The organism is Chelatococcus sp. KU-N122 (assembly GCF_055391085.1).
In genome coordinates this window covers 602,844-657,412 of sequence record NZ_AP043981.1, presented here as the reverse complement: position 1 = coordinate 657,412, position 54,569 = coordinate 602,844, and the positions used below count along the sequence as shown (strand labels likewise).

The window sequence follows — 54,569 nt, the reverse complement described above, 5'->3', positions numbered from 1 at the left end:
GAGCCTCCGCGCTCGCGGCGGCCGCCTGTTTCTGAAGGGCGGCCTGTACGGCGGCTTGGCGGGCTGGTTCCAGGGCGACAATCGCGGCCCGGTTCACCTGGGCCACAATCGCTGGGACCTCGCCGAGCCCAGCGACAGGCGGATCGCCCGCACCCTGGCTGAGCAGGTCATCGAGGTCAGCGACGGCGACGCGGTCGGCTTCGGCACGATCCAGTGCGGCGTGGGGCAGGGCTATCCCAAGTATCTCCACGTCCAGAATCATCCGGCTCAGTAGGCCCCAGCCTGCCGCCGCAGCCGGGCGCGGGCCGCGTTCGCGCCCCGGCGACAGGCGGATGACCTGGTCTAATATTGACCGGCCAGCCGGTCTGTTATTAGATGTAAGCCAGTCACCGTCACCACCCTGAAAGGAAAGCCAAATGCTTACGGACCAAGAGATATTCAAGGCCACGCGCGACTGCATCGCGGCGTGGAACACCCTCGATCTCGAGGGCACGCTCGCGACCTATACGGACGACGTCGTCTATCGCGACCCCAAGACGGCGGGAAAGATCGTCGGCAAGGATGCGCTCAGGTCCTATCTCCGCAAGTTCTTCAAGGTGTGGGACATGCAGTTCCGCGTCACCGAGGAGTACCGGCTGGCCGGGCTGGATGGGCAGCTGGTGATGTGGGATTGCGATATCACCGCGCGCGCCGGCGGTGAGACCAGAACGGTGTCCGGTATGGACATCTGCATGGTCCGCAACGGTCAGCTGTCGCGGGACGAGGCCTTCATGGATACCTCGGTGCTGGCGCTCCTGCGCCCCAATACGTTCGCGCAGGCCTGACGGCACAGTCTTCGCCAAGCTGAACGGACACCTGCGGGCAGGCCGAACGAGAATCCGGCCTGCTCGTATCGGGAGGAGCTCGATGTTTCTACATAATCTGGCGCGCCGGATGGCAACGGTGCGCGCGCAGAAGACCGCATACATCGAGGGTGAGCATTCCAGGACATGGAGCGACATCGACCGCCGGGGGCGTCGCCTGGCGGCCGGGCTCGCCGGTCTGGGCCTCCGCACCGGCGATCGTGTCGGCATCATCGCCCATGACCGCATCGAGATGATCGACCATTGGCATGCCTGCCTGAAGTCGGGCCTGGTGCGAACGGGCATCAACTGGCGCTATGCGCCGGCCGAAATGGACCATATCGTCAGAGACGGGGACCTGCGCGCCATCCTGGTTCAGGATACATTCGTCGCCTCCCTTGCCGATAGGCTGGCCGAATGGAGGGCGGCCGGCCGCCTTCTCATCGGCTTCGGCGATCGGCACGGTCTCGGCCTCGATCTCGAGCACATCATCGACAGCCAGGCCGGATCGTTCCTGGAACCGGAGCTCGCCGCCGACAGCCCGATTGCGCTGTCGTACACGTCGGGCAGCACCGGTCTGCCCAAGGGCGCCATCCTCACCCAGCTCGGCGCCTGGACGCAGATCATGTCGGCCCCTTACGCGGGCGGCTTTCGGCCCGACGACGTCATTCTCAACAATCTGCCGGGCTCGGGCTTTCCGATCTTCATCCACAGCATGGGCCTATCGAGCGGTGCCGCCACAGTGCTGCCCGGTCTGTTCAGCGCGGAGCGGGCCGTCCATCTGATCAAGACGCATGGCGTGAGCGTCATGTTCTGCGTGCCGACCATGCTGCACGCCATCGAGCAGATCTGCCGCAACGGCGGGGATCGTCTGCCGTCGTTGCGGCTCGTGATCCTGCTGGGAAGCCCGATCGTTCCGGCCATTGTCGAGCGGGCCCGCCAGACGTTCGGCTGCGAGTTCCAGAACTGGTACGGCTCGACCGAGGCCAATGGCGCCATCTGCATGATGCGTGGCAGCGACTTCACCGGCGACCCCGACAGGGATCGTGAGCTGATGGCGTCCGTCGGCCGGCCACTGCCCCACGTCGACGTCGAGATCCGCGACGATGCCGATCGACGGATGCCGCCTGGGGAGGTCGGCGAGATCTGCGTGCGCGGGCCGGTGATCCATTCGTACCACAATCGTCCCGACGAAACGGCCGAGGCGCTGCGCGGCGGCTGGTTTCATATGGGCGACATCGGCTACCAGGACGCGGAGGGCCGGGTTTTCCTGAGCGACCGCAAGCACTTCATGATCGTATCGGGCGGCTACAACGTCTATCCGGCCGTCGTCGAGAACGTGCTCGCCACACATCCCTCCGTCGGCGAGGTGGCGGTCGTCGGCGCGCCGCATCCGCATTGGGGAGAGGCTGTCGTCGCCGTCGTCGTGGCGGCGAAGGGCCTCGGCGCACCGGTGGACCCGGCGGCCCTGGTCGCCTATTGCGCGGAGCGCGTCGGGAAGTGGGAAGTGCCGAAGCACGTGGAGATCGTCGACGCGCTCCCCATCGGCTCGACCGGCAAGATTCAGAAGCGCGAGATCCGGGACTGGTTCCGAGCCGATCCCGGTCGCCTTCCCTGGGCTGCGGAGTGACGCGCTGCCGAGGTGGAAGGCGGCGCCGGGCCTCGACGGCGGCGTCGGTCCGGCTTGCGCGGCGAAAGGAAATCTGCATCTCTTCGGCAATCGGCGGTGGCGTATGAAAGTGCGGGGATGGCCAGAGCAAAGGCAGACGATTATGAGACAAAGCAGCAGGTGATTCTGGATGCGGCGGCCAGGCTATTTGCCCAGAATGGCTACCCGCATTCGACGCTTCTCGATATTGCGAAAAAATCTCGCGCTTCCAAAGCCAAGGTATATTATTATTTCAAGAGCAAAGAAGATATTCTTTTTCAGCTTCTGCACGAGTACTGCGTTTTCACGGTAAAGTCGTTCGAGGGCATCGACGAGAGCATACCGCCGGAAGAACGGCTTAGAATGTTCGTCGAGATGTATATCGTGCGGCCGCCGAAGATGCGCTACAGGCACGTCGTGCTGCTGAACGATCTCAAATATCTGTCGGATAAGTCCAGGAAGCAGATCGTCTCGCTGGAGAGGCGCATGGTCGAATACGTCGTGTCCATCCTGCGGCAGGTGCACAGCGGCGGTGATGCCGACGATCGGGTTCTGCGGACCTATGTCCTGCTGCTGTTCGGCACCATCAATGGCATCGACACCTGGTTCAGCCCGTCGGGCCTGATGACGCCGGCCGAGCTGTCGGGCCGCGTCGCCAAGCTCTACCTCGGCGCCTTCGCCGACAGCCCGCAGCGGGCGCCGAAACTTCCGCCGAAACGTTCCCAGCGCTCCTGACGGGCGAGCCGGCGGCGCTAGCCGACCTTGCGCTTCAGGAAGTCGCGGATCAGCGGCACCATCTCGTCGGCCTTGTCCTCGAGCGCAAAATGGCCGGTGTCGAGCAGATGGAACTCGACTTCGGGAAGGTCGCGCTTGTAGGGGTAAGCCCCGTCGGCCGGAAAGATCTTGTCGTTCTTCCCCCAGACAATGAGCGTCGGCGGCTGATGCTGGCGAAAATAGGCCTGGACCTTCGGATAGAGTGGCAAGTTGGTCCGGTAGTCATAGAAGATGTCCATCTGGATGTCCGCATTGCCGGGCCGGTCGAGCAAGGCCTGGTCATGAATCCAGTTGTCCGGATCTATGCGGCTGAGGTCCGAAACGCCATCGGTGTACTGAAACTTCGTCGTCTCAAGCGCGACCAGCCCATAGAGCGCCTTTCGGCGGCTCTCCGAATGATCGGACCAATAGGCCTTGATCGGGTCCCAGAACTCCTTCAGGCCCTCGTCATAGGCGTTGCCGTTCTGGACGATCAGCGCGGTGATGCGATCGGGGTGTGCCAGGGCAAGCCGCCAGCCGACAGGCGCTCCATAATCCATCACGTACATGGCGTAGCGCCTCACGCCGAGCTGATCGAGCAGTCCATCGATGAGCTGGCCGAAGCGATCGAATGTGTAGGCGAACGAGGCGCGGTCAGGCATGTCGCTCTGCCCATAGCCGGGATAATCCGGAGCGATGACGCGGTAGCGATCGGCAAGCTGGGGGATCAGATTGCGGAACATGTGCGAAGACGTCGGGAAGCCGTGCAGCAGGAGGACGACGGGACCGTCTTCGGGGCCGGCCTCCCGGTAGAAGATGCCGATGCCGTCGACCTTCCTGGTTCGGTAGCGCGTGGTGGGCAAGGGAAGCGCGGGGCCGGCCTCGGCAGCTGCGGACGGCGCGACGGACGCAAGTTGCGTCGTTGCGGCTCCCACCGTCCAGGCCGAAAGGCTCACTATGAGCCGGCGGCGGTCGACTGCCGCGCGCTCGTCAAGGATGGGGTCTGCCTTCATCGCGTCCTCCATGTTCGGTTCGAGCGATTGAAGCCTGCTCGCGGCAGGCCGGCCGGGAGCCGGCCGCATGTTCATGTGAGCCGGCTTATCAACATCTTTCGGGCTCGCTGTTCGCGATTGATCGGGCCGCGGTTGCTCTGTCCGGCCGGCCGCCCTCACACGCCTTCGTAGACCAGGCGGGTGAAGAAGCCGGGGTCGATGACGAAGTTGCCCCATACGGCATCGAATGCGGCGGTCGGCTTTGCTGCGACGACCTCGTCGCGCGAACGGCCTTGCCGCTTGAGCTTTGCGACGTTCTCGCGGATCGCGACCAGCATGTCGCGAAACGCCTTGAGCTCGGCCCTGTTGCTGACGGGCCTGCCGTGGCCCGGAATGACGATCGTCTGCTCGGTCGTAGCCGCAAGGTTCGCTTCGGAAGCGGCGATCATGCCGTCGATGCTGCCTCCGGTCGAATAGTCGATGAACGGATAAATGCCGTTCCAGAAGGTGTCGCCGACATGGACGATGTCAGCCTCGGCTACGGTCACGGAGATGTCGCTGTCGGTGTGCGCCGGACCGTAGTATTTCAGGTTGATCGAAGCGCCGTTGAGCTTGAGCGACTTGTCGGTCGTGAACACCTCCGACGGCAGGCCGTCGGGGGAAGCGGCAGAAAATTATAGTCCCAGTCTTCGACGCGTTGAACCTGCGACAGGTATTTACGGGTGTTCTCCTGGGCGACGATCTTCGCACCGAGCGCATGGAGCCACGGGTTGCCATCGGCATGATCGAAATGCCAATGGGTATTGACGAGATGCGTCACCGGATCGGGGGAGAGCCCGGCCAGGGCCTCGGTGATTTGCTGGCGGGACACGCCGATCCCCGCGTCGACGAGCACCTTGCCATCTCGACCCGTCAGGACCGCGATGTTGCCGCCGGAACCCTCGAGCACGCTCACATTGCCGCGCAGCTTGTGCGTGATGATCGGCCCGGCGGCAGCGCTGTCCTTGATCAGGCTGACCAGGCCCCGCGCCTCGGCAAATGCCTCTCGGGGCGTGAGCCAGCCAAGACCGGCCGAGGCGCCGGCGGCCATGCAGCAGAGGCAGAAATGCCGACGAGACATCGAGTGCGGCTTGATTCTCACAACGACCTCACTTGGCGACCAGGGCGGAGCGTGGTGATGAACGCGCCTCAGACCGTTGCCAAGGCATGGGAGAAGAGGATCGGTCGTCGACGCCGGAGCAGTTTCTTTGTAGATCTCGGCGGCAACAGTCCACCTCCGCATCGATCCACCGCGTTTCCGTGCGGGCGGCTTGCTGAGCCGACAGCGACTTCACTTGACGCATAGGCGTAGATGATTGCTGCCCGTGCCAGCAGCCCATAAGCTCGTAAAGCAGCTTCTCAATTGCCGGAAAGGCCACGACCCGTGGACCGCCTGGAATCGATCGATCCCCGAGATGTGCGCAGTCGAGAGCCTCGCTCGGGGAGAGGCGCGCAGCCGCCCCGGGGCAGCCTGCGCCACGGCGATTCGTCCGCGGCGCCGGACATGCCACGGCGACGCCGGCGTTCAGTCGCTCAGATCCCGGCGTACCATTCGTAGCCGCGGTCTTCCCAGAAGCCGCCGTTGCCGCGGCCGATCGCTGCCAGGCTGTCGACGATCTCGATACGCATGACGTACTTGGCGTGCTTGTAGCCGAGCTGGCGCTCGACGCGCAGGCGCAGGGGAGCGCCATGGGCCACCGGCAGGTCCTGGCCGTTCATGCCGTAGGCGAGGATGGTCTGCGGATGGAAGGCGTCGACGAGGTCGATGCTCTCGTAGTACTGGCCGCTGCCGTCGAGCGTCTTCTCGTATTCATCCGCACAGTGGAACACGGCGAAGCGCGCGTCGGGCGCCAGGCCTGCCGCCTTGAGCACGAGGCCGAGCGGCACCCCGGTCCATTGGCCGATGGCGCTCCAGCCCTCGACGCAATCATGGCGCGTGATCTGCGTGCGCGCCGGCAGCGCCTTGAGGTCGGCGAGTGACAGCGCCAGCGGCTTGGCCACCTTGCCGTCGACCTTGAGCCGCCAGTCGGCGAAGCGGGTCTCGACCAGCTCGGCATAGGCGTCGCCCTCCGGCCGCTCGGTGCCGTTGGCCTTGAACACGGGCGACAGGTCGGCCTCGGTAAACTCGCGGGCGAGCTTGGCGTCCGACAGCAGCGCCCGCTGCGCGCCCTTGGTCAGGGTTTCGGCAGAGGCGATGACGCGGCTCACGTGGTCGTTGTCGACCAGGGCGTCGCAGCCGCCGAGCAGGGCGGTGGCGGCCGTGGCGGCGGAGCCCAGGAGCAGCCGGCGCCGGCTGGGGCGGATCAGCATCACTCGCTCCTCTCGGTCTCGATGGCGTAGCGGCCGGTGATCATCGAGCGCAGGTTGTTCCAGAGGCCGGAGACCACGACCATGACGAGGTGGACGACAACGAAGGCCACGATCAGCGAGGCCGAGATGAAATGGATGGTGCGGGCCGACTGGCGCCCGCCGAACAGGTCGACGAGCCACGGCCAGGCCGCGTCCATGCCGGGCGACATGGTGAGCCCGGTCGCCACCATCAGCGGCAGCAGCACGAAGATGACGGCGAGATAGGCGAGCTTCTGGAGCGCGTTGTAGCGGCGGGCCTCCTCCCCCTTGGGGAAATGCAGGCGCGCATGGTCGGCGATCTCGCGCACGAGGTGCGCGGGCTCAAGCTGGTCTCTGCCGGGCAGCAGGTCGCGTCGGACGTGGCCGCCCGAGAGGCTGTAGATCAAATAGGCGAGCCCGTTGATGACGAACAGCCAGGCGAAGAAGAAGTGCCAGCGCCGCCCGGTCGACAGGTCCGTGTAGCTCGGAAGGGTGAGCCAGGCGGGAAAGCCGCGCGGCCGGAGCTCGCCGTCGACGGACGACGCCCCGAGCACGCCCGTGGTGGGGATGGTCAGCGAACCGATGCGGGTGACGCCGCGGATCGAGTCGCCATCCCGCACCGCGCCGATGTCGACGACCGGGTGGTCGGCGTCGGCGCCGTACTGGCCCCAGTAGAGCGAGGGGTGGGCATTGAAGATCTGCAGGCCGCTGAGCAGCAGGAACGTCAGGCAGACCACGTTGAGCCAATGCGTCAGCCGCACCGACAAGGCGTGGCGGTGGACCAGCTGGCGCCGCGGCCGGGCCGCTGCGGAGCCGGCGATGGAGGTTGGCAGGGACGTTGTCATGGCAGGCCTCGGAAACGCGCTCGACCGCGGCTCTACGCGGCCGCCTTCACGCCGGATCACGACGTCCGATGCATGAACGCGATCGTGGTCGGCGGAGGTCCAAATCCTGAGGATACCCAAGTCTTTGAGACTCGGGTGCTCTCTCCGGCCGGGCGGCACCGCCCGGCCGGGAAGTGCAGCAGGCGGAACGACGCGCCTCAGTTCTTCTTCATGGCGTCCGATTTCATCGAATCGGTCTTCATCGCATCCGACTTCATGGTGTCGGCTTTCATTGCGTCGCCCTTCATGGCGTCTTTCTTCATACTGTCCGCCTTCATCGCGTCGGTCTTCATGGCATCGGTCTTCTTCATCGCGTCCTCGGCCCGGGCTGCGCCGAACGAGGCGAGGGCGACGCCGGCGGCGAGGAGGCCGATCCGGGCAACGGTGGCGATACGGGTCATGGAGGTCGTCCTTCGAGGGTGAGCGCTTGTGACAGCGCATGGAAGCGCCGGCCGGCGGCTCGGCGCGGTCCTGGGTGCCGGCAGGGGGCCGGCGCCCCGGATGGCGGGTCAGTCCGCGGCGACGGCCAGGATCGGGCCACCGGCAGGCTGCTGGACCAGCACGGCGGTGCGCAGGCCGTCGGGCGCGGCGGCGACGGGAAGCGTCACCGACGCACCGCTCCAGCGGCCGAGGCGCACCAGGTCACGGACCACGTTCTTGTGCGGCAGGGTGCGGCCGCCGTTCTCGCCACGCCGGACCGGCACGTCGACCCGGCGCGGGTCGTAGCGGACGAGCCAGACATCGGCGCCGCCCGAGGGCGCGCGCCCGCTGCCGATCTCGACGGTCGCGGCGCGCAGCGACACCTCGGGCGCGCCGCCGGTGGGGCGGGGCGTCGCCGCGATCAGGCGCTCGAGCGCACCGAGATCGCTGCCGACGATCGTGGCGCGGCCGTTGACGACGACTTGCGGCGTGAACGGCGCGTCCTCGCCGAGCGGCTGTTCGTAGGCCACCTGGCGCGCCGTGTAATCCGGGCGTGCGAAGGTGTCGGCCCAGCCGAGCTTGTCCCAATAGGTCACGCCGAAGCTCAGCGCCAGAATGCCGGGGCGGTCGCTCAGCGCAGCGAGGTTGGCGTTGGCGGGCGGGCACGACGAGCAGCCCTGGCTGGTGAACAGCTCGACGACGGTGGGCCGCGGGTCCGCAGCCAGCGCCGGCGCCGCGGTCGTCAGGGCCAGCAAGGAGGCCAGCGCGAGGATCGTCTGCGACGCGGATGTCGCAGCATGCCGACAGCGGCGTGGCGGAACAGGGCCGTTCATGCGCGTCTCTCCACGGCAGCCGGGCGTGTTGCCCGGTGATGCAAGGCGAGTTCGCGGCGGCGATCGGTGCGGTTACCCGTGTCACGGCTTCGTGATGGTCGCGGCCCCGGCGCCATGACTCTGGCTTAAACGGGGGGCACTCCTGTAACCTCCGGCGGCGCTCGGCCGAACAAGGACTATGACTCCGTGCAGACGGTGGAAGATCGGCTGAGGGCACTGATGATCGCGGCGCTGGCCGGCAACGAGCAGGCGTATCGCATGCTGCTGACGGATGTCGGCCGCCGCCTGCGCGCGTATTACGCGCGGCGGCTGGGGCCCGAGCAGAGCGCGGTCGAGGATCTCGTGCAGGAGACGCTGATCGCGGTGCACACGCGCCGCTTCACCTACGATACGGCGCGCCCGTTCACGGCCTGGCTGCACGCCATCGCGCGCTACAAGCTGGTCGACCATTTCCGCGCCCGCCGCGCCCGCCCGACGGTCTCGACCGAGGACGTCGCCGAGCTCCTGGCCACCGACGAAGCGGAGCCCGCCGACGCCCGGCTGGACGTCGAGCGGCTGCTCGGCGAGTTGCCGCCGCAGCCGCGCCGCTTCATCCGCGCGGTCAAGCTCGACGGCCGCTCCGTCGCCGAGGTCTCGGCCGCGTCGGGCGTCTCCGAATCGGCCGTGAAGGTGGCCATCCACCGCGGCCTGAAGCTGCTCTCACGACGGTTGAAGGGACCGGACGCGCCGTGAACTCGACCGCTGATCTCATCGGTTCCCTGGCTGCCGGCGTGAAGCCTGCGCCGCGCGCCTTCGTGTCGCGGCGCCTTGGTCTCGGCCTGGGAATCGGCGTCGTGGTCGCGGCCGTGACGACGCTGATCGTCTGGGGCCCCCGCCCGGACTTTGCCGCCGCCCTCGCAACGGCACCGTTCTGGCTGAAGTTCGGATACTCCGGGCTGCTCGCCGTCGCCGGTCTCGTCGCCGCGTGGCGACTGGCGCGCCCGGATCTCACCGCCCGCCGTTCCGTCTTCGCCGCCGCCGCCACGGTGCTGGTGATGGCCGTGCTCGCCGCCGCCGAGCTCGCCGCGACGCCCGCGGCCGATCACCGCCGCCTGATGATGGGCGGCACCGCCGCGGTGTGTCCGTGGTTGATCATGCTGCTCGCCCTGCCGATCCTCGCCGGCGCGCTGGGGGCCATGCGGACGCTGGCACCGACCCGACTGGCCTGGGCGGGGGCGGCGGCGGGCCTCGCCGCCGGGGGGCTGGCGGCGTTCATCTATGCCGTCTCCTGCGCCGAAACCGGCATGCCGTTCGTGCTCATCTGGTACGGCCTCGGCGTGGCCATCCCGACGCTCCTCGGCGCCCTGCTGGGGCCGCGCGTGCTGCGCTGGTAGCCCGGCACGCCAGCGCCGCCGTCGGCGCGGTCAGGCGGCGCGCGGGCCCGCCGCCTCCGCCATGGCGCGCGCCAGCGCCGCCGTCCGCGCCTCGGCCTCGGCCTTCGAGCGTGCGTGCCGCTCGTCGCCGAACTCCTGGTACTCGACCGTGATCGTCGCCACGGCGTCGGCCGCGACCCCGAGATAGGGGGCGCACACGGCCAGATGCGGGTCGAGCTGGTTGAGGGGCGCGCGCACGCCGCCGGGCGCGAAGCCGAACTCGCCGCGCGCGCTCAGCACGATCAGCCGCTTGCCCGTGAGGATCGGCCTGATCGGAGTGTCGCCGCGGGCGAGATCGAACGAGAAGGTGCGGCCGATCCGGACCACCTGGTCGATCCAGGCCTTCAGCGCGCTCGGCATGCCGTAGTTGTACATCGGCGTGCCGATCACCACGATGTCGGCGGCGGCTAGCTCGTCGATGGCCATGTCGGACCAGGCCAGCGCCGTCCGCATCTCGGCACTGCGCGCCTCCGGCGGCGCAAAGGCTGCGGCGATCCAGGCCTCCGTCACGTGCGGTGGCGGATCGGCCGCCAGATCGCGGCGGATGATGACATCGTCGGGGCGCTCGGCCTGCCATGCGCCGATGAAGCGCTGCGAGAGGGCGCGGCTGACGGAACGCGCGGTGCGGGCGCTGGCGTCAAGGTGCAGAACGGTCGTCATCGGTTGGCCTCCAGGCTTGGGTGATCAGGCTGAAGCCGCCTTGAGCCCGGCAACGCCACCGACGATGGCGAGAGCCGACACGAGCTTGCCTCCCGTCAGCGGCTCGCCGAGCAGCACGAAGCCGAGCACGACGGTCCCGAGCGTGCCGACGCCGGTCCAGATCGGGTAAGCGACGCTGACCGGCAGGGTCTTCAGCGCCAGCGTCAGGAAGCCGATGCCGCCGACGACGCCGATCACCGTCACGAGGGTCGGCAGCGGGCGGGTGAAGCCCTCGGCGTACTTCATGCTCAAGGCGAACAGGATCTCGAAGAACGCGGCGGCCGCCAGAAAGAGCCAAGCCATGGGTGGTCCTTGGGCTGAGATTGGTTCATCCGTTCGGCGTCGCGCGACGGATTGAATAGATCAAGAAATAGGCTCGCCGCAGGCCGTGCTACAAACGCGAAGTTCTCACCCGATAGATGATATGAGATCATCCATCGACGTTGCCGCAGGCCGCGGCGAAGGGAGGAGCCGATGCGTCGTCTGCCGCCGCTCGGATCGTTGCGCGCCTTCGAAGCGGCGGCGCGCCAGTGCAGCTTCAAGCGGGCCGCGGCGGAGCTCGGCGTGACGCCGACGGCGGTCAGCCATCAGATCCGGCAGCTGGAAGCGGGGCTGGGCATCACGCTGTTCCAGCGCCAGACGCGTCAGGTCGTGCTCAGCGCGGAGGGGCGGGCCCTCTATCCGCAGCTGCGTCAGGCCTTCGACATGATGGCCGACGCCGTCGCCGCGGCCCGGCGCCCGGCCCGGGCGGTGGCCACCCTGTCGGCCACTGTCGCCTTCACGGCGCGGCTGCTGGTGCCGCGCGCCGCCGGCTTCCGGCGGCTCAATCCGGGGTGGGACCTGCGCCTGCACGCCTCGGATGACCCGGTCGATCTCATCGCAGGGGAGGCTGACGCGGCCATCCGCTATGGCCTCGGCCCCTATCCCGGGCTGGATGCGCTACCGGTCCTTGCCGACAGCTTCGCGCCGGTGTGCAGCCCGCACCTGCCGCTGCGCCGGCCGGAGGAGCTCGCCGGGAGCAACCTGATCCACTTCGAATGGGGACCGGCGGCCAGGGTCAGCGTCCCCACCTGGCGGTCGTGGGCGCGGACCGCAGGTCTCGCCGGCGTGCTCGATACGGAGGCGGGGATCGTCTTCAGCGACGAGAACAGCGCCATCCAGGCGGCCATCGCCGGCCAGGGCGTGGCGCTGCTCAGCCTCGCCCTGGTCGCCGCCGAGCTCGCCTCCGGCGCGCTGGTCCAGCCCTTCGGGCCGATGCTCGCCGGTTTGCGCTACGATTTCGTCTATCCCACCGGCGCCGACGCCCGCCCGGCGGTCGAGGTGCTGCGCCGGTGGCTCGTGGCCGAGGTCGTCGGACAGCGTGAGGCGGTGCCGCTCACTCCATGACGACGGCGTGGTCGGAGGCGCCGCCTCCGCTCGGGGCCTCGCGGAACAGCAGCAGCAGCGGCATCACGACCAGGCACATGAGCATCAACAGCTTGAAGTCGTTGATATAAGCGATGATGCTGGCCTGCGTGGTGACCAGGTTGTCGAGCGCCGCACGCCCCGCCTGGGTGTAGGGGCTGAGGGCGTGGGCGATCGCCGGATCGAGGAAGTGGCGGTTGAACGGCGTCACGTAGGAGGCGATGTCGGCATGGTTGGCCTGCGTGTTCTGGCTGAGCAGCGCGGTGACCACCGAAATGCCGATGGCCGAGCCGATGTTGCGCGACAGGTTGTAGAGGCCGGTGCCGGTGCCGCGCTGGTGGGCGGGCAGCGTGGTGAAGGTGACCGTGGTGAGCGGCACGAACAGGAAGCCCAGGCCGGCACCCTGCAGGAAGCCGGTGCTGACGATGGTCCATTGCGAGACGTCCGGGGTCCAGCCGGTCATGTCGTACATGGCCCAGGCGGACAGCCCCAGGCCCAGCGCCAGCAGCAGGCGGATATCGACGCGGCCGATGAGGCGGCCGACGATGAACATGCAGACCATGGTGCCGAGGCCGCGCGGGCCCATGACGATGCCGGCGGTGACGACGGGGTAGCCCATCAGGGTCTGCAGGTAGGGCGTCATCAGCGCCAGCGAGGCGAGGTAGGTCACGCCGACGATGAAGATGAACAGCAGGCCGAGCGAGAAGTTGCGGTCCTTGAACAGCGTCGGATCGACGAAGGGGTTCTTGCCCGTGAACGTGTGCACCAGGAAGATGTAGAAGGCCGAGGCCGCGATGATCGCCTCGATGACGATCTCGCCCGAGCCGAACCAGCCGAGCTGCTCGCCGCGGTCGAGCGCCACCTGCAAAGCGCCGATGGCGATGGAGAGGGCGCCGAAGCCGAACCAGTCGAGCCTGCTGGCGCGGTCCACCGGCGTCTCGGTGACGAAGGCGGAAATGCCCAGGAAGGCGATCACGCCGAGCGGCAGGTTGATGTAGAACACCCAGCGCCAGCTCAGATTGTCGGTCAGCCAGCCGCCGATGACGGGGCCTAGCACCGGGCCCACCATCACCGACACGCCGAACAGCGCCATGGCCGAGCCGCGCTCCTCCGGCGTGTAGATGTCGAGCAGGATCGATTGCGACAGCGGCACCAGGGCCGCGCCGAAGAAGCCCTGCAGCAGTCGGAAGCCGACGATCTGGGGGAGCGTCTGCGCCACGCCGCACAGCACCGAGGCGACGACGAAGCCCGCCACCGAGGCCATGAGGATGCGCTTGCGGCCGAAGCGGTTGGCGAGCCAGCCGGAGGGCGGCGTCATGATCGCCGCGGCGACGATGTAGGAGGTCAGCACCCAGTTGATCTGGTCGGCGCTGGCCGACACGCTGCCCTGGATGTAGGGCAGCGCCACGTTGGCGATGGTGGTGTCGAGCGCCTGCATGATCACCGCCAGGATCACGCAGGCGGTGATGGCCCCGCGGTTGGCGACGCCGGGGCCAGCTGCCGCCCCGGCGGCGGCGGTCATCGCGGGCTCCCCTCGCGGCTGACGCCGAACATCCCGTCGAAGCGCGACAGGACGCCCGGCAGGCCGCGCGCGTGCCCGGTGTCGACGTCCACCACGACGCTCATGCCGGCCCGCAGCGGCGGCTTCGACGGGTCGGTATCGACACGCACGCGCATGGGAATGCGCTGCACCACCTTGACCCAGTTGCCGCTGGTGTTCTGCGCCGGCAGCAGCGAGAAGCTCGCCGCCGAGGCCGGGCTGATGCTGTCGACGATGCCGCGCCACTCGACCCCCGGGTAGGTGTCGACGCTGACCGTCACCGGCTGCCCCGGCCGCACATAGGTCAGCTCGGTTTCCTTGGGATTGGCGTCGATCCACACGTGGTCGCTCGACACGAGGCTGAAGGCGGCGGTGGACGAGGCCAGGTATTGGCCGGGCTGCAGCGACGGCACGTTGGCGACGATGCCGGCGAACGGCGCCCGCACCACCGTATGGTCGAGCTGGCGCTGGGCTTCGTCGCGCTGCGCCACCGCATCGACGTAGCGCGGGTGTTTCTCGATCGCGATGTTCGGATCGCCGGCCAGGTTGGCGGCGATGCCGGCGAGCTGCTGGGTGAGCGAGGCCACCTTCTGGCGGGAGCCCTGCAGGTTGCGCTGCGCCTGTTCGTAGGTCGCCTCCGAGGCGACGGCGCGGGTGACCAGGGCCTGCTGGCGGGCGAGCTCGCGGGTGTAGAAGTCGACGTCGACCTGCGCCTGGCGGATCTGCGCCTGCATGTCGCCGTAGCTCGCCTTGAGCGCCTTCAGCTCGTCGGCGACGATGCCTACCTGCGCCTGGGCGCGCGTCAGCGCCAGGCGGAACGGCAGGCTGTCGAGCTTGAACAGCACGTCGCCGGCCGCGACCTTCTGGTTCTCGCGGACGTTCACCTCCTTGACGATGCCGGAGACGTCCGTCGAGATGCCGACCATGTCGGCGCGCACATAGGCGTTCTCGGTCGACATGATGCGGCCGCCGACGACGTAGTAATAGCCGCCGATAGCCAGGGCGACGGGCAGCAGCATGAACAGCAGCGGGCGCAGCCAGCGCCGGCGCGGCCGGCCGGGGACCGTGACGGCCGCCGCCGCCTGATCGCTGGCCGCGGGCGGCGGAGGCGGTGAATCCGGCGTCTCGCGCAGCGCCGCGGGCTCGGTGGCCGGGCGCTCCGCCACGATCGTCTGAGCGGGCGCCGGGTTGGGCGTCATCGTGCTTGCCGACGGGGTGTTTGCGGCCGTCGGCTTGGCCTGGCCCGACATGTCCTGGGCCGTCCGCGCGCGCCAGGCGGCGCCGGCGCCGTCGTCGATCGCGTCCGTCGGCTGGTCGGGCATCTCGTCGCGCAGCAGGCGCTTAGCCATGGCTCGCCTCCTTCGCCCGCACGGGCTTGCCGCAGGCCTCGACCAGGTTCCGCTTGATGTGCGTGAGCATCTCCAGCAGCCGCGCGCGATCGGGGTCGCTCAGCCCCTCCAGCGCTTCCGAGCGCGTCAGGTCGCCGAGCTCCCGCATCCAGTCCAGCAGCGGCAACGCGTCGGGGGTGAGGTAGAGCAGCCGGATGCGCCGGTCGGTCGGGTGGGGCCGCCGCTCGATGAGGCCGCGCGCCTCGAGCTTGTCGAGGATGCGGCCGAGCGTGATGGGCTCGATCTCCAGGATCTCGGCCAGGCCGCCCTGGTGGATACCCTCGTTCGGGGCCAGGAACGCCAGGCACTGCCATTGGGAGCGCGTCAGCCCCAGGTCGCGGGCGCGCTGCTCGAAGCGCTTGCGCAGCAGGCGCGCCACGTCGTGCAGGACGAAGCCGAGGGTCGGTTGCAGAAGGGGCATCAGTTCATAGCCGTGCTTGTTATGAGCATGCTTATGTTTTCACAGCTAATGACATCCGGCCGGCGCTGCAACGACTTGAGATCGCGGGCCAGCCGCGCGTTTTGAGCATGGGGCTGCTTGGCGCACATCTGCCCCCGTATCCTGCGGGGCTTGACCCGCCCATCCGTCCGCTGAGAAACATGACGTTCGGCCAGCCGCGTCCGGCTGACGTCGATGCGATGACGACGGGCCGGGCCGAACCCGGCCACGATGCGGAAACGACGAAACCGGGAGGAGGCAGGGCGTGTCCGAGATCAAGCATGTGCGCGTGGAGGCCAACGGCCTGTCCTTCGCGCTGTCGACGGCCGGCGATACGGGCCCGCTGGTGGTGCTGTGCCACGGCTTCCCCGAGCTCGCCTATTCGTGGCGGCACCAGTTGCCGGCGCTGGCCGCCGCCGGCTTTCGCGCCGTGGCGCCCGACATGCGCGGCTATGGTCAGACGCGCGGGCCGCAGGGCGTCGACCGGTACAGCGTTTTCGAGCTCGTCGGCGACATCGTCGGCATCGTGCAGGCGCTGGGCGAGCGCGAGGCCATCGTCGTCGGTCACGACTGGGGTGCTGCCGTCGCCTGGCAGGCGGCGCTCATCCGCCCCGACATGTTCAAGGCCGTCTGCGCCATGAGCGTGCCGTTCCAGCCGCGCCGGCCCGGCAAGCTGCCCATCGACAGCTATCGCAAGATCACCGCCGAGAAGGGGCTCGGCGAATTCTACATCGTCGCCTTCCAGGATGAGGGCCGTGTCGAGGCCGAATTCGAGGCGGACGTCGAGCGCACCATGCGCGCCGTCTTCGGCGGCATCGCGGAGGAGGGGCGCGAGGCGGACCGCTGGTCGCTCTACGCCAAGCCCGGCGAGCCCATGCTGCAATTGCACAGCCCGCGGCCGCTGCCGGCGTGGATCGACGAGGCCGAATTCGCCGTCTTCGTCGATGCATTCCGCGCCAACGGCTTTCGCCGGCCGATCCACTGGTATCGCAACATCGACCGCAACTGGCTGCTCTCGGCCCCGTGGCAGGACGCGCCGATCCGCATTCCGGCGCTGTTCATCACCGGCTCGCGCGATCCGGTGCGGGGCTTCGCCGGCGCCGCCGAACGGGCCCTGGCCGAGCACGTGCCGGACCTGCGCGGCAGCGTCGTGATCGAGGGCGCCGGCCACTGGGTGCAGCAGGAGGCGCCCGTCGCCGTCAACGAAGCGCTGCTGGGCTTCCTGAAGGGCTTGTGACGGCCCGCCGTCGGCCCGCGGAACTCTACGCGCAGGCCGACGTTTGCCCTCGGGTGCGGGGAGCAAATGGCCAAGCCGAAGACCGACAAACCAACCGCGACGAACGCAGACGCCGCATCATCCGGCCTCGCCGGCCACGGCGCCAGCCGGCTCTCGGCCGTGGTCGTCGACAGCTACAATCTCGAGGTCGAGGATAAGGACGGCTTCGTGGGTGATCGGGCCAGCGGCCGGGCCTTCCGGACCATGCTGGACGAGATCCGCAAGGCGCTGAAGAAGACCGACGAGGATCCGCTCGGCGAAACCCCGAGCGCCAAGATCAGCAAGCGCAAGCTCGACAAGGTGCTGCGGGACGGCGATCCGGAAGCGGCCGGCGTCGTGCATGGGGCCATCGAGCATTTCGCGGGCGAGCTCGCCTATGTCATCCGGCGCTTTCTCAAGGCCAAGCCCTGGGCGGATACGCAGCGCATCGTCGTCGGCGGTGGCCTGAAGGACAGTCGTGTCGGCGAGCTGGCGGTGGGCCGGGCGGCCGTTCTGATCAAGAGCGAGGGCATCGACGTCGATCTGGAGGTGATCCGTCACCACCCGGACGAGGCCGGCCTGATCGGCTGCGCACACCTCGCGCCGTCGTGGGTGTACGAGGGCCACGATTCCATGCTGGCGGTCGATGTCGGCGGCTCCAACATCCGCTGCGGCATCGTCGATCTCAACCTCAAGGCGGCGCGAGACCTGTCCAGGGCCGAGGTGTGGAAGGCGGAGCTCTGGCGCCACAGGGAAGAGAAGCCGGGACGCGACGAAGCGGTCGACCGGCTGATCGATATGCTGCGCGATCTCATCAAGAGCGCGGACAAAGGGGGCCGGAGTCTCTGCCCGCTGGTTGGCATCGGGGTTCCCGGCGTGATCGAGCCCGATGGGTCGATCGCCCGCGGCGGCCAGAACCTCCCCGGCAACTGGGAAAGCTCCCGCTTCAATCTCGCCAGCTGCCTGATGGAGGCGATGCCGACGATCGGCGAGCACGAGACCGCCGTGGTCATGCATAACGATGCCGTCGTCCAGGGCCTGAGCCAGACGCCGTTCATGCAGGACGTGGAGCGTTGGGGCGTGCTGACCATCGGCACGGGGCTCGGCAACGCCCGGCTCACCAACCGCAACACCAAGCCGGACTGAGCCCCGCCGCCGCGGCGGGATTGCCGAGCCGGAAACGAGGTGCCTCGGGCGGGACGGCCGTGCTATCGCACGCCTCCCTGGTTCGCGTCCGGCTTTTCCCTCGATGTCCGTTGCCATCAATACGCGCATGAGCCGCAGCGATTGGCTGCTCCTGCTCACGCTGTCGCTCCTGTGGGGCGGCTCCTTCGCCTTGATCAAGGTCGCATTGACCGCGTTGCCGCCGCTGACGGTCGTGGCCGCCCGCGTGTCGATCGCCGCGCTGTTCCTGGCGGCGGCGCTCCTGGTCACCGGCCGCGCCCTGCCGCGCGGCTGGCCGCTGTGGCGGTCCTTCTTCACCATGGGGCTGTGGAACAACGTCGTGCCGTGGATCCTGTTCGCCTATGCGCAGACGGTGATCTCGTCCGGCCTGGCCGCCATTCTCAATGCGGCGACGCCGCTGGTCACGGCCGTGGTGGCCCATGCGCTGACCGCGGACGAGAAGCTGTCGGTGCTGAAGCTCGCGGGCGTGCTGGTCGGCATGGCCGGCGTCGTGCTGATCGTCGGCCCGAGCTTTCTGGTGTCCGCCGCGCCGGGCGCAGGCCTCGCGGACGCCTTCCAGCCGGGCGCGCTCGCCGAGCTGGTCTGCCTCGCGGCCACCTTCAGCTATGCCTATTCCGGTATCTACGGGCGGCGGTTTCGCCGCATGGAGGTTGCGCCCATGGCGGCAGCCTTCGGGCAGATGGCCGCTGCCGCGGCGGTGATGATCTCGCTGTCCCTGATCGTCGACAGGCCGTGGACGCTGCCGGCACCGGGGACCGGGCCGGTCGCCGCTCTCGTCTGCGCCGGCGTCGTGGCGACCGGGCTCGCCTACATCGTATTCTATCGCCTGCTGGCGGCCGCCGGAGCCACCAACCTGATGCTGGTGACGTTCCTCATCCCGGCCTGGGCCCTCATGGTCGGCTGGCTGGCGTTCGGCGAAACCCTGACGGCCATGCACGCCATCGGCATCGCCGTCGTCGGTATCGGCCTCGCCGTCATCGATGGACGGCTCGTCGTTGCGCTGGGGCAGCGGCTGCGGCCGCTGCGCGGGGGAGGGCGTGCCAAGGCGCTGCCACGCGAGGCCGATGCCACCGACCGGTGACGTGCTCGTGCACGGAGCCGGGGTGCCAAGCTTGAAGCGAGGTGCCTGAGCGCGGCGGGGCATGCTATCGCACGCGTTCCCTGCGTCCCCGACCGGCTTTTCCCATCGATGTCAGCTGCCATCAACACGCGCATGGGCCGCAACACCTGGCTGCTCTTGGTGGGACTATCGCTCGTCTGGGGCGGCTCCTTCGCGCTCGTAAGGGTCGTGCTGACGGCATTGCCGCCGCTCACGGCCGTGGCGGGACGTGTCTCGATCGCCGCGATCGTGCTGGCCGCCGTGCTCCTGCTGACGGGGGGCGCTTTGCCGCGCAGCGGCCGGCTGTGGGGCGCCTTCTTCACCATGGGGCTCTGGAACAACGTCGTGCCGTGGATCATGCTCGCCTACGCACAGACGGTGATCTCATCCGGGCTTGCGGCCATTCTCAACGCGGCGACCCCGTTGGTGACGGCACTTTTGGCCCATGCGTTGACAAAAGACGAGAAGCTGTCGGCGATCAAGCTTGTCGGCGTGCTGATCGGGATCGCCGGCGTCGTGCTCATCATCGGGCCGAGCTTCCTCCTAGCGGTTGGCCCGGGCGTGGATCGGGTGGCGGGCGTCCCGCCGGTTGCGCTGGCCGAGATTGCCTGTCTGGCCGCGACCTTCTGCTTCGCCTATTCGGCCATCTACGCGCGCCGGTTCCGCCGGATGGAGGTCCCGCCGATGGTGGCCGCCTTTGGTCAGATGACGGCCGCCGCGGCCGTGATGCTTGTCCTCGCACTGGTGATCGACAAACCATGGACCCTGCCGGCGCCTGGGGCCGGGCCGATCGCCGCGCTCGCCTTTATTGGCGGGATCGCGACAGGGCTCGCGTACATCCTCTTCTACCGTCTGCTGGCGGTGGCCGGCGCGACTAATCTGATGCTCGTCAACCTGCTCATCCCGGCCTGGGCGCTTCTGCTGGGCTGGGCCTTGTTCGGGGAGACGCTGACCGCCTTGCATGCCGTCGGCATCGCTGTCGTCGGCGCCGGACTGATGGTCATCGACGGGCGGCTGATCGCCATGCTCGGGCGGCGTCTGGCTCCAAGACCGGCGGGCGGGCGCGCCACAGCCCTGCCCGGCGGGGCGGACGCGGCTGATCGGTGACTAGTCGCTCTGCACATAAGTATTGACGGTTTGGCAGCGAGGGAGCCGCCGCGCGCCCTCGCCCCACTTGTGGGGAGAGGGAGGGGTGAGGGGTCTTGCCCCGTGCCGTGACCGGCCTGAGCCTTCTCCGGAGGCCCCCCTTACCCGCCTTGCGCTAGAGCATTTCGCAATTGGATGAGCATCATCCAATTGCAGAGAAATGCTCATAACCTTTTGAATCTGGAGCGCTTCTCTTGCGATTGGGTGAGTCCACCCAATCGCGAAGCGCTCTAGCGTGCAAGGCGACCTCTCCCCGCAGGCGGGGAGAGGTTTGCAGCTCGGCCGCCGCAACACAGCAAAGAGTCACAATCAATATGACGCGCCGCTAGTCGGGTTCCCTGCCGACCAGCGGTAGGAACGCCTCCACCACCTTCTCGTAGACCGGGCGCTTGAACGGGATGATCAGGCCGGGCAGGCTGGCGACCGGGACCCAGCGCCAGGCCGAGAACTCGGGCTCATGGCCGGCGGGGGCGGCGACGTCGATCTCGTCGTCGCTGCCGAGGAAGCGCAGGGCGAACCACTTCTGCCTCTGGCCCCGATAGCGGCCCTTCCAGGATTTGCGCAAGGCGTCGACCGGCAGGTCGTAGGCGTACCAGTCCGGCGCTTCGGCGAGCAGCGCAACCGAGCGGACATTGGTCTCCTCGTAGAGCTCGCGGAGCGCCGCGACGTAGGGGTCTTCGCCCTCGTCGATGCCGCCCTGCGGCATCTGCCAGCTGTAGGTGTCGTCGACGTGCTCGGGTCCGGCGTCGGCCTTGCGCTGGCCGACGAAAGCCAGATTATCGGCGTTGAGCAGCATGATGCCGGCGGAGAGCCGATACGGCAGTTGGGCGGGATCGTCGTGACGCGACATGGGGGCCTCGCGGGGCGTTGCTGCTGAGCGGGACTGGTTCGGGGAGGCCGTACGACGCTCCCTCCACATCCGTCGGGACGGACGCCACAAGCTTAGGGCGGCGTCCGTGCCGACGCATAGCGGCTCATCACAAAGCCGGTACGACGGTCAAGCCGTCAATTTGAGCCCGGCGATGCCGATCACAATCAGGGCGATGCAGAGCAGGCGCAAGGCCGACGCTGGCTCGCCCAGCAGGTAGATGCCGAACAGGACGGTGCCCACCGTGCCGATCCCGGTCCAGACCGCATAGGCGGTGCCGACCGGCAGCTCCTTCAATGCCAAGCCGAGGAAGGCAATGCTCGCGACCATTGCGGCCAATGTGAGCGCTGTGGGCAGTGGGCGGGTAAAACCCTCGGTCTGCTTGAGCCCGATGGCCCAACCGATTTCCAACAGGCCGGCGACGAAGAGGAAGAGCCAGGACATCAGATCCCTCACTGTGGAGGGGTCGTCCCGTCCAATGGCAATCACCCGGCAGGGTCGTCCCTGCGTCGCCGATATGGGAATCGTATGGGCAAAAGAAAACGGGCCGGAAGCCCGTTTTCGTCCTGCTTTCAACGATCGCTGCGGAGCGCGGGGATCAGTTCGGCACGGGGGCCTTGTCCGACTTCTGCGCGCCGCTCGACTGGACGCCGCGCAGGCGCTCGAGCGCCGTCTGGAGCTGCTTGTCCTTGGCCGGGTCCGGCGGGATGTAGGCCGACGAGCCGGATTTCTCTTCGGCCTTGTCGTCCTTGTCCGGATTGGCCGCGCGCAGGTGGCCCTTCAACCCGGCTTCGCCCTTGGTCTCGTCCTTGCCCTTGAGCTCGTCGGGGATGTCCTGCAGCACCTCGATGTCCGGCTCGATGCCCTTGGCCTGGATCGAGCGTCCGGACGGGGTGTAGTAGCGGGCCGTGGTGAGGCGAAGCGCCCCGTTGGTGCCGAGCGGGATGATGGTCTGGACGGAGCCCTTGCCGAAGCTGCGGGTGCCGATCAGCGTGGCGCGCTTGTGGTCCTGGAGCGCGCCGGCCACGATCTCCGCGGCCGAGGCCGAGCCGCCGTTGATCAGCACGATCACCGGCTTGCCCTTGGTGAGATCCCCGGGCTTGGCATTGAAGCGCTGCGTCTCGTCGGCGTTGCGGCCGCGGGTGGAGACGATCTCGCCGCGGTTGAGGAAGGCGTCCGACACGTAGACAGCCTGGTCGAGCAGGCCGCCGCGGTTGTTGCGCAGATCGAGCACGTAGCCCTTGATCTTGTCCTCGCCGATCTCCTTCGTCGTCTTTTCGATGGCGGCCTTGAGGTCGTCGAAGCTGTGCTCGATGAACTGGGTCAGGCGGATGTAGGCGATATCGCCTTCCACGCGCGAGCGCACCGAGCGGATGGAGATCATCTCGCGGGTCAGCGTGACCTCGATCGGCTCCTTGCGGTTGGGCCGCTGGATCGTCAGCTTGACCTGGGTGTTGACCGGGCCGCGCATCTTGTCGACGGCCTGGTTGAGGGCGAGGCCCTGCACCGGCTCACCGTCGATCTTGGTGATCAGATCGTTGGTCAGGATGCCGGCGCGGGCGGCCGGCGTCTCGTCGATCGGCGTGACGACCTTGATCTGGCCGTCCTCCTGGGTCACCTCGATGCCGAGGCCGCCGAACTGGCCGCGGGTCTCGACCTGCATGTCCTTGAAGCTCTTCGCATCCATGTAGCTGGAGTGCGGATCGAGCGACGACAGCATGCCGGAGATCGCCGCCTCGATCAGCTTGCCCTCGGAAGGCTTCTCGACGTAGTCGGTGCGCACCTTCTCGAAGACGTCGCCGAACAGATTGAGCTGGCGATAGATCTCGGCGGAGGCGGCGGCGGCGCTCGTCGTCGACATCAGTCGCGTCTGCGTGGCCACGAGCGTCACGCCGGCGCCCATCACGGCGCCGCAGATCAGAATAGAAACTTTCCGCATCATCCGCGAACCTTTTCGCCTTGAGACTTCGCCCACCAGGGGGAGGGGTCGACCGCCCCTCCGTCCTTACGGAACTCCACGTAGAGATCAGGTCCGTCTGCCCCGCTGCCGCGCGATGTGGATGACGCGGCAGCCTCTCCCATGACGGCGACAGGCTCGCCGGCCAACACGAACTGACCAAGACTCACGTTGATCCGATCCATGCCAGCCAACAAGACATAATATCCGCCACCGGCGTTGATGATCAAGAGTTGTCCGAAGGACCGGAACGGGCCAGCGAACGAGACCCAGCCATCACAAGGCGCCGAAACGATGGCGCCGGCACGGCCCGATATGGTCAGGCCCTGCGACTTGCCGCCCGTGCCGTCCGGGCTGCCGAAGCTGGAGACCAGGGTGCCGCCCAGCGGCAGCGGCAATTGGCCCTTGGCGTCGGCGAAGGCGATCTTGGGCGCCAGCCGCGCCGGGTCCTTGAACGCGAGCGAGGCCAGCTTGTCGCGGGCGACCTTGAGCTCCTCCTCGGCCCGGCGCGCCGACTCCGCATTGCGCTGCGCCGCGGTCAGCTCCGTCTCGAGCCGGGCGATCAGGTCCTTGAGCGAGGTCACCTGCTTGGCCAGCGCCTCGGCGTGGGCGCCTTCGCTCGCCGCATCCTTCTCCGCATCGCTCAGGCGTGATTGGCGCGCCTCGATGAGCGAGGCGAGCCGGCGGCGCTCCTCGACGATGGCCTCCAGCTCCTGCCGGCGGCTGGCCTGATCGGACTTGATGCTCTCGGAGAGGCGTACCAGCTCGCCGAGATCGGCAGCGAGCGTCTCGGTCTCGGCGCGCAGCTCCGGCACGACGGCGCCGAGCAGGATGGAGGTGCGCACGGCCGCGAGCATGTCGTCCGGCCTGGTGAGCACGGCCGGCGGCGGTCGCCGCCCCATGCGCTGCAGCGCTGCCAGCACCTCGACGATCACCGCCCGCCGGCTCTCGAACGACCGCCGGATCGCCGCGGCGCTGTCATTCAGCACCGTCAGCCGGTCATCGAGCGCGGAGATGCGCTCCTCCGTCGCCTGCACCTTGGCGGTCGTCTCCAGGAGGGCGCCGTTGAGCTGGGCCCGGTCGGAGCGGATGGCGGCGATCTCGGCGTCGAGCTTGGCGCGCGCCTCGGAGTTGGCCTGCTGCTTCGCCTCGATGTCCTTGAGCTCGCGCTCGCGCGCCTGCTTGTCGGCCAGTCGCTGAGCCCGCGCCGCCGCATCCGCGGGCGGCTGGCCGTCCGCCGGCTTGGCCGCCTCGGTCTGGCCGGCCGCCGGCTGTGCTGCGGGCAGGCCCGCGGCGGCAAGGGCGAGCGTGACGAGGAGCAGGGCGGCGGGGGCGGGCGGCTGCATCAGGGGCTTATATCGGGACGCGCGACATCGATGGGGACGGCAATGACACGCATGAACCGTGCCGAATCGGTTAAGGGCGATGATAGGGATGTCCGGCCAGGATTGTCATGGCACGGTAGAGCTGCTCCAGCACGATGACCCGGGCGAGCTGATGAGGCAACGTCATGGCGCCGAACGACAGGGTCATGGCGGCCTTCTGCCGGATGACCGGGGCGAGCCCGTCCGGTCCACCGAGGACGAGCGCCAGCGCAGACGTTCCGCCGTCGCGCCACGCTGCCACCCGCGCTGCGAACGCTTCGCTGGTCAGCCCGGCGCCGCGCTCGTCGAAGGCGATCATCACCGTCTCGCGCGTCCGCTCCAGGTCGATCTTGGCGTCGATCTTGGCCAGGATCGCTGCGGCCTCTTCGGCCTTGCGCGTGGACGCGTCCGCCGCCCGGCTTTCGCCGAGCTCCGTCAATACCGGCCCGGAAAGCCCCAGCGTCCGGCCGAGCGCCGTGGCGCGCTCATGGTAGCGCTGGGCGAGCTCCCGTTCCGGCCCGGCCTTGAGCCGGCCGACCGCGATCAGGCCGATCTTCACCGCCGCGCGTGACCGTCAGCCGACGAGGCGCTCCTGCTCCGCCGGCCGGCTCGCGCCCCACATCTTTTCCAGATTGTAGAAGCCGCGCACTTCGGGCCTGAACACGTGAATGATCAGGTCTCCGGCGTCGATCAGCACCCAGTCGCACGTGGAGAGGCCTTCGACGCGGATCGGCCCGACCCCCGCGCCCTTCAACGCCTCGATAACGCGCTCCGCGATCGAACCGACGTGGCGGTGCGAGCGACCGGACGCGATCATCATGGTGTCGGCGAGGGAGGTCTTTCCGACGAGGTCGATTTCGACCGTCTCTTCGGCTTTCATGTCATCGAGACAGTGGCGCGCGATCGTCAGGACATCGCGGCCCGCCTGCGCATCGGCCGGCCGGTTCGGGGTTCCGGCGGCCGGGGGAAACGGAGCGACGTCCGCTTCGCGAAGAGGCATGTGGTTCAGTGCCTGGTCCTCTGTGGAGGGCGTGACAAGCGCGCCCACGCCGCTGAACATAGCGTTAATGATGCGACGGTTCAACGACGGCGCCGCAATACTTGCGCGGCCGAGAATTCGCGTGCGGCCCGCGCCACGGCAAGATGCCGCCGCGGCATGATCCGGTGTGCCGCCGCGCGCCAGCTGGGCGATTTATCTTCGACTCATCATCCTGCTCTAAGTCTTTGTTTTGAGCATGATCTTGTCCAAAAACCGGTGGCCACTTTCGGGGATCATGCTCTAGCGGGCCGGCTGCGCCGAGGAGAGCGGTTGCGCGCCGGCGCGCAGCTCCGTCGACGACAGCGGCGAGCGCGGGCCATGCAGAAAAACCCATGCGGGGGGCTGCCTGCCCGCCAGCAGACGGGCATCCTCCTCCGGCAGCCGGTAGCGCGCCAGCGCCTCGGCGGCGCGGGAGCGGGCGGCGGCGATGGTCAAGCCCGGCCGGTCGATGACGGCGATCGGGATCAGCGCCGCCATGCGTCGCCAGTTCTGCCAGCGGTGAAAGCTGGCGAAGCTGTCGGCCCCCATGAGCCAGACGAAATGCACATCCGGGCAGCGGCGCTTAAGGTAAGCAACGGTGTCGTAAGTATAGCGCGCGCCGATCTCCGCCTCGAAGCCGGTGACCGACACCCGCGGGTGCCGCGCCAGCCGCCGCGCCGCCGCCAGGCGCGTCTCCAGCGCCGGCAGATCGCTGTTGTTCTTCAGCGGGTTGCCCGGTGTGACCAGCCACCAGACGCGGTGCAGGCCGAGCCGTTTCAGGGCGGCGGTCGCCACCAGGCGATGACCGGCGTGCGGCGGATTGAAGGAGCCGCCGAATAGGCCGATATTCATGCCATGGGCGTGCGCCGGCAGGATGGGAAGACCGGCCATGCTCAGGCGCTCGACGCCGGCTGAAACGAGAGGACCATTGCGGCGTTGAGGATCAAGGGAGGAGCTGGAGGACGGAGGCAACGATGCTCATTCGCGTCACCGAACGAAACGACAATACGAGAATCCTGCTGAATTCGTCGCATATCCTCATGGTGAGGCCAATCGCCGCCGGAGGCTCGACGATCTACTTGGCCTGCGGCAGCCTGCATCATCCCGATCTGCTGAAGGTGAAGGAAAGCGTCGAGGAGCTGACCCAGGCGCTGCAGTTGGCGGGGGACCTGACCGCACCGCTGCCCACGCCGCCAAGCGTCGCCGCGGCTCACTGAGCGCCGCGGTCAGGGCCGGGTCTGGCCCGTGCCGCGGACGCGATACTTGAACGAGGTGAGCTGCTCGGTGCCGACCGGGCCGCGTGCATGCATGCGCCCGGTCGCAATGCCGATCTCGCCCCCGAACCCGAACTCGCCGCCGTCGGCGAACTGGGTCGATGCGTTGTGCAGCACGATGGCCGAATCGACCTCGGCCATGAAGCGCTCCGCCGCCGCCGGATCGGCGGCCACGATACAGTCGGTGTGGTGCGAGCCGTGGGTCTCGATGTGGTCGATGGCCCCGTCGAGACCGTCGACGACCCCGACCGAGATCACCGCGTCGAGGTACTCGGTGCGCCAGTCCTCGTCGACCGCCGGCTTGACGCGGGCATCGGCCGCGACGGTCGCGGCGTCCCCGCGCACCTCGCAGCCCGCCTCCAGCAGCATGGCGACGAGCGGCTCGAGCAGGCGAGCGGCGCCGGCGCGGTCGACCAGCAGCGTCTCGGCCGAACCACAGACGCTGGTGCGCCGCATCTTGGAGTTCAGCACCACCCGCCGGGCCAGCTCGAGGTCCGCATCGCCATGCACGTAGACGTGATTGAGCCCGTCCAGGTGGGCGAAGACCGGCACCCGCGCCTCGTGCTGGACGCGGGCGACGAGGCTCTTGCCGCCGCGCGGCACGATGACGTCGATGGCGCCGTCGAGGCCCGCGAGCATCAGTCCCACGGCGGCCCGGTCACGCGTCGGCACGAGCTGCATGGCATGGGCCGGCAGGCCGGCCGACGCGAGGCCCTCGGCCATGGCCGCGGCGATGGCCTGGGCGGAGCGGAAGCTGTCGGAGCCGGAGCGCAGAATCGCCGCATTGCCGGCCTTGAGGCACAGGGCGCCGGCGTCCGCGGTGACGTTCGGCCGGCTTTCGAAGATCACGCCGACGACGCCGAGCGGCGTCGACACACGCTCGATGACGAGGCCGTTCGGGCGCTCGAAGCGCGCGGTGACGCGGCCTACCGGGTCCGGCAGCGCCGCGATCTCGTCGACCGCGCGGGCGATGGCCTCGATGCGCCCGGCATCGAGCATCAGACGATCGATGTAGGATTCCGTCTGCCCGTTCCGACGGGCCTCCTCGATGTCGGCGCGGTTGGCGTCGAGGATCGCCGGCGCCGCGGCGCGGATCGCCGCAGCGGCAGCCGCCAGGCCGGCGCGCTTCGTCTCCGGGGGGCGAGGGCTAGCCGACGCTGGGCGGCGCGGGCGCGCCGGCCGATCTCGATCATGACGGGCGTTACCGCCCGCTCCGCCTCGGTCGTGGTCTTGTGCTCCGAGAGCAGCGCTACACTCATCACCGGCACCTTAACATGGGTCGCGGGCGCGACGTCCGCCGCAGCCGCAGCCAAGCCCTCATTAAGGGGTTGCCTCGGGCTCTGGCAAGGTTTGGGCAACCGTTTGCGGTCGCCACACTAGCCGGGCTCCTTCAGCGCGCCGGCCAGCACGAAGACGTCGCGGTGGATCATCTCGGGGCGGCCGGTGAAGCCGACGATGGCGGGAATGTCGACCGACGACTTGCCGGCGATGCGCGCCGCATCGTCGGCGTCGTAGTTGGACAGGCCGCGGCCGACCTCCGTGCCGTCGAGGCCGCGCACGAGCAGCGTGTCGCCGCGCGCGAAGCTGCCGTCGACGCGCACGACGCCGGCCGGCAACAGGCTCTTGCCGCGCTTCAAGGCGCCCAGCGCGCCGTCGTCGATGGTCACCGTGCCGCGGGTCTCGAGCATGCCGGCGATCCAGGTCTTGCGCGCACGGGTGGGCGTGGAGGGCGACAGGAACCAGGTGGCGGGCGCGCCCCTGGCAATGCACCGGAGCGGCCGTTCGACCAGGCCCGAGGCGATGACCATGTGGGCGCCGCCCTGAGTCGCGATCTTGGCCGCCTCGATCTTGGTGCGCATGCCGCCGCGCGAATGCTCGGAGGCGGCGCCGCCCGCCATGGCCTCGATCTCCGGCGTGATGCGCTCGACCACCGGAATGAGCGTGGCGGTGGGGTCGCTCGCCGGCGGCCCCGTGTAGAGGCCGTCCACGTCGGACAGCAGCACCAGCAGGTCGGCACCGGCCATGGTGGCGACGCGGGCGGCGAGGCGGTCGTTGTCGCCGTAGCGGATCTCGCTCGTGGCCACGGTGTCGTTCTCGTTGATCACCGGGATGGCTCGCCAATCCAGCAGCTTGGCGAGCGTGGCGCGGGCGTTGAGGTAGCGCCGCCGCTCCTCCGTGTCCCACAGCGTCACCAGCACCTGGCCCGCGGTGATCCCGTGCGCCCCCAGCACTTCGGCCCAGATGCGCGCCAGGGCGATCTGCCCGACGGCTGCGGCCGCCTGACCGTCCTCGAGCTTGAGCTGGCCGGGGGGCAGCGCCAGGACGGTGCGGCCGAGCGCGATGGCGCCGGACGACACCACCAGCACATCGGCGCCCCGGCGGTGCAGGCCGGCGAGATCGTCGGCCAGCGCCGTGAGCCATTCTTCGCGGACGCGGCCGCGCTCGCGGTCGACCAGCAGGGCGGAGCCGACCTTCACGACGATGCGGCGGAAACTGTCGAGGGAACGTGTCTTGGCCATGGAACAGGTGTGCGTGGGAGCGGGCGGGCCCTTTTCGGGTCGCGGCGCGCTGTGACCGCTTCGCTCTATACAGCTGCGAGCCGATTGACTAGGAAGCGCTCGTCCGACTAGAGCATTTCGCGATCAGATGTCATCATCCGATCGCATCGAAATGCTCCAAGTTTTTGAATCTGGGGCGCTTCTTCGCGGCCGGGTGGTGTTGCCCGATCGCGCCGCGCTCGAGTGGAAGATCCGCGGAGAGCTCCATGTCTTTCACCAGGCGACAGCCTTCCGAAACGCTGGTGACGGTCTTCGGTGGATCCGGCTTCGTCGGCCGCCACGTGGTGCGCGCGCTGGCCAAGCGCGGCTATCGCATTCGCGTCGCCGTGCGGCGCCCCGATCTTGCCGGGCACCTCCAGCCGCTCGGCAACGTCGGCCAGATCTCCGCGGTGCAGGCCAACGTGCGCAACCGGCCGTCCATCGAACGGGCGCTCGAGGGCGCCGACGCGGTGATCAACCTGGTGGGCATCCTCCAGGAGAGCGGCCGCCAGCGGTTCGATGCGGTGCAGGCCTTCGGCCCTCGTGCCATCGCCGAGGCATCGGCCGCCCGCGGCATCGGCCGACTGGTGCAGGTGTCGGCGCTCGGCGTCGATCCGGACTCGGCCTCCCAGTACGCACGCACCAAGGCCCAGGGCGAGGCCGGCGTCCTCGCTGCGGTGCCGGGTGCGGTGGTCGTGCGGCCTTCGATCATTTTCGGGCCGGAGGACCAGTTCTTCAACCGCTTCGCCGAGCTCGCCCGCATCCTGCCGGTCCTGCCCCTGGCCGGGGCCGACACGCGCATGCAGCCGGTGTTCGTCGGCGACGTCGCCGAGGCGATCGCGCGGGCGGTGGACGGCACGGTCGCCGGCGGCATCTACGAGCTCGGCGGGCCGGAGATCCGCACCCTGCGCGAGCTGGTCGACTACGTGCTGGCGACGACCCGCCGCCGCCGGCCGATCATGGCGCTGCCGTTCCCGCTCGCCCGGCTGCAAGCATGGCTGACCGAAATCGCCACCACCGTGACCCTGTCGATCTGGCCGCAGATTCTGCGCATCAGCCGCGACCAGGTGCGCATGCTCCAGGTCGACAACGTGGTGTCGGCGGCGGCCAAGGCCGAGGGGCGTACGCTGGAGGGCATCGGCATCACGCCGACGGGCTACGACGCCATCGTGCCGACCTACCTCTGGCGGTTCCGCAGGACCGGGCAGTTCGATTCGACCGACACGCCGCAGAACGTCTGACGTCGTAGATCTAACAGGCCTTGATTTATCCGGCCCTGGTCTTGCCTGGCCTTGCTTGAGGCGGTCCCGGCCTAATTGGCCTCGGTGCCGGCCGGGCGTGCGCTCAGCTGCGGTGGCGCGACCGCCTCGGCCCGACTCAGGGCCTTGTGCACGTGGACCATCAGCGCGATGCCGAACAGCGGCGTCAGCAGGTTGGCGAAGGGCACCACCACCAGTGCCGCGATGACGAGGCCGCCGAGGAAGACGGTGGCCCGGTTGCGGATCCGCATGGCCTCCGCGTCGGCCACGGGCCTGAAGCGCGCGGCGGCCATCTCGAAATATTCGCGGCCGAGCAGGTAGCCGTTGGCGACGAAGAAGGCGATCAGATTGACGCCGGGCACGAAGACCAGCAGCAGCGCGACGATGTTGACGGCGAGCGACAGGCCGGCGAAGCGCAGCCCATAGAGCAGCGAACGGCCGAACGACAGCGGCTGGCCGGGCGGATCGGCCGGATAGTACTGCCGTTCCACCGCCTCGGCGGCATCGTCGAGGAAGTAGCCGGAGACCAGCGCCGAGACGGGCGGCAGCAGGAACGCCAGCCCGACGAACAGCCCGATCCCGACCAGGAAGAAGGCCAGGGTGTCGAGGATCGGATATGAGCCGCTGATGCTGTGGTTGGACAGATAGTAGTTGAAGAGCCGCGTCAGCCCGAACCAGACCAGCACCAGGATGCCCACGGTCAGCAGGATGGAGAGGCCCAGGAGACGCCGGAACGGCGGAGACAGGATCTGGCTGAGCGCCTTGACGGCTCCATCGATCAGTATGAGCGGGCTCGTCGCCATGCCTGTCCAACTCACCGGATTGCCTCTGCGCGCGTCATGAACGAACATCTAGAGCAGCTCCGATGCCATCGGAGCGGCCGCTCTAGCGCTTTTGTCTTAGCATCGGATTGTCCAAAACCGGCGTCCGCTTTTGGGTCCGATGCTCTGGAGCATGTCGATCGGATCGATATGCGCCAACTCTTTTGAACCAGGAGCGCGAGGCGCTCCCTGGGCACGGGGTAGGTCCCACGGCTGCGGCACTTGTGCCGCCGATGGTGGCGAACGCGTGACGGACCTGCCGGGAAAAACCGGCGTCGTGCTCGGCGGCCACGCCCTATCCGCGCGGCGCCCTATCAGCGCGGTGCCCTTGGCGGATCGGGCACGCCCAAGCGGCCGACCGGCGCCCTGCCGCTTCCGACACCCTTCGCCACCGCCGAATCGTCGTGCCAGACGAAGCGCTTGTAGTCGAAGCCCATCTCGATGGTGGGCTTGAGGATGGCAAAATAGGGCGAAATGTCGAAATCGCGCGGCGCATAGAGGCTGTGGTGGCGAATGTGGATCAGCTCCGCCCGGGCGTAGTGCGTGATGCCGCGGCGCTTGGCGATCTCGATGCGCGGCAGGATCGGATAGCGCACGTGCTGAAAGGCTTCGGCGATCAGCGTCGAGCAGATGGCGCGGGTCGGCTCGCCGGATCCCACCGAGATCATGCGGCGGCGAAAGCGCGCAGGGATCGGCAGCGGCAGCAGATAGCGCGCCAGGTCGACCACGTTCTTCATGTCATAGGAATGGCCGATGCGTGAGGTCACGAAGCGCACCACCTCGGCCCGGTCCTTCGGCGTCAGGGTGACGGGCCGGCAGATGCGCACGTGCGCGTGCTCGTACTTGGAGAGCGGCACGGACACGACGCCGTGCTTCACGTCGGCCTCGACGAGGGTGTGGGCTTCGCCGTCGGTTTCCGTGCCGGCAATGTCGCCGACGTAGAGTGCGGCGTGCGACCATGTCGATTGCGTCAGGTACTTGATGATGCTGGCAATGCGCGTGTTGCCCTCGACCAGCAGCACGTCGCCGGGCTGCAGCACGCGCGCCAGCGCCTCGGGGTCGGGCGGTGCGGAGGGGCTATAGCCTTCCAGCTCCTTGGTGAGGAAGTCGGCGATCTTGCGGCCGAGCCAGCCTCGGGCCTCCTCCATCGGCCTTTCTCCACGCGGCGCAACGGCTACCGCGGCACAGATCAGATGGGTCCCGGATCGGTCGACCCGGAACCGTCTCTCTCCGGCCCGTCAGAGCATGCTCGGCAGGACGCGATCGGGCGGACGGTGCCCGTCCATGAAGGTCTTGATGTTGACGATCACCTTCTCGCCCATGTCGATGCGGCCTTCGATGGTGGCCGAGCCCAGGTGCGGCAGGAGCACGACCTTGTGGGCCTTGGCGAGCTTCAGCAGGCGCGGGTTGACCGCCGGCTCGTGCTCGAAGACGTCGAGCCCCGCTCCGGCGAGCTCGTCGGCCTCCAGCATGCGCGCCAGCGCGGTCTCGTCGATGATTTCGCCGCGCGCCGTGTTGACCACGATGGCCGAGGGCTTGAGCAGCTTGAGGCGACGGGCCGAGAGCAGATGATACGTGGCCGGCGTATGCGGGCAGTTGACCGAGACGATGTCCATGCGGGCCAGCATCTGGTCGAGGGAGTCCCAATAGGTGGCCTCGAGCGCCTGCTCGGTCGCCGCCGGCACGCGCCGGCGATTGTGATAGTTGATGGACAGGCCGAAGGCCCGGGCGCGGCGCGCCACCGCCTGGCCGATGCGGCCCATGCCGACGATGCCGAGCCGCTTGCCGGTGGTGCGCCGGCCGAGCATCCAGGTCGGTGACCAGCCGGCCCATTCCTGGTCGTCGAGCAGGATGCGCGCGCCCTCGGCGATGCGCCGGGCGACGGCAAGGATCAGCGCCATCGTCATGTCGGCGGTGTCTTCGGTCAGCACGCCCGGCGTGTTGGTCACCGTGATGCCGCGGGCCAATGCCTGCTGCACGTCGATGTTGTCCACGCCGTTGCCGAAATTGGCGATGAGCTTGAGGTTCGGGCCGGCCTGCGCCAGCACGGCCGAGTCGATCTCGTCGGTGATCGTCGGCACCAGAATGTCGGCGGATCGGATGGCCTCGACGAGGTCGGCCGTCGTCATCGGCTTGTCGCCGGGATTGAGGCGCACGTCGAAGAGTTCGGCCATCCGTTGTTCGATGACCTCGGGCAGCTTGCGGGTGACGACGACGAAAGGCTTTTTCTTGATCATGACGCGTCCGGGTGGGAGCGTTTCACCCCCCGTTAAACATGGCCGGGCCACAGATACGGGCGGCGACCCCATCAATGCCTCTCTAGCAGAGGACGGCAGAAAGACAATGAGACGCGCTGCGAATGCTCCGCGGACGGCGGACAAGGGCGGACGCCGCTTGCGCGCCACCGGCCTGGCTTTCATCGATGTGGGGAGGCGCATGCTCAGGCTTCTGGCGCCGCGGCGCATGGCAGCGGTCGCCCCGCTGCTGCTGGCCCTCGCGCTGGCGCCGGCCCCGTCCGGCGCGGCCCTGGCGGCGCAGGTCGGCACGGCGAGCGGGCTGCCGCTGCCGCGCTACGTCAGCCTCAAGTCGGATCGGGTGAACCTGCGCGAGGGGCCGTCGAAGGACCATCGCACGTCCTGGGTGTTCCAGCGCGCCGGCCTGCCGGTGGAGATCACGGCCGAGTTCGAGACCTGGCGACGGGTGCGGGATGCGGAGGGCACCGAGGGCTGGGTGCTGCACAGCCTGTTGTCGGGCCGGCGCACGGCGCTGGTCGCGCCGTGGGACAAGACGGGCATGATGTCGCTGCTGGAATCGGCCAAGGATGACGCGCCGGTCGTCGCCCAACTGCAGCCCAACGTGATCGCCAACATCAAGCGCTGCGACGGCAGCTGGTGCCTGGTGACGGTCCAGAACGTCAGCGGCTACCTGCGCCAGGAAAAGCTGTGGGGCGTCTATCCCGGCGAGAAGGTGGAATAGACGGCTTGCCCGGGAGGATGCCCCGGCGCCGCCGGAATCGGCTCACCCGTTCGCTCAGACCGTGTGTCGTCATGACCGGGCTTGATCCGGCGATGCATCGATGCGCGGGATTCAAGCCCGACAAGGCCGGCTGAACGGCGCATCCTGAGCGGATGGATGGCCGGATCGAGCCCGGCCATGACGCAGATGAAAGCTCAGGAGACCTTCTTCGGCCGCAGGCGGATGACCACGTCGACCTTGGTGATCTCCATGCCTTCGGGAGCGGCCGGGAGGTTGCCGATCGTGACGGAGGAGCCCGGAATGTCCATCAGCCGCTCCTCGCCTTCGACGAAGAAGTGATGATGGTTGCCGACGTTGGTGTCGAAATAGGTGCGCGATCCATCGATGGCGACTTCCCGCAGCAGACCCGCCTCGGTGAACTGGTGCAGGGTGTTGTAGACGGTCGCAAGCGACACTGGGACGCGGGCCCGCGTCGCTTCCTCGTACAGCATCTCGGCCGTGACGTGCCTGTCACCCTTGGCGAACAGCAGCCAGCCCAGCGAGACGCGCTGCCGGGTCGGGCGCAGGCCCGCACGTCTCAATTCGCCCCGAAGCGTATGAACAGGACACCCCTGCAAGCCGGCGTGCGCGTGCTCGTCCTGGCCCCCGGCGTTTTCGACAACCCCATCGCTCATTGAACATTCAACCCGTGTATAATCCAACCAACATCATATGCAGGAGATGGCGCGATCGCAACATCGCGCGTGCCGCTTTCGGCCGATGCAGGAACCGTGCTAGGAGCCTGCGATGGCCGCCCGGACCATCGTTGCCCGGTTCCTCATGGCCGACGTGACGCTTTTTTGCGCCGTGTCGAGTTCAATCGGACGATGGAATGCTCTAGGACGTCAGAACTGAACACGGCTTACAATCGACCGCCCGATGACAGGAACATGACCGAGACCGCGACCACCGTACAGCGCCAGTCGAGCTACAGCTACGAGGAGCTTCTCGCCTGCGGGCGAGGCGAGATGTTCGGGCCCGGCAACGCACAGCTGCCGTTGCCGCCGATGCTGATGTTCGATCGCATTTCGTCGATCGGCGAGACGGGTGGCCAGCACGGCAAGGGCCATGTCACGGCCGAGCTCGACGTGCGCCCGGACCTCTGGTTCTTCCCCTGCCATTTCAAGGGCGACCCGGTGATGCCCGGCTGCCTCGGTCTCGACGCGCTGTGGCAGATGCTGGGTTTCTTTCTCGGTTGGTCCGGATCGCAGGGGCGCGGCCGGGCGCTCGGCGTGGGTGAGGTGAAGCTCACCGGCCAGGTGGTGCCGTCGGTGAAGCGCGTCGTCTACCGAGTGGATCTCAAGCGCGTCTTCCGCTCCAAGCTCATTCTCGGCATCGCCGACGGCTGGCTGGAGGCCGACGGCGAGCGCGTGCAGGAGGTCAAGGACCTGCGCGTCGGGCTGTTGCGGGCGGTGTGACGGCAGCGCCTGCCTGCCGATGGCGGCGGCCTTACTTTCGATCCAACCATCTGGAATGCGTGTCGCCCCTCGAGCGCTTCCCGGGAGGCCTTCACCTCACGGGGCAGGCGCACCAGATTCACCTATTTAGGGCGTGCTCGCGGGCGGATGCCATCCGACCGGAAAATGCTTTAGGCCGCTGCGCCGCGAATCCGGCGGCCAGGCGGCACTGAGAAAGGATTGGCGAGCGATGAGACGCGTCGTCGTTACCGGCATGGGAATCGTGTCGTCCATCGGCAACAATACCCAGGAGGTCGTGGCGTCCCTGCGTGAGGCCCGCTCCGGCATCGTGCGCGCCGAGGCTTATGCGCAGCTCGGCTTCCGCTGCCAGGTGCACGGCGCACCGACGCTCGATCCGGCCGAGGTTGTCGACCGGCGCGCCATGCGCTTCCACGGCGGCGGCACGGCCTGGAACCACGTGGCCATGGACCAGGCCATCCGCGACGCCGGGCTGGAGCTGCAGGACATCTCCAACGAGCGCACGGGAATCATCATGGGGTCGGGCGGCCCGTCGACCCGCTCGGTGGTGGAGGCGGCCGACATCGCCCGCGAGAAGGGCCCCAAGCGGGTCGGGCCCTTCGCGGTGCCCAAGGCGATGTCATCGACCGCGTCGGCGACCCTCGCCACCTGGTTCAAGATCAAGGGCGTCAACTATTCGATCTCGTCGGCCTGCGCGACGTCCAACCATTGCATCGGCAACGCTTACGAGCTCATCCAGTTCGGCAAGCAGGACATGATGTTCGCCGGCGGCTGCGAGGAGCTGGACTGGACCCTGTCCGTGCTGTTCGACGCCATGGGCGCCATGTCGAGCAAGTACAACGATCGCCCCGGCGTCGCCTCCCGTCCCTACGACAAGAACCGCGACGGCTTCGTCATCGCGGGCGGCGCCGGTGTCGTCGTGCTGGAGGAGCTCGAGCACGCCAAGGCGCGCGGCGCGCGCATCTACGGCGAGATCGTCGGCTACGGCGCGACGTCCGACGGCTACGACATGGTCGCCCCGTCCGGCGAAGGGGCCGAGCGCTGCATGCGCATCGCGCTCGCCGGCGTCAAGACGCCGATCAGCTACATCAATCCGCACGCCACATCGACGCCCGCGGGCGATGGGCCGGAGATCGATGCCATCCGCAAGATCTTCGGGGCGGGCGACAAGTGCCCGCCGATCTCCGGCACCAAGGCGCTGACCGGCCATTCGCTCGGCGCCACCGGCGTGCAGGAGACGATCTACAGCCTGCTCATGATGAACAACGGCTTCATCTGCGAGAGCGCGCACATCGACGAGATCGATCCGGCCTTCGCCGACATGCCGATCGTGCGCGAGCGGATCGACAATGCTCACCTCGGCGCGGTGCTGAGCAACTCCTTCGGCTTCGGCGGCACCAACGCGACCTTGGTGTTGAAGCACGTCGACGCCTGAGGGCGGCGTCACGGCCGGCGCGCCCCGCAGGGCGGCCGCGCGCCGCGGGGCGGATCGCCCGATTCAGAGGCCGGCGCATCCCGTTGCCACGGGACCGGGAGCATCGCTTTCCGATCGGTCGAGCTCACGCGATCGGGACATGCTTCGGCCGACGCGCGGCGCGGCGGGCGCGAAATCGATATCCACACCAGGGCGACGTGGTGAAGAAGCGGGTGGCGCCGTTGGCGCAGTCGCTCGGCGCGTCGATCGTGCTGCCCTGCGACGTGAAGGAGCTGGCTTCGGTGGACGCCGTGTTCGACGAGCTGAAGCGGCACTGGGGCGGGCTCGACTTCCTCGTGCACGCATGCCGCAGAGGATGGCGGGCAAAAAAAGGGGCAGCCTCGCTGCCCCGGTAGATCTGCGCCATTGAGCGGCGCGCCCTGAATGTTGCACCGCAGCATAAATGCTACGTGCCCCGTGGGCGTTTCCTCCCGAGACTTGGGCCGCGTGAGCGAGGCCTTTTTCGTGGGCAGAGACTAACGTTGCTCGCGGCGTGTTTGCAACCGTAATTTTTTATCAAATGTGGTCGGCGCGCCATCATGACTGCCGGGTGCCCAATCGTGCGGCAGAATCTGGCGCCAGCGAAGGCACGCCGACGTGGTCCGCCGCCGCGACAGCGGGCGAGGTGGACAAGCGGCCCCTCCCGTGCCAACTCCACGCGATGTCGGTTCTCGTCAAGATCTGCGGGTTGAACTCGGTCGAGTCGCTCGATACGGCGCTCGGCTGCGGTGCCGACATGATCGGGCTGGTGTTCTTTCCCCGGAGCCCGCGCCACGTGTCGGTTGCCGCCGCCAAGGCGCTGAGGCAGCACGTGCGCGGCCGCGCCGAAGTGGTGGCGCTGACCGTCGACGCCGACGATGCGCTGATCGACGCGATCTGTGCCGAGGTACGCCCGGACTGGCTGCAGCTGCACGGGCACGAAAGCGGCGAGCGCCTGGCGGCGCTGCGTGCGCGCGGCCGAGACCTTACGACAACGCAGGTCCGCGCGATGAAGGCGGTCGGGGTTGCGACCGCCGCCGATCTCGCCGTCGCCGGCGCCTTCACGGCGGCGGATCGCCTGCTGCTCGACGCCAAGCCGCCGCAGGATGCGACGCGCCCCGGCGGCAACGGCGCCAGCTTCGACTGGCGGCTGATCGCCGCGGCTGAGCTGCCGCCGTTCATGCTTTCCGGCGGCCTGACGCCCGCCAATGTCGTCGACGCCATCGAGCAGGCCGGCACCCATCGCGGCTTCATGGGCGTCGACGTCTCGTCCGGCGTGGAGGCCGCGCCGGGCGTGAAGGACCCGGCCCTCATCGAAGCTTTCATCCGCGCGGCGCGCAGCGCCCGCCAGGTCTGCAAGGACAAGGTCGCGTGACCGCCAATTCCAAGCTCTCAGTGCCCAAGCTCTCAACGCCGGACGCGACGACGCCCGACCGGCCGAACTCGTTCCGCAGCGGGGCCGACGAGCGCGGCCGCTTCGGCCTCTACGGCGGCCGCTTCGTCGCCGAGACGCTGATGCCGCTCATCCTCGAGCTGGAGCGCGCCTACCGCGAGGCGCAGACCGATCCTGCCTTCAAGGCCGAGATGGACGGCCACCTCGCCCGTTACGTCGGCCGGCCCAGCCCGCTCTACTACGCCGAGCGGCTGACCGAGCACCTGCGCCGGCAGGCGGAGGATGCCGGTGGCAGCGGCGGCGCCAAGATCTATCTGAAGCGCGAGGAGCTCAACCACACCGGCTCCCACAAGGTGAACAACGTGCTGGGCCAGATCATGCTGGCGCGGCGCATGGGCAAGAAGCGCATCATCGCCGAGACCGGGGCGGGCCAGCACGGTGTGGCGACCGCGACCCTGTGCGCCCGCTTCGGCCTCGATTGCGTGATCTACATGGGCGCCGTCGACGTCGAGCGGCAGATGCCCAACGTCTTCCGCATGCGCATGCTCGGGGCCGAGGTGGTGCCGGTCCAGTCCGGCTCGCGCACGCTCAAGGACGCCATGAACGACGCCCTGCGCGACTGGGTGACGAACGTCGACAGCACGTTCTACTGCATCGGCACGGTGGCGGGGCCGCATCCCTATCCCACCATCGTGCGCGACTTCCAGTCGATCATCGGCCACGAGACGCGCACCCAGATGCTGGAGGCGGAAGGGCGCCTGCCCGACAGCCTGATCGCCTGCATCGGTGGCGGCTCCAACGCCATGGGCCTGTTCCATCCCTTCCTCGACGAGCCGTCGGTCGCCATCTACGGCGTCGAGGCCGCCGGCCACGGCGTCGCCTCGGGGGCGCACGCCGCCTCCATCGCCGGCGGCCGGCCGGGCGTGCTGCACGGCAACCGCACCTACCTGCTGATGGACGGCGACGGGCAGATCACCGAGGCCCATTCGATCTCGGCCGGCCTCGACTATCCCGGCATCGGCCCCGAGCATGCCTGGCTCAACGACGTCGGCCGGGTGACGTACCTGTCGGCGACCGACGAGGAGGCGCTGGCGGCCTTCCAACTGCTGACGCGGCTGGAGGGCATCATCCCGGCGCTCGAGCCCGCCCACGCCATCGCGCGCGTCGTGGAGCTGGCGCCGCAGCTGCCGCGCGAGCATCTGATGGTGGTCAATCTGTCCGGCCGTGGCGACAAGGACGTGCCGCAGGTGGCCGAGATCCTGGGAGGCAGGCCATGAGCGAGCCGCACGCGCCCGGCGGGGTTGCGCGCATCGATGCCCGCTTCGCCGCCTGCCGCGCCGAGGGGCGGGCAGCGCTGGTCACCTTCGTGACGGCCGGCGATCCGGATTTCGAGGCCTCGCTCGCGGTGGTGGAGGCCCTGCCGGGCGCCGGCGCCGACGTGATCGAGCTCGGCATGCCGTTCACCGACCCCATGGCCGACGGCCCGGCGATCCAGGCCGCGGGCCTGCGGGCGCTGGCCGGCGGCCAGACCATGGTGAAGACGCTCGAGCTGGTGGCGCGCTTTCGCGCCGGCGACACGGCCACCCCGATCATCCTGATGGGCTACTACAACCCGATCTACATCTATGGCGTCGCCCGCTTCCTGGCGGATGCCCGGGCCGCCGGCGTCGACGGGCTGATCGTCGTCGACCTGCCGCCCGAGGAGGATGAGGAGCTGTGCCTGCCGGCGCTCGAGGCCGGCCTCGCGTTCGTCCGCCTGGCGACGCCGACGACCGACGACGTGCGCTTGCCGGCGGTGCTCGCCAATACCGCCGGCTTCGTCTATTACGTGTCGATCACCGGCATCACCGGGTCGGCGACGCCCGATTTCGGCAAGGTCGCCACGGCGGTCGAGCGCATCAAGGGGCACACGCGGCTGCCGGTCGCCGTCGGCTTCGGCGTCAGGACGGCGGCCCATGCGGCCGCCGTGGCGGCGTCCGCCGATGGCGTCGTCGTCGGCACCGCGCTGGTGGAGCGGGTGAAGGGGTCGCTCGACGCCGACGGCCGCGCGACGGGCGCGACGGCGGAGAGCGTGGCCGCGCTGGTGCGGGAGCTCGCGGCGGGTGTGCGGAGCGCCGCCAAATCACACGCGGCCTGAGCCGCGGCGTGTAAACATTCGTTAGGGGGAAGACGCAAGGCAGGCGGATATTGCGGCTGCAGCGTCATGAAATTGTACGCTTCGCCCCCACATACGGATCTCGCCCGCAGGGTTGATCGAGCGGCGCGCCTGGAGGTTGGGACCTCATGAACTGGATTTCCGACGTCGTTCGGCCGAAGATCAAGACGCTGTTCAAGCGGGAGGTACCGGAGAACCTCTGGATCAAATGTCCGGATACCGGCCAGATGGTCTTCCACAAGGAGGTGGAGGCGAACCTGTTCGTCATCCCCGGCTCCAACTTCCACCTCCGGATGGGCGCTGCGGACCGGCTCAAGTCGATGTTCGACGGCGAGCGCTGGGAGGAGATCGCGCTGCCGGAGGTGCCGCTCGATCCGCTCAAGTTCCGCGACGAGAAGCGCTACATCGACCGGCTGCGTGACGCGCGCGCCAAGACTGGCCAGGTCGACGCGGTCAAGGTGGGCGTGGGCGAGGTGGAGCATCTGCCGGTGACGATCGCCGTGCAGGATTTCGAGTTCATGGGCGGCTCGCTCGGCATGGCGGCGGGCGAGGCGATCGTCACGGCCATGGAGACGGCGGTCAGCCGCAGCACGCCCTTCGTGCTGTTTGCCGCGTCGGGCGGAGCGCGCATGCAGGAGGGCATGTTCTCGCTGATGCAGATGCCGCGCACCACCGTAGCGGTGCGTCGCCTGCGCGCGGCGCAATTGCCCTATATCGTCGTGCTCACCAACCCGACCACCGGCGGCGTCACCGCCTCCTACGCCATGCTGGGCGACATCCATATCGCCGAGCCCGGGGCGCTGATCGGCTTCGCCGGGCCGCGCGTCATCGAGCAGACCATCCGCGAGAAGCTGCCGGACGGCTTCCAGCGGGCCGAGTACCTCAAGGATCACGGCATGGTCGACATGGTGGTTCACCGCCACCAGCTGAAGCCGACCATCGCACGGCTGTGCCGCATCCTCACCAAGCAGCCCGTCGTCGAGGACGAGGCGGTGCGGCCGGATGACACCGAGGAGCACGCCGCGCCGCCCGATCCTTCCGTCGCGCTGCCCCCGCCGGCCGCCGCCAACACGACGGTCAAGCTCGACGCTGCGGCTGAATGAGCGGACCACTGCCGGCGCAGGGTGGGCCGGAGTCCTCGGATGCCCTGATCGCCCGCTTCCTGGGCCTGCACCCCAAATCCATCGATCTGTCGCTGGAGCGCATCCAGGCGCTGCTCGCCCGGCTCGACCATCCCGAGCGGCGCCTGCCGCCGGTGGTGCACGTGGCCGGCACCAACGGCAAGGGATCGACGATCGCCTTCATGCGCGCGATGCTGGAGGCTGCCGGGCTCCGGGTTCACGTCTACACCTCGCCCCATCTCGTCCGCTTCCACGAGCGCATCCGGCTGGGGCGGTCGGGGGGCGGCCGCTTCGTCGACGAGGAGCGGCTGGTGGCGGCGTTGCGCACCTGCGAGACGCTCAACGCCGGCGCGCCCATCACGGTGTTCGAGATCACCACCGCGGCAGCCTTCTCGCTGTTCGCCGATCATCCGGCCGACGCGCTGCTGCTCGAGGTGGGCCTCGGCGGCCGCTTCGACGCCACCAACGTGATCGCGACGCCGGCCGCGGCGGTGGTCACGCCGGTGTCCCTCGACCACGCCGAATATCTCGGCGACCGCGTCACCCTGATCGCGGCGGAGAAGGCGGGCGTGTTCAAGCGCGGCCGGCCGGCGATCATCGCCCAGCAGGAGCCGGAGACCACCGCCGTGCTCGAGGCTGCGGCCGAGCGGGTCGGCGCCCGGGTTTGGGTGGGCGGCCAGGATTTCATGGCGCGCGAGGAATCGGGCCGACTCATCTACGAGGATACGAGCTGCCTGCTGGACCTGCCGCTGCCGCGCCTCGCCGGCCGCCACCAGCACGTCAACGCCGGCGCCGCCATCGCGGCCATCCGCGCCGCGGGCTTCGCCGCGGTCGATCGGGCGGCGATCGATGCCGGCATCGGTGCCGCTCAATGGCCGGGGCGCCTGCAGCGGCTCAGGGGCGGCCGCCTCGCCGAGTTGGCGCCCGCCGGCACCGAGGTCTGGCTCGACGGTGGCCACAATCCGGACGGCGGCCGTGCCATCGCCGCGGCCATGGCGGAGCTCGAGGAAAAGAGCCCCGCACCGCTGGTGCTCATCGTCGGCATGCTCGGCACCAAGGACGCCCGGGGCTTCCTCGGCCCATTCGCGGGCCTCGCCAGCGATCTCCTGGCCGTGCCCATCCATGGCCAGCTGGCCGCGCGGCCGGCGGACGAGCTGGCCGAGATCGCCCGCGCCGTCGGGCTCCGGGCCGAGAGCCGCGACGGCATCGAGGCGGCCCTGGCGAGCCTGGGCGAGCGGGTCTGGGCGCGTGCGCCACGCGTGCTGATCACCGGCTCGCTCTACATCGCCGGCGAGGCGCTGGCCGCCAACGGCACGCCGCCGACGTAGAGACAAAGCCGGGCCCCCGCGAGCTTTGACGATTGGCGTTGGCGGGGCCGCCGCGCACCCTCTCCCCGCTTCAACGCAAGTCGGGTTTCCCCGACTTGCGCACTCAAGGGACTGAAGAATGCGGCAAGCCCCATTCTTCTTGGAGAGGGAGGGGGCTTGACGCGTGCCGTGACCGGCCTTGAGCCTTCTCCGGGAGCCCCCCTCACCCGCCTTGCGCTGGCGCGCAAGGCGACCTCTCCCCACACGTGGGGCGAGGTATGGAGCTCGACCTCCAAGCGGTTCAGCTGAGACGGAACGATGGCGCCAATTAGAGCAGACGGACCTGTCCGGGCGCGCCGAACGGGCAGTCCAGCGCGGCGCGGTCCCAGTGCCCCGTGTCCGCTGCCGCGGCATAGGTGCTCGCCAGAAAGTCGAGCAGCAAGGCGTCCGGGTCGGGGGCCGTGCGGACCGCCTCATAGGGCAGGATGAACTCGCCGAACGTCGTGTCGAAACGCGCCTGCGGCGTCACCAGCTGGTCGCGGTACGCGGCGGGCTCGGGATAGGCGTAGGAATAAAACGCCGCCTGCGGGAACGCGTCGCTGCCCGGCCAGAAGCCGGCGCTGCTCACCTCGTGCGAATAGGCCTCCCGTGTCACCGGGTCCGGCAGTCCCGGCACGCCGCCGGGGTGAAGTGGGGCGGGGCGGCCCGAGAAGCGGGTGACGGCGAGGTCGAAGCTGCCCCAGAAGAAGTGGACGGGGCTCGCTTTGCCGAGAAAGCCGCTGCGGAAGAGCTTGAAGACGCGGTCCACTTGTACCAGCGCGCGCCAGAAGCGATGGGCCGCGGCGGCATCGTAGGCGGCATGGGTGTGGTCCTGCGAGAACGGGATCGGGTCGGGCACCTCGTTCGGCGTCTCGTTGATCGCCACCACGGCGCCGAGGCCGTCGAGGAGCTCGATGACCCGGTGATAGAAGTCGGCCACCGGCTCCGCGACGAGCGCCAGCGCCTGCTCGTCGCCGCGGCTGGTGCGGGCGATGAGGCGGTGGCTGATGAAGTCGAGCTCGAGCTCGAGGATCTCGTGTCCGATGGGGATCGGCGACGTCGTCAACCCGCGGGCCGACACGTAGAGCGCCACCTGCCAGCCATGGTTGAGCCAGGGACTCAGCGCGAGCCGCACCTTGCCGACGATCTGCGTCCACAGCTGCAGGGTCGCGGCCGTCTCACGCCAAGGCGCATAGGGTAGGTCCGGCCAGGCAGCCGTCACATCGTCCATGCAACCCTCCTGCAGAGGACGCCGGGCCGCAGTTTCGATTTGATGGGCGGCCGGGTCAAGCCCGCCTTTGCAGCCGTCGGATCGCGCGTGCCGATGAGGAGGCATCACGGGCCGGCCGGCGGCTCGTCCGTCATGGCATCCGCGAACTTCCGCATGAGCCGCACCAGCTCGTCGATGTCGTGTGGGTCCCACGTCGCGAAGATGGCGCGGCCGATCCTGTCGCGCGCGGCGTCGACGAGGTCGGTCATCGCCTTGCCTTTCGGGCTGATGACGGCCTCGCGCACACGGCGGTCGGCAGCGCTCCCCCGGCGCTCGACCAGGCCGAGGCCCTCGAGCTTCGCCACCTGGCGGCTGACGGTGGTGTAGTCACGGCCCACACGGTCGGCCAGCTCCACCACGCCGATCGGCCCGAACCGCTCTATGCCGACCAGCAGCGGGAACAGTGCCCGGTCGAGCGGAATCCCGGCCGCCTTGATCATCGCCTCGTCGCGCTGCGGCCGGTTCATGATGCCGACGATATCGAGGACTGCCCCGTGCAGCCGGCGCAGCTGGCTCCCGATATGTGTATTTTGCACCTTCTTTGTTGACGGCATCGGCAGCTCCCATATATATGTGTGTATTATGCACATAATTGGACAGCCGAAAAGGAGAGCCGCGATGAAGGCCGCGATCGTCTCGGGCGTCGGGCAAGCGCCCGTGTACGGCGACTTCAGCGAGCCGTTGCCGTCCCCGGGCGACGTGCGCATCAAGGTGACGGCCGCCGCCATCAGCCCCGTCGTCAAGAGCCGGGCCTCGGGCGCGCACTACAGCTCGTCCGGCCGGTTTCCCTTCATCGTGGGAATCGATGGCGTGGGACGGCTCGACGGCGGGCGGCGCGTGTACTTCGTCATGCCGACAGCACCTTACGGCAGCATGGCGGAGCAAGCCGTGGTGCCTGCGGCGCACTGCGTGGCACTGCCCGACGAGCTCGACGACGTGACCGCCGCCGCCATCGCCAACCCCGGCATGTCGTCCTGGGCCGCCTACACGGAGCGCGCGCGGCTCAAGGCCGGCGAGACCGTGCTGGTCAACGGCGCCACTGGAACGGCCGGCCGTCTCGCCGTGCAGATCGCCAAGCATCTCGGGGCGGGGAAGGTCATTGCGACCGGCCGCCATGCGGACGCCCTGACATCGGTCGCGGCTCTGGGTGCCGACGTGACCATTTCGCTGGCCGGGACCGATGCGGCTCTCGAGGAGCGCTTCAAGGCGCAGTTCGCCGACGGGGTGGATGTCGTCATCGACTATCTGTGGGGGGCGAGTGCGGAGCGCCTTCTGATCGCCGCTGCCAAGGCGGGCGCCGATGCCGTGCCCATCCGGTTCGTCCAGGTGGGGTCTGCGAGCGGATCCGACATAACGCTGCCGAGCGCCGTGCTGCGCTCGTCGGCGATCGAGCTGATGGGCAGCGGCATCGGCAGCATATCCCTCGAGCGCCTCGTCGAGGCCGTCGCCGGGGTGCTGCAGGCGGCGGCCCCCGGCGGCTTCAAGATCGCGGCCACGCCTGTCCCCTTGTCGGACGTGGAACAGGCGTGGCCCGCCGATGACAGCACCCGGCGTACCGTCTTTACGATGACCTAGAACGGGACGATTTTTCTTCGAATCATCATCATCCCGCTCTAAGTCTTTATTTTGAGCATGATCTTGTCCAAGAACCGGTGTCCACTTCTTGGGATCATGCTCTAATCGCTCAGCGGGATGCCGCGCGTTTCGGGCCCGAACCAGATGACGACCGCGCCGATCAGATAGGCGAAGGCGACGGCGCCGGCTGCCGCCGGAAACGAGCCGAACTCGGCCACCAGCCAGCCCGCGACGAGCGGCCCGAGGGCCGTCACCGAGCGCGCGGCGTTCCAGCAGAAGCCCTGTCCCGTGGCGCGGACCCGTGTCGGATAGAGCTCCGGCAGGTACACGGCGAAGGTGCCGAAGCCGCCGATGACGAAATAGCCATAGACCAACATGAACCACAGCAGCGACGTCAGGTCCTTGATGTAGAAGAACAAGTAGAGCGAGGAGAGCAGCGCGGCCACGTTGAAGATGAAATAGGATGGGCGCCGTCCCAGCGCCTCGGTGGTCCAGATCAGGGTCAGATAGCCCAGCACGGCGCCGACCATCATCAGCATGAAGGCGTAGCTGATGATTTCGACGCCGTTGCTGCCGCCCGACGCCCGCACGAGCTGCTGGATCCAGCTCGGCAGCAGCGTCAGCCCGCCCCAGCAGCCGATCATGACGGAGGAGGCGACGAGCGCACCGACGATCGTGCGCCGCCTGAGGTCCGGCTTGAAGATCGCCGCGAAGGTGGCGGCGGCGCTGGCCGCCCCCTCCGGCGCTTGTGCTTCGCTCTTCTTCACCTGGACCCAGCGCTCCGGCTCGGGCACGAAGAAGCGGATCAGCAGGCTGGCCAGGGCGGGCAGGGCGCCCGCCACCAGCACCCAGCGCCAGCTGATCGGGCCGAGCAGCAGATTGTTCAGCGCCGCAGCGAAGAAGCCGAAGGCGAACGCCATCTGCATGATCTGCATGGCGCGGGCGCGGCGGTGCTCCGGCCACGTTTCGGCGATCAGGGCCGCGCCCGCGGCCCATTCGCCGCCGATGCCGAAGCCGGCGATGGCTTGAAGGAGGGCGAGCTGCTGCCAGTTCTGCGCCAGCCCGCTCAGGCCGGTGAAGACCGAATAGATGAGAATGGTGATCACCATGGTCCGTGACCGGCCCCAGCGGTCCGCGACCACGCCGAAGAGAATTCCGCCGATGCCCCAGCAGAACAGTTTGACGGCCATAATATAACCGCCGATCTTGGCGACCTCGGCCGGGTCCGTCATCTTCGTCAGTTCGGTCACGCTCGGAAACAATACAAGCGTGAACAGGTTTAGATCCATCGAGTCGAACATCCAGCCGGCAAAGGCTGAAATCAGACACAGCATCTGGTAGCGTGTCGTCTTGTCATCGGCGGCTACACGCGTGGCGACTTGCATCGTCATCAGATTTTCCTCCGGAATTATGCTTGTTCTTGTCGTTGTACGGGCGTCGGCCCGTCAGATGGCCTATTCGGCCGCGCGCCTGAGCAGGTGCTTGCCACCGATCTCCTCGGTGATGCGGGCGGCACAATCGATCAGGACATCGAGCAGCCTGCCCTCGCTCGCCTGGTCGAAGCGCTGCTCGGGAATGGTCAGGCAGATGTCGGCCACGATCTCACCTCGGGATCCGAAGATCGGTGCGGCCAGGCCCACTGCTCCGGGGATGCGCTGGCCGCGCGTCGAGGCGGCGCCGCGCTCGCGGATGCGCTGCAGCTCTGTCTCGAGCCGGTAGGACTCGGTGATCGAGTTGCTCGTCGCCGGCGCCAGCCGCGTGCGCGCGATGATCGACCCGATCTCGTCCGGCTCCAGGAAGGCCATGATGGCAAGGCCGGTCGCCCCCACATGGACCGGCAGCCACTGGTTGAGCTCGATGACGTAGCGGAGTGGATGCGACGATTCGATGGTCGCGGCGAAGATCATCTCCTGGCGACCGCGGTCGTAGATGCCGAGCAGCGCGGTCTCGTTGCAGGCGTCGACGAGGCGGCGCATGTGCCGCAACGCCACCTGCCGGATCGGCGCCTTCGCGGCGGCGATATTGGCGAGGCGATAGAGCTCGACCCCGAGTGAATAGCGCGACGACACCGGATCCTGCCGCACCAGGCCCTCCTCGAGCAGGATGGCGAGCAGCCGGTGCACGCCGCTCGGCGACATGTCCAGCGCGCCGGCGAGCTCGCGCACGCCGACAGAGCCCGCCGGCTCCTCGATCAGCCATTTGAGCGTGCGTAGCGTCTTGGTGACGGGATCTCGATTCATGTTCTATTCAATGGAACAATTTGATTGATAAGTGGAACAACTTGGCAGATTTACGTCGCTCGTCAAGCTATGCAGACTGTAAAATCTGCCATGCTCGCGCTTGACATCCATTTGCTATCCTCCTTAGGGTCTAGCGTAAAGAAACATACGTTCCATTATACGGAACGAAAGGAAACCTCCAGGGAGGTGGCTGCATGATCGACGTCAAAGGCATCGACAAATGTCGGGCGAAGCTCCGTGCGGATGGATGGCGCGATCGTCCGGTCCGCGCGCGCAACGTCCGGGGCGGGCGGCGATGAAGCCCGGCCCGTTCGATTATCACCGGCCGCAATCGGTTGACGACGCGATCGGTCTGCTCGGCACGCTCGACAACGCCAAGGTCCTCGCCGGCGGCCAGTCGCTCGTGGCGATGATGAATTTCCGCTACGCCATGCCGGATCACCTGATCGACGTCGCACGCATCCCCGAGCTCGCCGGCATCGCCATCACGGACGGGCGGATCCGCATCGGCGCCATGACGCGGCAGCGGGAGCTGGAGTTTTCGGCGGGGCTGGCCGCGGCGGCACCGCTGTTCAGGGCGGCGCTCGCCCATGTCGGCCATCGCCAGACGCGCAACCGCGGCACCATCGGCGGCAGCCTGGCCCATGCGGATCCGGCCGCCGAGCTGCCGACTGTCTGCCTGGCCCACGATGCGGAAATCGAGATCCGCGGCCAGGACGGCGCCCGCCGCGTGCCCATGCGGGCGTTCGTGCACGGCTTCATGACCACGGCCGTCGGGCTCGACGAGCTGTTGTGCGCGATTCACGTCGACGCCTGGCCCGCCGGCCACGGCTGCTCGTTTCAGGAATATGCGCGGCGTCACGGCGATTTCGCCGTGGCCGGCGCGGCCGTCCTGCTCGCCCGGGCCGCCGACGGCCGTATAGGCCGGGCCTCGATCGCGCTGTGCGGCGTGGCCGATGGGCCGATCCGCCGCGACGAGGCCGAGGCAATCCTGGCCGGCCGTGCCTTCGACGACGCGACCGTCGCGCGCGCGGCGGCCGCCGCCGCCGAGATCGATGCCGTCGACGACATCCACGGCACCTCCGCCTACCGCCGCCATCTGGCCCGCGTGCTGACCGAGCGCGCGCTGCGCGAGGCATGGCAGCGCAGCGCAACGACCGTACGGGAGGCCGCATGACCGCAATCCATTCCGTCGCCTTGACCGTCAACGGCCGCGCCTATGTCCGTGAAGTCGCCGCGCGCACGACGCTCGCCGATTTTCTGCGCCACGAGCTCGGGCTGACCGGCACCCATCTCGGCTGCGAGCACGGTGTGTGCGGTGCCTGCACCGTCCTGATCGACGGCCGCTCGGCGCGCTCGTGCCTGACCTTCGCCGTGCAGGTGGACGGCTGCGCCCTGACCACCGTGGAAGGGTTGAGCGAGGCGGGCGAGCTGAACCCGCTGCAGGCGGCATTCCGCGACCATCATGGTCTGCAGTGCGGCTACTGCACGCCGGGCATCCTCATGAGCCTCACCGAGCTGCTGACGGACAATGCCGAGCCCACCGAAGGCGACGTGCGCGAGGTCCTCACCGGCCACCTGTGCCGCTGCACGGGCTACGCCGGTCCGGTGCAGGCAGCCCTCGTCGCGGCGCTGGAGCTGCGCCGGAAGGGGGCCGCCTGATGGGAGCCAAGCATTTCGGCGCCAAGGTCACCCGCTTCGAGGACGCGCCGCTGCTGGCCGGCAAGGGGCGCTACGTCGACGACATCCGCGCGCCCGGAGCGCTGCACGCCTGCTTCCTGCGCAGCCCGCACGGGCATGCCCGCATCCGCCGCATCGACGCATCGGCGGCGCTCGCCATGCCGGGCGTGCATGCGGTGCTGACTGCGGCCGATCTACCGGCGCGCATGCGCACCCAGCGCATGCCGCTGCTGCTGCCCAATGCCACCATGTCGACGCTGCGCACCCAGCATTGCCTCGCCGTCGACGAGGTCTGCTACGTGGGCCAGGCGCTGGCGGTGGTGATCGCCGACAGCCGCTACGTCGGCGAGGACGCGCTGGCGCTGATCGACGTGGACTACGACGTCCTGCCCGCCGTCAGCGACGTCCGCGCCGCCGTGGCGCCAGGTGCTGCACGTGTGCACCAGGATCTCGACGGCAACGTCGTGTCGCAGTTCGCCATGACCTACGGCGACGTCGAGGCGGCGTTCGCCTCCGCCGCGCACGTCTTCAAGGAGGCGCTCTGGCAGCACCGCGGCGGCGGCATGGCCATGGAGCCGCGCGGTGTCCTCGCCCAGTACGATGAGGACGGCGAACTGCTGACCGTCTGGTCGGCGACCCAGACGCCCCACATCGGCCGGCGCATGCTGGCGGAGGTGCTGGAGCTCGGCCTCGAGAACATCCGCGTGGCCGCGCCTGACGTGGGCGGCGGCTTCGGTCCCAAGGCGATCTTCTATCCCGAGGAGCCCGTGGTCGCCCACGCGGCGCGCCTCATGGGCCGGCCGGTGAAGTTCATCGAGGACCGGCGCGAGCATTTCCTCTGCGCCACCCAGGAGCGCGACCAGTATTGGGACGTCGAGATCGCCGTCGATGACGAAGCCCGGATTCTGGGCGTCCGCGGGCGCATGCTCCACGACACCGGCGCCTACGTGCCGTGGGGCATCATCATGCCCTACATCGCCGGCGCCACCATGCCGGGCCCCTACGTCGTGCCCGCCTACCGCCTCGATTGCACGGTCGCCTTCACCAACAAGGTCGCCACCACGCCGGTGCGCGGCGCCGGACGGCCGCAGGCTGTGTTCGCCATGGAACGGCTGATGGACCGGGTGGCGCGCGAGCTCGGCCTCGATCCCGCCGACGTCCGGCGCCGCAACTACATCCGGCCCGAGCAGATGCCCTATTCCGTCGGCCTGACCTTCCGGGACGGCAAGCCGCTGATCTACGACAGCGGCGACTATCCGCGCGGCCACGATGCGGCGATCGCGCTGGCCGATTATGAGGGCTTCAAGGCGCGCCAGGAGCAGGCCCGGCGCAGCGGACGCCACATCGGCATCGGCGTCGCCTCCTACGTGGAGGGAACCGGGCTCGGCCCGTTCGAGGGCGTCACCGTCCGCGTGCTGCCGAACGGCAAGGTCAAGGTCGCCTCCGGCGCCACCAGCCAAGGCCAGGGCACGCGCACGACGCTGGCCCAGATCGTGGCCGACCGCGTCGGCTGTCGGCTCGAGGACGTGGTCGTGGCGATCGGTGACACCGCGGTCATCGCCAACGGCGTCGGCGCATTTGCAAGCCGGCTCGCCGTCAACGCGGGATCGTCCGCCTCGATCGCCGCCGATGCGGTGAGAGGCCGGATCCTGAAGCTTGCGGCCAAGGCGCTGGGCGTAGGCGAGGACGAGATCGATCTCGAGGACGGCATGGCCGTCGCCCGCTCCGGCAATGCGCCGACCATTTCGTTCGGCGAGCTCTCCCGCCAGGCCCAGGGCATGCCCGGCTTCTCCATGGAGGCCGGCGAGGAGGTGGGCCTGGAGAGCACCGCCTACTTCACGCCGCCCCAGGCCTCCTACTGCAGCGGCACCCATGTGGCCGAGGTGGAGGTGGATATCGGCACCGGCGGCGTGAAGATCCTGCACTACGCGGTGGCCCACGACTGCGGCAACGTCATCAACCCGCTGATCGTCGACGGCCAGGTGCAGGGCGGCGTCGCCCACGGCATCGGCAATGCCCTGCTGGAGTGGATGCAGTACGACGACAACGCGCAACCGCTGACGGTGAGCTTTGCCGACTATCTGCTGCCGATGGCGACCGATGTGCCAATCTGCAAGATCGCGCACGTGGAGACGCCGTCGCCGCTCAACCCGATCGGCGTGAAGGGCGCTGGGGAGGGCGGCACGATCCCCGCCGCCGCCGCCATCGTCGCCGCCATCGAGAATGCCTTGTCGCCTTACGGCGTTCACTTCGCCGAGACGCCCGTCATGCCGGACCGGATCGTCGCGGCGCTCGAAGCGGCTGGGGCCTACCGCTCGTCGCCTGCCGATGTGGCCGGAGGACTGTCATGAAGATCCACAACGAGTTCACGGTGCCGCTGCCGGTCGAGGGCGCCTGGCTGGTGCTGAATGACATCCCCCGCGTCGCCCGCTGCGCGCCGGGGGCCGAGCTGCTGGAGCAGGATCCCGATGGCCGCTTCCTCGGCACTGTCGCGGTCCGGCTCGGCCCCGTCCTGCTCAACTTCAAGGGCACCGTGGCCTACCGCGAGGTAGATGCCGAGGCGCACCGGGTGGTCGCCGAGGCGAGCGGCACCGAGACCAAGGCGCGCGGCACCGCCCGCGCCGACGTCACCTTCGCCCTCGCGGCCGCCGACGGCGGCACGCGCGTCCTCGTCGACACCGACGTGCAGCTGGCCGGCGCCATCGCCCAGTACGGGCGGGGGGCTGCCGTCATCCAGAACACGGCCCAGGTCATCATGGACCAGTTCGCCAGGAACCTGGCCGCCCAGATCGCCGAGCCGGACGGGGCCGCCGAAGCGGCAAAGCCGATTTCGGGCCTCAAGGTGCTGATGCAGGGCGTCGGCAGGACCATCAAGGGCTGAGGCGCGAGGCCCCGGCCCGCACGGAGGGGAATGCACATGAACACGACGCCGTTCTCGGTCAGCCATGACGAGGCCGCCCATACCGCGACCGTCACGCTCACCCGGCCGGACATCGGCAATCGGCTGATGACCGAGGACATCCGCGACCTTGGCAACGCCATTCGCGCGGCTGCCGCCGAGCCGCACGTCAAGGCCGTGCTGGTCCGGGCCGAGGGCGAGCAGTTCTGCATGGGGCGCGACCCCGGAGCCGGTGCCGCGAGCGCCCCATCGGCGCTGCAGATCCGCGCCGCCGTCACCGAGCCGATCCTCGGGCTCTACGCGGACCTCAGGGCGACGCCGGTCCCGGTCGTCGCCGTCGTGCAGGGCGAGGCGCGCGGCTTCGGCTGCGCCTTCGTCGGCCAGTGCGACCTCGCCATCGCCGCCGACACCGCCACCTTCTCGCTGCCGGAGATGGACACCAACCTGCCGCCGACGCTCGCGATCTCGGCCGTGCTCGGCAAAGTGCCGCCCAAGCGGCTGATGCATCTGGTCTATACGCGTGAGCGCATCGGCGCGGCGGAGGCACTCGATCTCGGGTTGCTCAGCGAGGTTGTGCCGCACGCCGAGCTTGATGCTGCGGTCGCGGCGACCATCGGCCGGCTCGCCGACCGCCGACGCGCCGCGCTGGAAGCGGTGAAGGAGTATCTGGCCACCGCGTCGATGATGGATCCGGTGGCCGCGTCTCGCTACGCCTCTTCGCTGCTGTCCGTCGTGCTCGCCTCCAAGGAGGGCTGAGCACCCCGCATCTCCCCCATTTTGTGCCCGCAGACCTTGGACCGAAAGCTCATGACCTATCGACCGGAATTCGACACCGATGCCTTCAAGGCGGGGCTCGAGATCAGGACGGCCGTGCTCGGCGAAGCGAGCGTGCAGCGCTCGCTGGCGGGCGCCGACGACTTCTCCGCCCCCTTGCAGCAGATCGTCACCGAATATTGCTGGGGCAACGTCTGGTCCCGGCCCGGCCTGGAGCGCAAGACCAGGAGCCTGCTCAACCTCGCCATGCTGACCGCGCTCAACCGCCAGCACGAGCTGCGCCTGCACGTGCGCGGCGCCCTCAACAACGGCGTCGCCAAGGAGGAGATCCGCGAGGTGTTCATCCAGGCGGCGGTCTATTGCGGCGTGCCGGCGGCGCTCGAGGCGACCCGGGTGGCGAGCGAGGTGTTCAAGGAGATCGCCCGGGAAGAGCAGGGCTGAAGGCGATGCCTTATCTCGCTGCCCCGACACCGGGCTGCCACCTCAACCTGGTCCGCTGCGGCGATCGGCGACGCCCGCTCGCGGTGCTGATCCACGCGGTGGGCCTCGACTTGACCTATTGGGGGCCGCAGATCGAGGCGCTGGGGGCGGACTACGACGTCGTCGCCTACGATCTGCGCGGCCACGGTCTGTCGACGGCGCCGGCGGCCGGCTACGATTTCGCAGCGCTGGCGGCGGATCTTGCGGCGGTCGTCGTTCACGCGGACAACGGCCCGGCTCATCTCGTCGGCCTGTCCGTCGGCGGCATGATCGCCCAGACGCTGGCGGTCCAGCGGCCGGAGCTGGTGCGGTCGCTCTCGCTCATCGA

Annotated in this window: 56 protein-coding genes and 2 pseudogenes (2 of these 58 cut by a window edge); 30 read left to right on the top strand and 28 right to left on the bottom strand. The window is 68.7% G+C overall.

The window, feature by feature from the left end:
* The 4 genes from ACZ5PO_RS02990 to ACZ5PO_RS02975 all read left to right on the top strand — a co-directional run.
* Positions 1-274, top strand: partial view of an Rv3169 family protein gene (locus ACZ5PO_RS02990; RefSeq protein ID WP_464190104.1) — the 3' end only. The gene continues 854 nt to the left of window position 1, outside the view; the window shows 274 of its 1,128 coding nt (coding positions 855-1,128); its start codon lies off the left edge, out of view; its stop codon occupies positions 272-274.
* Between the two features lie 142 nt (positions 275-416).
* The gene (locus ACZ5PO_RS02985; RefSeq protein WP_464190102.1) at positions 417-824 is read left to right on the top strand and encodes a nuclear transport factor 2 family protein; all 408 of its coding nucleotides are present in this window, start codon (positions 417-419) and stop codon (positions 822-824) included.
* A gap of 82 nt (positions 825-906) precedes the next feature.
* A complete protein-coding gene (locus tag ACZ5PO_RS02980; protein ID WP_464190100.1) occupies positions 907-2,472 on the top strand; it encodes a class I adenylate-forming enzyme family protein in 1,566 nt (521 codons plus the stop codon).
* Positions 2,473-2,589: 117 nt separating this feature from the next.
* Positions 2,590-3,225 carry a TetR/AcrR family transcriptional regulator gene (locus ACZ5PO_RS02975; protein WP_464190097.1) on the top strand — a complete coding sequence of 212 codons (636 nt, stop codon included), beginning with the start codon at positions 2,590-2,592 and terminating at the stop codon, positions 3,223-3,225.
* A 17-nt stretch (positions 3,226-3,242) separates the two neighbouring features.
* Here ACZ5PO_RS02975 and ACZ5PO_RS02970 read toward each other — a convergent pair whose 3' ends face one another.
* The 6 genes and pseudogenes from ACZ5PO_RS02970 to ACZ5PO_RS02945 all read right to left on the bottom strand — a co-directional run bounded on the left by ACZ5PO_RS02970 (position 3,243) and on the right by ACZ5PO_RS02945 (position 8,739).
* Entirely contained in the window at positions 3,243-4,256 is a 1,014-nt protein-coding gene (locus tag ACZ5PO_RS02970; RefSeq protein WP_464196638.1) for an alpha/beta fold hydrolase, read from the bottom strand.
* Positions 4,257-4,411: 155 nt separating this feature from the next.
* Positions 4,412-5,355, bottom strand: a pseudogene (locus ACZ5PO_RS02965) (MBL fold metallo-hydrolase).
* Positions 5,356-5,807: 452 nt separating this feature from the next.
* Positions 5,808-6,584, bottom strand: a complete 777-nt coding sequence (locus ACZ5PO_RS02960) for a molybdopterin-binding protein (protein ID WP_464190095.1) — start codon at positions 6,582-6,584, stop codon at positions 5,808-5,810.
* Positions 6,584-7,447 (bottom strand): cytochrome b/b6 domain-containing protein, encoded by an 864-nt coding sequence (locus ACZ5PO_RS02955; RefSeq protein WP_464190093.1) that lies wholly within the window; start codon positions 7,445-7,447, stop codon positions 6,584-6,586. Before ACZ5PO_RS02955 ends, ACZ5PO_RS02960 begins: the two co-directional genes overlap by 1 nt.
* A 197-nt stretch (positions 7,448-7,644) precedes the next feature.
* Positions 7,645-7,887: a pentapeptide MXKDX repeat protein gene (locus ACZ5PO_RS02950; protein ID WP_464190090.1), complete on the bottom strand. Its 243-nt coding sequence runs from the start codon at positions 7,885-7,887 to the stop codon at positions 7,645-7,647.
* Between the two features lie 108 nt (positions 7,888-7,995).
* Entirely contained in the window at positions 7,996-8,739 is a 744-nt protein-coding gene (locus tag ACZ5PO_RS02945; protein WP_464190088.1) for a DUF1223 domain-containing protein, read from the bottom strand.
* Between the two features lie 186 nt (positions 8,740-8,925).
* Here ACZ5PO_RS02945 and ACZ5PO_RS02940 point away from each other — a divergent pair, with 186 nt between their 5' ends.
* The gene (locus tag ACZ5PO_RS02940; protein WP_464190086.1) at positions 8,926-9,471 is read left to right on the top strand and encodes a sigma-70 family RNA polymerase sigma factor; all 546 of its coding nucleotides are present in this window, start codon (positions 8,926-8,928) and stop codon (positions 9,469-9,471) included.
* On the top strand, positions 9,468-10,112 hold the full coding sequence (locus ACZ5PO_RS02935) for an NrsF family protein (RefSeq protein WP_464190084.1): 645 nt from the start codon (positions 9,468-9,470) through the stop codon (positions 10,110-10,112). Before ACZ5PO_RS02940 ends, ACZ5PO_RS02935 begins: the two co-directional genes overlap by 4 nt.
* 30 nt (positions 10,113-10,142) lie before the next feature.
* On the opposite strand, the gene ACZ5PO_RS02930 is transcribed toward ACZ5PO_RS02935, so the two are convergent.
* Both ACZ5PO_RS02930 and ACZ5PO_RS02925 read right to left on the bottom strand, forming a co-directional pair.
* On the bottom strand, positions 10,143-10,811 hold the full coding sequence (locus ACZ5PO_RS02930; protein WP_464190082.1) for an FMN-dependent NADH-azoreductase: 669 nt from the start codon (positions 10,809-10,811) through the stop codon (positions 10,143-10,145).
* Between the two features lie 24 nt (positions 10,812-10,835).
* Positions 10,836-11,153: a DMT family transporter gene (locus tag ACZ5PO_RS02925; RefSeq protein ID WP_464190080.1), complete on the bottom strand. Its 318-nt coding sequence runs from the start codon at positions 11,151-11,153 to the stop codon at positions 10,836-10,838.
* Between the two features lie 171 nt (positions 11,154-11,324).
* Between ACZ5PO_RS02925 and ACZ5PO_RS02920 the strand changes: the two genes are divergently transcribed.
* On the top strand, positions 11,325-12,236 hold the full coding sequence (locus ACZ5PO_RS02920) for a LysR substrate-binding domain-containing protein (RefSeq protein WP_464190078.1): 912 nt from the start codon (positions 11,325-11,327) through the stop codon (positions 12,234-12,236).
* Here the strand turns inward: ACZ5PO_RS02920 and ACZ5PO_RS02915 are convergent.
* From ACZ5PO_RS02915 to ACZ5PO_RS02905, 3 genes are all read right to left on the bottom strand, one after another.
* Positions 12,226-13,776: a DHA2 family efflux MFS transporter permease subunit gene (locus ACZ5PO_RS02915; RefSeq protein ID WP_464190076.1), complete on the bottom strand. Its 1,551-nt coding sequence runs from the start codon at positions 13,774-13,776 to the stop codon at positions 12,226-12,228. The genes ACZ5PO_RS02920 and ACZ5PO_RS02915 overlap by 11 nt on opposite strands.
* Complete coding sequence (locus ACZ5PO_RS02910; RefSeq protein ID WP_464196636.1) at positions 13,773-14,993, bottom strand: HlyD family secretion protein; 1,221 nt, start codon at positions 14,991-14,993, stop codon at positions 13,773-13,775. The genes ACZ5PO_RS02915 and ACZ5PO_RS02910 overlap by 4 nt, the downstream gene beginning before the upstream one ends.
* Positions 14,994-15,135: 142 nt before the next feature.
* Complete coding sequence (locus tag ACZ5PO_RS02905) at positions 15,136-15,603, bottom strand: MarR family winged helix-turn-helix transcriptional regulator (RefSeq protein ID WP_464190074.1); 468 nt, start codon at positions 15,601-15,603, stop codon at positions 15,136-15,138.
* Between the two features lie 283 nt (positions 15,604-15,886).
* Between ACZ5PO_RS02905 and ACZ5PO_RS02900 the strand changes: the two genes are divergently transcribed.
* The 4 genes from ACZ5PO_RS02900 to ACZ5PO_RS02885 all read left to right on the top strand — a co-directional run bounded on the left by ACZ5PO_RS02900 (position 15,887) and on the right by ACZ5PO_RS02885 (position 20,267).
* Positions 15,887-16,858 carry an alpha/beta fold hydrolase gene (locus ACZ5PO_RS02900; RefSeq protein WP_464190072.1) on the top strand — a complete coding sequence of 324 codons (972 nt, stop codon included), beginning with the start codon at positions 15,887-15,889 and terminating at the stop codon, positions 16,856-16,858.
* Positions 16,859-16,924: 66 nt separating this feature from the next.
* Complete coding sequence (locus ACZ5PO_RS02895; RefSeq protein ID WP_464190070.1) at positions 16,925-18,022, top strand: ROK family protein; 1,098 nt, start codon at positions 16,925-16,927, stop codon at positions 18,020-18,022.
* 127 nt (positions 18,023-18,149) lie between these two features.
* On the top strand, positions 18,150-19,142 hold the full coding sequence (locus tag ACZ5PO_RS02890; RefSeq protein WP_464190068.1) for a DMT family transporter: 993 nt from the start codon (positions 18,150-18,152) through the stop codon (positions 19,140-19,142).
* 108 nt (positions 19,143-19,250) lie between these two features.
* A complete protein-coding gene (locus ACZ5PO_RS02885; RefSeq protein WP_464190066.1) occupies positions 19,251-20,267 on the top strand; it encodes a DMT family transporter in 1,017 nt (338 codons plus the stop codon).
* Between the two features lie 364 nt (positions 20,268-20,631).
* On the opposite strand, the gene ACZ5PO_RS02880 is transcribed toward ACZ5PO_RS02885, so the two are convergent.
* The 7 genes from ACZ5PO_RS02880 to ACZ5PO_RS02850 form a co-directional block, all read right to left on the bottom strand.
* The gene (locus tag ACZ5PO_RS02880) at positions 20,632-21,156 is read right to left on the bottom strand and encodes an RNA pyrophosphohydrolase (protein ID WP_464190064.1); all 525 of its coding nucleotides are present in this window, start codon (positions 21,154-21,156) and stop codon (positions 20,632-20,634) included.
* A gap of 147 nt (positions 21,157-21,303) precedes the next feature.
* Positions 21,304-21,618, bottom strand: a complete 315-nt coding sequence (sugE, locus tag ACZ5PO_RS02875; protein ID WP_464190061.1) for a quaternary ammonium compound efflux SMR transporter SugE — start codon at positions 21,616-21,618, stop codon at positions 21,304-21,306.
* A gap of 154 nt (positions 21,619-21,772) precedes the next feature.
* The gene (locus ACZ5PO_RS02870) at positions 21,773-23,113 is read right to left on the bottom strand and encodes a S41 family peptidase (protein ID WP_464196634.1); all 1,341 of its coding nucleotides are present in this window, start codon (positions 23,111-23,113) and stop codon (positions 21,773-21,775) included.
* Entirely contained in the window at positions 23,113-24,477 is a 1,365-nt protein-coding gene (locus ACZ5PO_RS02865; RefSeq protein WP_464190059.1) for a murein hydrolase activator EnvC family protein, read from the bottom strand. Before ACZ5PO_RS02865 ends, ACZ5PO_RS02870 begins: the two co-directional genes overlap by 1 nt.
* 70 nt (positions 24,478-24,547) lie before the next feature.
* Positions 24,548-25,054, bottom strand: a complete 507-nt coding sequence (gene rlmH, locus ACZ5PO_RS02860) for a 23S rRNA (pseudouridine(1915)-N(3))-methyltransferase RlmH (RefSeq protein WP_464190057.1) — start codon at positions 25,052-25,054, stop codon at positions 24,548-24,550.
* Between the two features lie 15 nt (positions 25,055-25,069).
* Positions 25,070-25,495 carry a ribosome silencing factor gene (gene rsfS / locus ACZ5PO_RS02855; protein ID WP_464196632.1) on the bottom strand — a complete coding sequence of 142 codons (426 nt, stop codon included), beginning with the start codon at positions 25,493-25,495 and terminating at the stop codon, positions 25,070-25,072.
* 279 nt (positions 25,496-25,774) lie between these two features.
* The gene (locus ACZ5PO_RS02850; protein ID WP_464190055.1) at positions 25,775-26,404 is read right to left on the bottom strand and encodes a nicotinate-nucleotide adenylyltransferase; all 630 of its coding nucleotides are present in this window, start codon (positions 26,402-26,404) and stop codon (positions 25,775-25,777) included.
* An 83-nt stretch (positions 26,405-26,487) separates the two neighbouring features.
* On the opposite strand from ACZ5PO_RS02850, the gene ACZ5PO_RS02845 reads away from it, so the two are divergent.
* Positions 26,488-26,730: a hypothetical protein gene (locus tag ACZ5PO_RS02845; protein ID WP_464190052.1), complete on the top strand. Its 243-nt coding sequence runs from the start codon at positions 26,488-26,490 to the stop codon at positions 26,728-26,730.
* A 9-nt stretch (positions 26,731-26,739) separates the two neighbouring features.
* Here the strand turns inward: ACZ5PO_RS02845 and ACZ5PO_RS02840 are convergent.
* Positions 26,740-28,046, bottom strand: a pseudogene (locus ACZ5PO_RS02840) (glutamate-5-semialdehyde dehydrogenase).
* Positions 28,047-28,163: 117 nt separating this feature from the next.
* Positions 28,164-29,306 (bottom strand): glutamate 5-kinase, encoded by a 1,143-nt coding sequence (gene proB / locus ACZ5PO_RS02835; protein ID WP_464190049.1) that lies wholly within the window; start codon positions 29,304-29,306, stop codon positions 28,164-28,166.
* Between the two features lie 245 nt (positions 29,307-29,551).
* On the opposite strand from proB, the gene ACZ5PO_RS02830 reads away from it, so the two are divergent.
* Complete coding sequence (locus ACZ5PO_RS02830) at positions 29,552-30,565, top strand: complex I NDUFA9 subunit family protein (RefSeq protein ID WP_464190047.1); 1,014 nt, start codon at positions 29,552-29,554, stop codon at positions 30,563-30,565.
* Between the two features lie 71 nt (positions 30,566-30,636).
* Here the strand turns inward: ACZ5PO_RS02830 and ACZ5PO_RS02825 are convergent, their stop codons facing one another.
* From ACZ5PO_RS02825 to ACZ5PO_RS02815, 3 genes are all read right to left on the bottom strand, one after another.
* Positions 30,637-31,368: a sulfate transporter family protein gene (locus ACZ5PO_RS02825; protein WP_464196630.1), complete on the bottom strand. Its 732-nt coding sequence runs from the start codon at positions 31,366-31,368 to the stop codon at positions 30,637-30,639.
* Between the two features lie 350 nt (positions 31,369-31,718).
* On the bottom strand, positions 31,719-32,552 hold the full coding sequence (locus tag ACZ5PO_RS02820; protein WP_464190045.1) for a YiiX/YebB-like N1pC/P60 family cysteine hydrolase: 834 nt from the start codon (positions 32,550-32,552) through the stop codon (positions 31,719-31,721).
* A 90-nt stretch (positions 32,553-32,642) separates the two neighbouring features.
* Entirely contained in the window at positions 32,643-33,641 is a 999-nt protein-coding gene (locus ACZ5PO_RS02815; protein WP_464196628.1) for a 2-hydroxyacid dehydrogenase, read from the bottom strand.
* A gap of 199 nt (positions 33,642-33,840) precedes the next feature.
* Between ACZ5PO_RS02815 and ACZ5PO_RS02810 the strand changes: the two genes are divergently transcribed.
* A complete protein-coding gene (locus ACZ5PO_RS02810) occupies positions 33,841-34,380 on the top strand; it encodes an SH3 domain-containing protein (RefSeq protein WP_464190043.1) in 540 nt (179 codons plus the stop codon).
* Between the two features lie 194 nt (positions 34,381-34,574).
* Here the strand turns inward: ACZ5PO_RS02810 and irrA are convergent, their stop codons facing one another.
* Positions 34,575-35,054, bottom strand: coding sequence for an iron response transcriptional regulator IrrA (gene irrA / locus ACZ5PO_RS02805; protein WP_464190040.1), 480 nt, complete (start codon positions 35,052-35,054; stop codon positions 34,575-34,577).
* A gap of 255 nt (positions 35,055-35,309) precedes the next feature.
* On the opposite strand from irrA, the gene fabA reads away from it, so the two are divergent.
* From fabA to ACZ5PO_RS02765, 8 genes are all read left to right on the top strand, one after another.
* Positions 35,310-35,837 (top strand): 3-hydroxyacyl-[acyl-carrier-protein] dehydratase FabA, encoded by a 528-nt coding sequence (gene fabA, locus ACZ5PO_RS02800; RefSeq protein ID WP_464190038.1) that lies wholly within the window; start codon positions 35,310-35,312, stop codon positions 35,835-35,837.
* A 229-nt stretch (positions 35,838-36,066) separates the two neighbouring features.
* Positions 36,067-37,290, top strand: coding sequence for a beta-ketoacyl-ACP synthase I (gene fabB / locus ACZ5PO_RS02795; RefSeq protein ID WP_464190035.1), 1,224 nt, complete (start codon positions 36,067-36,069; stop codon positions 37,288-37,290).
* A gap of 197 nt (positions 37,291-37,487) precedes the next feature.
* The gene (locus tag ACZ5PO_RS02790) at positions 37,488-37,685 is read left to right on the top strand and encodes an SDR family oxidoreductase (protein WP_464190033.1); all 198 of its coding nucleotides are present in this window, start codon (positions 37,488-37,490) and stop codon (positions 37,683-37,685) included.
* Between the two features lie 305 nt (positions 37,686-37,990).
* Entirely contained in the window at positions 37,991-38,683 is a 693-nt protein-coding gene (locus ACZ5PO_RS02785; protein ID WP_464190031.1) for a phosphoribosylanthranilate isomerase, read from the top strand.
* A 20-nt stretch (positions 38,684-38,703) separates the two neighbouring features.
* A complete protein-coding gene (gene trpB, locus ACZ5PO_RS02780; protein ID WP_464196626.1) occupies positions 38,704-39,978 on the top strand; it encodes a tryptophan synthase subunit beta in 1,275 nt (424 codons plus the stop codon).
* Positions 39,975-40,838: a tryptophan synthase subunit alpha gene (gene trpA, locus ACZ5PO_RS02775; protein ID WP_464190029.1), complete on the top strand. Its 864-nt coding sequence runs from the start codon at positions 39,975-39,977 to the stop codon at positions 40,836-40,838. The genes trpB and trpA overlap by 4 nt, the downstream gene beginning before the upstream one ends.
* Positions 40,839-40,984: 146 nt before the next feature.
* Positions 40,985-41,959 (top strand): acetyl-CoA carboxylase, carboxyltransferase subunit beta, encoded by a 975-nt coding sequence (gene accD, locus ACZ5PO_RS02770; protein WP_464190027.1) that lies wholly within the window; start codon positions 40,985-40,987, stop codon positions 41,957-41,959.
* The gene (locus ACZ5PO_RS02765) at positions 41,956-43,305 is read left to right on the top strand and encodes a bifunctional folylpolyglutamate synthase/dihydrofolate synthase (protein ID WP_464190025.1); all 1,350 of its coding nucleotides are present in this window, start codon (positions 41,956-41,958) and stop codon (positions 43,303-43,305) included. Before accD ends, ACZ5PO_RS02765 begins: the two co-directional genes overlap by 4 nt.
* 307 nt (positions 43,306-43,612) lie before the next feature.
* Here the strand turns inward: ACZ5PO_RS02765 and ACZ5PO_RS02760 are convergent, their stop codons facing one another.
* Together ACZ5PO_RS02760 and ACZ5PO_RS02755 are read right to left on the bottom strand one after the other, a co-directional pair.
* Positions 43,613-44,554, bottom strand: a complete 942-nt coding sequence (locus tag ACZ5PO_RS02760) for a DUF5996 family protein (RefSeq protein WP_464190023.1) — start codon at positions 44,552-44,554, stop codon at positions 43,613-43,615.
* Positions 44,555-44,658: 104 nt separating this feature from the next.
* Positions 44,659-45,147, bottom strand: a complete 489-nt coding sequence (locus tag ACZ5PO_RS02755; protein WP_464190021.1) for a MarR family winged helix-turn-helix transcriptional regulator — start codon at positions 45,145-45,147, stop codon at positions 44,659-44,661.
* Between the two features lie 64 nt (positions 45,148-45,211).
* Here ACZ5PO_RS02755 and ACZ5PO_RS02750 point away from each other — a divergent pair, with 64 nt between their 5' ends.
* Positions 45,212-46,168: a quinone oxidoreductase family protein gene (locus tag ACZ5PO_RS02750; protein ID WP_464190019.1), complete on the top strand. Its 957-nt coding sequence runs from the start codon at positions 45,212-45,214 to the stop codon at positions 46,166-46,168.
* Positions 46,169-46,269: 101 nt separating this feature from the next.
* Here ACZ5PO_RS02750 and ACZ5PO_RS02745 read toward each other — a convergent pair whose 3' ends face one another.
* Positions 46,270-47,559, bottom strand: coding sequence for an MFS transporter (locus ACZ5PO_RS02745; RefSeq protein ID WP_464190017.1), 1,290 nt, complete (start codon positions 47,557-47,559; stop codon positions 46,270-46,272).
* A 63-nt stretch (positions 47,560-47,622) separates the two neighbouring features.
* Complete coding sequence (locus ACZ5PO_RS02740) at positions 47,623-48,408, bottom strand: IclR family transcriptional regulator (protein WP_464190015.1); 786 nt, start codon at positions 48,406-48,408, stop codon at positions 47,623-47,625.
* 295 nt (positions 48,409-48,703) lie between these two features.
* On the opposite strand from ACZ5PO_RS02740, the gene ACZ5PO_RS02735 reads away from it, so the two are divergent.
* The 7 genes in view from ACZ5PO_RS02735 to ACZ5PO_RS02705 are tightly spaced (at most 51 nt apart) and all read left to right on the top strand, a layout consistent with a single transcriptional unit that may run on beyond the window.
* The gene (locus tag ACZ5PO_RS02735) at positions 48,704-49,585 is read left to right on the top strand and encodes an FAD binding domain-containing protein (protein ID WP_464190013.1); all 882 of its coding nucleotides are present in this window, start codon (positions 48,704-48,706) and stop codon (positions 49,583-49,585) included.
* Positions 49,582-50,070 carry a (2Fe-2S)-binding protein gene (locus tag ACZ5PO_RS02730; protein WP_464190011.1) on the top strand — a complete coding sequence of 163 codons (489 nt, stop codon included), beginning with the start codon at positions 49,582-49,584 and terminating at the stop codon, positions 50,068-50,070. The genes ACZ5PO_RS02735 and ACZ5PO_RS02730 overlap by 4 nt, the downstream gene beginning before the upstream one ends.
* Positions 50,070-52,439, top strand: a complete 2,370-nt coding sequence (locus tag ACZ5PO_RS02725) for a xanthine dehydrogenase family protein molybdopterin-binding subunit (protein ID WP_464190009.1) — start codon at positions 50,070-50,072, stop codon at positions 52,437-52,439. Before ACZ5PO_RS02730 ends, ACZ5PO_RS02725 begins: the two co-directional genes overlap by 1 nt.
* The gene (locus tag ACZ5PO_RS02720; protein WP_464190007.1) at positions 52,436-52,969 is read left to right on the top strand and encodes an SRPBCC family protein; all 534 of its coding nucleotides are present in this window, start codon (positions 52,436-52,438) and stop codon (positions 52,967-52,969) included. The genes ACZ5PO_RS02725 and ACZ5PO_RS02720 overlap by 4 nt, the downstream gene beginning before the upstream one ends.
* Positions 52,970-53,005: 36 nt before the next feature.
* Entirely contained in the window at positions 53,006-53,743 is a 738-nt protein-coding gene (locus ACZ5PO_RS02715; RefSeq protein WP_464190006.1) for an enoyl-CoA hydratase/isomerase family protein, read from the top strand.
* 51 nt (positions 53,744-53,794) lie between these two features.
* Positions 53,795-54,202, top strand: a complete 408-nt coding sequence (locus ACZ5PO_RS02710) for a carboxymuconolactone decarboxylase family protein (protein WP_464190004.1) — start codon at positions 53,795-53,797, stop codon at positions 54,200-54,202.
* Between the two features lie 5 nt (positions 54,203-54,207).
* On the top strand, positions 54,208-54,569 hold the start of the coding sequence (locus tag ACZ5PO_RS02705; RefSeq protein WP_464190002.1) for an alpha/beta fold hydrolase. It continues 436 nt past the right edge of the window; only the first 362 of its 798 coding nucleotides appear in the window; it begins with the start codon at positions 54,208-54,210; the stop codon falls past the right edge of the window.

Coding starts and splice junctions, on each gene's coding strand:
- ACZ5PO_RS02880 (WP_464190064.1), bottom strand. CDS start 21,156: ATGTCGCGTCACGACGATCCCGCCCAACTGCCGTATCGGCTCTCCGCC.
- ACZ5PO_RS02720 (WP_464190007.1), top strand. CDS start 52,436: ATGAAGATCCACAACGAGTTCACGGTGCCGCTGCCGGTCGAGGGCGCC.
- ACZ5PO_RS02750 (WP_464190019.1), top strand. CDS start 45,212: ATGAAGGCCGCGATCGTCTCGGGCGTCGGGCAAGCGCCCGTGTACGGC.
- ACZ5PO_RS02865 (WP_464190059.1), bottom strand. CDS start 24,477: ATGCAGCCGCCCGCCCCCGCCGCCCTGCTCCTCGTCACGCTCGCCCTT.
- ACZ5PO_RS02810 (WP_464190043.1), top strand. CDS start 33,841: ATGCTCAGGCTTCTGGCGCCGCGGCGCATGGCAGCGGTCGCCCCGCTG.
- ACZ5PO_RS02985 (WP_464190102.1), top strand. CDS start 417: ATGCTTACGGACCAAGAGATATTCAAGGCCACGCGCGACTGCATCGCG.
- ACZ5PO_RS02910 (WP_464196636.1), bottom strand. CDS start 14,993: ATGACGCCCAACCCGGCGCCCGCTCAGACGATCGTGGCGGAGCGCCCG.
- accD (WP_464190027.1), top strand. CDS start 40,985: ATGAACTGGATTTCCGACGTCGTTCGGCCGAAGATCAAGACGCTGTTC.
- ACZ5PO_RS02820 (WP_464190045.1), bottom strand. CDS start 32,552: ATGGAGGAGGCCCGAGGCTGGCTCGGCCGCAAGATCGCCGACTTCCTC.
- ACZ5PO_RS02760 (WP_464190023.1), bottom strand. CDS start 44,554: ATGGACGATGTGACGGCTGCCTGGCCGGACCTACCCTATGCGCCTTGG.
- ACZ5PO_RS02970 (WP_464196638.1), bottom strand. CDS start 4,256: ATGAAGGCAGACCCCATCCTTGACGAGCGCGCGGCAGTCGACCGCCGC.
- sugE (WP_464190061.1), bottom strand. CDS start 21,618: ATGTCCTGGCTCTTCCTCTTCGTCGCCGGCCTGTTGGAAATCGGTTGG.
- trpA (WP_464190029.1), top strand. CDS start 39,975: ATGAGCGAGCCGCACGCGCCCGGCGGGGTTGCGCGCATCGATGCCCGC.
- ACZ5PO_RS02710 (WP_464190004.1), top strand. CDS start 53,795: ATGACCTATCGACCGGAATTCGACACCGATGCCTTCAAGGCGGGGCTC.
- ACZ5PO_RS02740 (WP_464190015.1), bottom strand. CDS start 48,408: ATGAATCGAGATCCCGTCACCAAGACGCTACGCACGCTCAAATGGCTG.
- ACZ5PO_RS02915 (WP_464190076.1), bottom strand. CDS start 13,776: ATGACCGCCGCCGCCGGGGCGGCAGCTGGCCCCGGCGTCGCCAACCGC.
- ACZ5PO_RS02845 (WP_464190052.1), top strand. CDS start 26,488: ATGCTCATTCGCGTCACCGAACGAAACGACAATACGAGAATCCTGCTG.
- ACZ5PO_RS02920 (WP_464190078.1), top strand. CDS start 11,325: ATGCGTCGTCTGCCGCCGCTCGGATCGTTGCGCGCCTTCGAAGCGGCG.
- ACZ5PO_RS02715 (WP_464190006.1), top strand. CDS start 53,006: ATGAACACGACGCCGTTCTCGGTCAGCCATGACGAGGCCGCCCATACC.
- ACZ5PO_RS02885 (WP_464190066.1), top strand. CDS start 19,251: ATGTCAGCTGCCATCAACACGCGCATGGGCCGCAACACCTGGCTGCTC.
- ACZ5PO_RS02755 (WP_464190021.1), bottom strand. CDS start 45,147: ATGCCGTCAACAAAGAAGGTGCAAAATACACATATCGGGAGCCAGCTG.
- ACZ5PO_RS02725 (WP_464190009.1), top strand. CDS start 50,070: ATGGGAGCCAAGCATTTCGGCGCCAAGGTCACCCGCTTCGAGGACGCG.
- fabA (WP_464190038.1), top strand. CDS start 35,310: ATGACCGAGACCGCGACCACCGTACAGCGCCAGTCGAGCTACAGCTAC.
- ACZ5PO_RS02955 (WP_464190093.1), bottom strand. CDS start 7,447: ATGACAACGTCCCTGCCAACCTCCATCGCCGGCTCCGCAGCGGCCCGG.
- ACZ5PO_RS02975 (WP_464190097.1), top strand. CDS start 2,590: ATGGCCAGAGCAAAGGCAGACGATTATGAGACAAAGCAGCAGGTGATT.
- ACZ5PO_RS02745 (WP_464190017.1), bottom strand. CDS start 47,559: ATGACGATGCAAGTCGCCACGCGTGTAGCCGCCGATGACAAGACGACA.
- proB (WP_464190049.1), bottom strand. CDS start 29,306: ATGGCCAAGACACGTTCCCTCGACAGTTTCCGCCGCATCGTCGTGAAG.
- ACZ5PO_RS02730 (WP_464190011.1), top strand. CDS start 49,582: ATGACCGCAATCCATTCCGTCGCCTTGACCGTCAACGGCCGCGCCTAT.
- rsfS (WP_464196632.1), bottom strand. CDS start 25,495: ATGCCTCTTCGCGAAGCGGACGTCGCTCCGTTTCCCCCGGCCGCCGGA.
- ACZ5PO_RS02945 (WP_464190088.1), bottom strand. CDS start 8,739: ATGAACGGCCCTGTTCCGCCACGCCGCTGTCGGCATGCTGCGACATCC.
- ACZ5PO_RS02895 (WP_464190070.1), top strand. CDS start 16,925: ATGGCCAAGCCGAAGACCGACAAACCAACCGCGACGAACGCAGACGCC.
- irrA (WP_464190040.1), bottom strand. CDS start 35,054: ATGAGCGATGGGGTTGTCGAAAACGCCGGGGGCCAGGACGAGCACGCG.
- ACZ5PO_RS02930 (WP_464190082.1), bottom strand. CDS start 10,811: ATGACGACCGTTCTGCACCTTGACGCCAGCGCCCGCACCGCGCGTTCC.
- ACZ5PO_RS02870 (WP_464196634.1), bottom strand. CDS start 23,113: ATGCGGAAAGTTTCTATTCTGATCTGCGGCGCCGTGATGGGCGCCGGC.
- fabB (WP_464190035.1), top strand. CDS start 36,067: ATGAGACGCGTCGTCGTTACCGGCATGGGAATCGTGTCGTCCATCGGC.
- ACZ5PO_RS02785 (WP_464190031.1), top strand. CDS start 37,991: ATGTCGGTTCTCGTCAAGATCTGCGGGTTGAACTCGGTCGAGTCGCTC.
- ACZ5PO_RS02735 (WP_464190013.1), top strand. CDS start 48,704: ATGAAGCCCGGCCCGTTCGATTATCACCGGCCGCAATCGGTTGACGAC.
- ACZ5PO_RS02925 (WP_464190080.1), bottom strand. CDS start 11,153: ATGGCTTGGCTCTTTCTGGCGGCCGCCGCGTTCTTCGAGATCCTGTTC.
- ACZ5PO_RS02850 (WP_464190055.1), bottom strand. CDS start 26,404: ATGGCCGGTCTTCCCATCCTGCCGGCGCACGCCCATGGCATGAATATC.
- ACZ5PO_RS02950 (WP_464190090.1), bottom strand. CDS start 7,887: ATGACCCGTATCGCCACCGTTGCCCGGATCGGCCTCCTCGCCGCCGGC.
- ACZ5PO_RS02905 (WP_464190074.1), bottom strand. CDS start 15,603: ATGCCCCTTCTGCAACCGACCCTCGGCTTCGTCCTGCACGACGTGGCG.
- ACZ5PO_RS02960 (WP_464190095.1), bottom strand. CDS start 6,584: ATGCTGATCCGCCCCAGCCGGCGCCGGCTGCTCCTGGGCTCCGCCGCC.
- ACZ5PO_RS02815 (WP_464196628.1), bottom strand. CDS start 33,641: ATGATCAAGAAAAAGCCTTTCGTCGTCGTCACCCGCAAGCTGCCCGAG.
- ACZ5PO_RS02765 (WP_464190025.1), top strand. CDS start 41,956: ATGAGCGGACCACTGCCGGCGCAGGGTGGGCCGGAGTCCTCGGATGCC.
- ACZ5PO_RS02980 (WP_464190100.1), top strand. CDS start 907: ATGTTTCTACATAATCTGGCGCGCCGGATGGCAACGGTGCGCGCGCAG.
- ACZ5PO_RS02830 (WP_464190047.1), top strand. CDS start 29,552: ATGTCTTTCACCAGGCGACAGCCTTCCGAAACGCTGGTGACGGTCTTC.
- ACZ5PO_RS02890 (WP_464190068.1), top strand. CDS start 18,150: ATGAGCCGCAGCGATTGGCTGCTCCTGCTCACGCTGTCGCTCCTGTGG.